The following is a 54,441-nucleotide window of genomic DNA, read 5'->3' on the forward strand; positions in this document are numbered from 1 at the left end:
CGGGTTGATCTGCTTGAGATCGTAGATCAGCTGGGCAAGGTCCTCGATCGAGTAGATGTCGTGGTGCGGCGGCGGCGAGATCAGCGTCACGCCCTTGGTGGAATGGCGCAGGCGGGCGATCAGGTCGGTGACCTTCATCCCTGGAAGCTGGCCACCCTCGCCGGGCTTGGCGCCCTGCGCGACCTTGATCTCAAGCTCTTCGCAGTGGTTGAGGTATTCCGCCGTGACGCCGAAACGCCCCGAAGCCACCTGCTTGATCTTGGCCGACGGGTTGTCGCCGTTGGGTTCCGGCACAAAGTGCGCCGGATCCTCGCCGCCCTCGCCGCTGTCCGACTTCGCGCCGATGCGGTTCATGGCAACGTTCAGCGTCTTGTGCGCCTCGGGCGACAGCGCGCCAAGGCTCATGCCCGGCGTCACGAAGCGCTTGCGGATCGAGGTGATGCTCTCCACCTCTTCCAGCGGGATCGCCTTGCCGATGGGTTTGAAGTCCAGCAGGTCGCGCAGGTGGATCGGCGGGTTGGCCCGCATCGCCTTGGAATAGGTCTTCCACAGCTCGTAGGACGCCTTGTTGCAGGCCGCCTGCATAAGATGCATCGACTGGGCACCCCAGGCGTGGGTCTCGCCCGACTTGCGCGCCTTGTAGAAGCCGCCGATGGGCAGCACGTCGCGCCCGCCCTTGTAGGCCAGACCGTGGATTTCCTCGGCCTTGTTCTGGATGCCGTGCACACCGATGCCGGAGATGCGGGACAGCATGCCGGGGAAGTATTCTGCCACCATGGCGCGGCTGAGGCCCACCGCCTCGAAGTTGAGACCGCCACGGTAGGACGAGATCACCGAGATGCCCATCTTGGCCATGATCTTGAGCATGCCCTGATCGATGGCGTCGCGATAGCGGCGCACGTTTTCGGTCAGGGTGCCGTCAAGCAGGCCGCGGCTGATGCGGTCGGCAATGCTGTCCTCGGCAAGGTAGGGGTTCACGATGGTCGCACCGCAGCCCACGAGGACCGCGAAGTAATGCGGGTCGATGCATTCCGCCGACCGCACGCCAAGCGAGCAGAAGGTGCGCAGACCCTTCTTGGTCAGCCACGAGTGGACCGCCGACGTGGCAAGGATCATCGGCATCGCGACCTTGTCGTCCGATTGCAGGTGATCGGTCAGCATGATGTGGCCGCCGCCCGAGCGCACCGCGTCCTCGGCTTCCATGCGGATGCGCTGCAGCGCCTCGCGCAGGGCGCCTTCGCCGGCACCGGCGGGGAAGGTGCAGTCGATCTCGACCATGCTGGCGTTGAAGTGGTTGGTCAGCTCGTCAAGCTGGGCGTTGCCCACGAAGGGGCTGTCCAGCACGAGGATCTCGGTCTGGGAGCTCGATTCATCCAGCACGTTCTTGAGGTTGCCGAACCGCGTCTTGAGCGACATTACGCGGAATTCGCGCAGGCTGTCGATCGGCGGGTTGGTCACCTGGCTGAAGTTCTGGCGGAAGAAGTGCGACAGGGGCCGGTACTTCTTGGACAGGACCGCCGACGGCGTGTCGTCCCCCATGGAGGCAAGGGTTTCCTTGCCGTCCTCGGCCATGGGCGCAAGGATCTGTTCCAGCTCCTCGATGGAATAGCCCGCCGCGATCTGGCGCTGGCGCAGCTCGGGCCCCGAGAACATCGCGGTTTCGGTCACCTTGGACAGAGGGCCGTCCAGTTCCGAGATCTTGCCGACCCACTCACCGAAGGGTTGGGACGCGGCAAGCCGGTCCTTGATCTCGGTGTCGCGGTAGATCTTGCCCTCTTCCATGTCGACGGCAATCATCTGGCCGGGCCCAAGCGCGCCCTTTTCGCGTACGGTGGATTCGTCCACCGGCACCATGCCCGCCTCGGAGCCCGCGATCAGCAGGTCATCGCCGGTGACGACGTAGCGCATCGGGCGCAGGCCGTTGCGGTCGAGCCCGCCGCAGACCCAGCGACCATCGGTCATGGCAAGCGCGGCGGGGCCGTCCCACGGCTCCATCACGGAGTTCACGTAGGAATACATGTCGCGCCACGCCTGCGGCAGCTCAACCGCCTGGTTGGACCAGCTCTCGGGGATCAGCATGGTCTTGGCCATCGGCGCGTTGCGGCCCGCACGCACCAGCACTTCGAACACCGCGTCGAGCGCGGCGGAGTCCGACGCGCCGTTGGCGATGATCGGCTTGATGTCCTCGGCCATGTCACCAAAGGTCGAAGAGGCCATGCGGATCTCGTGGCTCTTCATCCAGTTGGTGTTGCCCTTGATGGTATTGATCTCGCCGTTGTGGGCCAGCATCCGGAAAGGCTGGGCCAGCCACCACTGCGGGAAGGTGTTGGTGGAATAGCGCTGGTGGTAGATCGCGAAGGCAGATTCGAAACGTTCGTCCTGAAGGTCCGGGTAGAATTCGCTGACCTGCTCGGCCAGCATCATGCCCTTGTAGATGATCGACCGGCAGGACAGGGAAGCGATGTAAAGCTCGTTGATGCCGGCCGCCTGCGCTGCCTTCTCGATGCGGCGACGGATGACGTACAGCTCGCGCTCGAAGGTCTCCTCGTCCACGCCCTTGGCGTTCGAGATCAGGATCTGCTCGATCTCGGGGCGGGTGGCATTGGCTTTCTCGCCAAGGCAGTCGACGTTCACCGGAACGTGGCGCCAGCCGTAGATGTAGTGGCCCATGCGCAGGACTTCGGTCTCGACGATGGTCCGGCAGGTTTCCTGCGCCGCGAAGTTGGTGCGCGGCAGGAAGACCTGGCCCACGGCCATCAGCTCGTTCTTGCGGGGGGCGTGGCCGGTGCGGTCGATCTGGTCGTAGAAGAAGGCGACCGGGATCTGCACGTGGATGCCCGCGCCATCACCGGTCTTGCCATCGGCGTCGACCGCGCCGCGGTGCCAGATCGCCTTGAGGGCGGTGATGCCCGCTTCGACCACCTTGCGCGACGGCTTGCCGTTGATCGAGACCACGAGGCCCACGCCACAGGACGAATGCTCATGTTCCTCGCGGAACATGCCGTTTTCGTTCATCCACTTGCGCTTGGCTTCCTCGGCTGCGACCCAGGTTTCATCGTACTTGGTCATGGCATTGCACCTCCATGCAAGGGCCGCGTGCTGCGGCCGGTCTCGTCACTCCGGCGCGGGGGCCGGTAAGGTCATTCCGGCGCGGGGCCGGTCAGGTCGGGTCGGGTCAGGCGTCGTCCACCTGAACCCCGTATTTCGTCAGGGTCTCGGCGCGGGTCATCCGCAGATGATCGCCCGAAAGCCGCCAGCAGTCCGGCTGCTGATCGGCAAAGATCTCGCGTTCGAGCACCAGCCCCGTGGCATCGTCGAGCGAGCCGAGGGTCACTTCGTAATCGCCGCCGCCATCTTCTCCCTTGTCGAAGCGGTACCAGAGCACCGATCCGCAGAGGCCGCAGAATTCGCGGCTGGCCCAGGCCGAGGAGCGGAAGGCGCGGATGTGCTCCGCCCCCTCCAGCGCCATGTCCGAGGCCGGGACCGTGGCGGCGAACAGCGCCGATCCGGTCCACCGGCGGCACTGCTCGCAATGGCATACGCCAAGGCCGGTCATGGAGGAGGCGGTGTAACGCACCGCTCCGCACATGCAGCCACCCGTCCGTTCCATACCGCAGCTCCTTCGGTCCGGGACGCCCCCATCGCACCGGGACGCCTTCAGCTTTACGAGAATACTCGCGAAACGCGCCCCGCCAGTGGCGGGGCATTCTGGATCACTCGGCGGCGATGACAGCCTGCTTGTCGAGATCCTGAAGCACGTGCTCGGCGCAGTCGCGGCCATCGCGAATGGCCCAGACCACGAGCGATGCACCGCGCACGATGTCGCCCACCGCGTAGACGCCCGGCAGGGCGGTGCGGCCGCTGGTGAACTCGGCCCGGATGGTGCCCCAGCGGGTCACTTCAAGCTCGGGCGCGCCCCAGAGGGTCGGCAGCTCTTCGGCTTCGAAGCCAAGCGCCTTGATGACGATGTCCGCCGGTTCGTCGTATTCCGAGCCGTCGATGATCTCGGGGCTCTGACGACCCGAGGCATCGGGCAGGCCAAGGCGCATGCGGTCCACGACCACGGCCGACACCGGATCACCCTTGAAGCTTTTCGGCGCGGTCAGCCATTCGAACTGCACGCCTTCTTCCTCGGCGTTCTGGGTTTCGCGCTGGCTGCCCGGCATGTTGGCACGGTCTCGGCGGTAGAGACACTTGACCGAGGTCGCGCCCTGGCGGATCGCCGTGCGCACGCAGTCCATGGCGGTGTCGCCGCCGCCGATCACCACGACGTTCTTGCCGTTCGCGTTCAGCTCGCCGCTGTCATACTCGGGGACGGTGTCGCCGAAGTTCGCCACGCGGTTCGATGCGGTGAGATAGTCGATGGCCTTCACGATGCCCTTGGCGCCTGCACCGGGGCCGGTAAGATCGCGGCTCTTGTATACGCCGGTGGCGACGATGACCGCATCGTGCTGGTTGCGGATTTCCTCGAAGGACATGTCCTCGCCCACGGTGCAGTTCATGACGAAGCGAACGCCGCCGTCCTCGAGCTGCTTCATGCGGCGCATGACGATTTCCTTCTCGAGCTTGAAGCCCGGGATGCCGTAGGTCAGCAGGCCGCCGCCACGATCGTAGCGGTCATAGACCGTCACCTGCACGCCGGCGCGGCGCAGCATGTCCGCCGCCGCAAGGCCGCCAGGGCCCGCGCCGATGATGCCGACGCTCTCCGAGCGTTCCACGGCGGGGGAGGCGGGCTTGACCCAGCCTTTTTCCCACGCGGTGTCGGTGATGTATTTCTCGACCGAGCCGATGGTCACGGTGCCATGGCCCGACTGCTCGATGACGCAGTTGCCTTCGCACAGGCGATCCTGCGGGCAGATGCGGCCACAGATCTCGGGGAAGGTGTTCGTCGCCTGGCTGACCGCATACGCCTCTTCGAGGCGACCGGTGGCGGTAAGGTTCAGCCAGTCGGGGATGTTGTTGTGCAGCGGGCAGTGGCTCTGGCAGTAGGGCACGCCACACTGCGAGCAGCGGCTGGCCTGTTCTTCGGCCTTGGCCGAAGCAAACTCTGCATAGATTTCGTCGAAATCTTCCTTGCGCGTCTCGGCCCCGCGTTTCTCGGGCATGTCGCGCGAGATCTTCACGAATTTGAGCATCGGCTGTTTCGCCATCTTCCTGGGTCTCCGAGCAAGTCCTTGGGTGCGGCTTGATTAAACAAGGAGAATGGAAAAGAAAAGTCAGATATGTTGACCTATATCCGCTTTATTGGCCTTGTCGGAGCCACCCCGAGGCAAAAACTTCACGAAATTAGGTCCGATGCGTTACCTAAATGCGTCTTTAACCACTTTTCACAAGGCGCTATAGCCTTGGAAGACAGGCTAGCGAACGGAATGCTCTCATGCCAATGCTTCAACTGATCCTGCTGGCCCTGATCCAGGGAATCACCGAGTTTCTGCCCATATCTTCGTCGGGACACCTGATCCTGCTGCCCGGCCTTACCGGTATGGCGGACCAGGGGCAGGCCATCGACGTGGCTGTGCACGTGGGTACGCTGGCGGCGGTGGTGCTGTATTTCAGGGCAGATGTCGCCGTGGCCCTGCGCGGCACCGGCCACCTGCTGCGCGGACGGCGCGATACCGAGGCCTCGCGGCTGGCGCTGGGGCTGGCGATTGCCACGGTGCCCGTGGTGATTGCGGGGCTGCTGCTGAAGATCACGGGTTTTGACGAGGCGCTGCGGTCCGTCGCCGTGATCGGCTGGACCATGCTGGGCTTTGGCATCTTGCTGTGGATCGCCGACCAGAAAGGCTCAGAAACCAAGAGAGAAGCCGACTGGGGCTCGATGGATGCACTCAAGATGGGGTTGTGGCAGGCGGTCGCGCTGATTCCAGGCACCTCACGGTCTGGAATCTGCATCACCGGCGCGCGGTTCATGGGCTACAATCGGCACGATGCGGCCAAGATTTCGATGCTGATGTCGATCCCGACGATCCTTGCCTCCGGCGCGCTGCTGGGACTCGAGGTCGCGTCCGAAGCGGATGCGCAGGTGGCCATCGACGGCGCTATCGGGGCGGTCTTTGCCTTCGGAGCGGCGCTGATCGCGTTGTCGCTGATGATGCGCCTGCTGCGGTCGGTCAGCTTCACACCTTACGTGATCTACCGCGTCGTGCTGGGTGCGGGCCTGCTGTGGTTCGCCTACGCCTGAGCGGCATGTCTGCAACGGATTGATCTGAAAAGGAACGGCCCCGGAGGTTGGGGACTCCGGGGCCAGGGCTGCGCGTGCCCGGAACGGCCGGGACGGGCCGTCGGGACAGGTTGGGCCTGCGCAGGAGCGTGGTGTCATCACAGCTGCGCGACACTTGCTTGAATCCTGCTAGTTCAATGACATTTAGAGGTAAATCGCCGGTCGTACGCCGCAGGCGTATTTCCGCTACAGAGGCTGGCAGTCCGGCGGAAAAGCGCCGAGTCGCCGCGCCGTTGGTGTGGATCACACACGGTGGTAGGGAGACCCAGCAAGAATTGACGCGGCCCGGTAGAGCTGTTCCGTCAGCATCACCCGAACCAGCATGTGCGGCCAGACCATCTTGCCAAACGACAGTGCCATGTCCGCCTCTGCCCGCAGGCCCGGATCGATGCCGTCGGCACCGCCGATGAGGAAGGCCATGTCCTGCACGCCGCCATCGCGCCGTTTGGCCAGTTCGTCTGCAAAATCCGGAGAGGTCACGAGGCTACCGCGTTCATCCAGAACGCAGAGCCGTGCGCCCGAGGGCAGGGCGCGGCGCAGCAGGTCGGCTTCCGCCGCCATACCACCGCCCTTGCGGTCCTCGACCTCGATCACGCGCAGGGGGCCAAGCCCCAGCGCGCGTCCGGTGCGGTCGAACCGCTTGGTGTAATCGTCGACGAGATCCCGTTCAGGCCCTGCCCGAAGGCGCCCGACGACGCAGAGATGTATACGCATGAGCCGGGGTCAGGACACCGGCTTGGCGCCGTCTACGGGCATCCACATCTTCTCGAGCTGGTAGAACTCGCGGACCTCGGGGCGGAACACGTGGACGATCACGTCGCCCGCGTCGACCAGAACCCAGTCGCCGGTGTCCTTGCCTTCGGTCTTCGCGAGGACGCCAAGCTTGTGCTTGAGGTCTTCGGCGACGTTGTCGGCAATCGCCGCGACCTGCCGCGAGGATCGACCGGAGGCGATGACCATCTGGTCGCAGACCGAAGTCTTGCCGCGCAGGTCGATCTGCACGACATCTTCCGCTTTCATGTCGTCGAGAGATTCGAGGATGGACGCCAGAATATCGGCGTTGGTGACCTCGGAAGTGGGCTGGCCGCTCATGGCTGCCCCCGGCTCGGCGGCGCTTGCCGCGTTCGCGTTAAGTGACAGGACATTGTCCTCCTTCATGACAAGCGCCGAAAGCCACCCCGGCGCCGGGCGTACCTACAAGATAGCATCGAGTGCGTGAAATCTCAATGATTGCGCACCATCGTGCCACCGCCCTCTCGGCGGGAAAGGGGCCTCATAGCCTTTTCCACGGCAGAGTCAAAGCCATTCGCTCTGGCGTGGCCTTGGGCCGTTGCGTCATCCATGAGCGGTCCGCCGGGCTCGGGGTGGCCCTCGATGGCCGTGCGGGAGACCGGATGAGAGGGCGTTTCAGGCCCCCCAGGGGATCCAGATGGTCTTCACCTCGGTCGCCGCCTCGAGGAAGGCATCGGGCGCGCCCTCGGGGCCGGTCCAGTCTCGGTCCATGCCATCGTTGACCCAAGTGCGCTTGAGGCTGCCCGCCGAGCCGCGTTCGATGACCTCGGACAGGGGTGCGCTCGAGAAACTCCAGACCGCGTCGATGTCCATGTGTTCGGCCATGCTGGGGGCCAGCGCCTCGTGCGGGCCGGTGAGGATGTTGACCACGCCCCCCGGCACGTCCGAGGTATCCAGCACCTGGTAGAAATCTGTCGCCGCCAGCGGGAAGGCTTCGGAGGCCACGAGCAACATGCGGTTGCCCATGGCGATGGCCGGCGCCATCACCGACACGAGGCCAAGCAGCGGATGCTCGTCGGGGCAGAAGGCGCCGATGACGCCGCAGGGGGTCCGGGTGGCCAGCGTCGCGCCGCGCAAAGGCGTGTTCGCGATGCGCCCGTCGAAACGGTCTGCCCAAGCGGCGGCGGCAAACAGGCGGTCCACCGACAGGGCGACCTCTTCCGTGCCGTTCTTGCCGGTCATGCGTTCAAGGGTTGCGGCGAATTCGTCCGCGCGGGCGGACAGGTTTTCGCCGATGAAATACAGCACCTGCGCCCGGTTGTGCCCATGGGCCGCAGACCAGCCTGCGGCGCCGTGTGCGGCCTCGACCGCGTTGCGGATGTCCTTGCGCGAGGCGACGGGCGCCTCGCCGATGAGCCGCCCCTTGGGGTCATGGATGCCCCGGGTCTGGCCGTTGTCGGGCCGCGCCTGCTTGCCGCCGATATAAAGCTTCGGCGTACGGTCTACCGCGGCGGGGGCAGTCTCGGTGCCGGTGAAGGCGGAAGTGCGGGTCAGGGGCCTGGGGGTCCCGGCGGGCCGGGTGTAGGCGCTCAGACCCTCGGGGCCGCCCTCGCGTCCGAAGCCGCTTTCGCGGAGGCCACCAAATGGGGCTGCCGCGTCCAGCATGTTGGCGCCGTTCACCCAGATCACGCCTGCCGCGATCTTCGGGGCGACGTCGAGCGCGGTGTTGATGTTCTCGGACCAGACCGACGCTGCCAGCCCATAGGAGGTATCATTGGCCAGCGCCACCGCCTCGGTCGGGGTGCGGAAGGTGGTCGATACCAGCACGGGGCCAAAGATCTCATCCTGCATCAGCGGATCGGCGGGCGACAGGTTCGAGATCAGCGTCGGCGGGTAGAAGCAGCCGTCGGGGCAGGGGGCTTGGTAGACGTCGCCATCCGTGCCACTCACCATGGCGGCGATGCGGGCGCGCTGTTTGGGGTCCACGATGGCCCCCATGTCGATGCACTTGTCGAGCGGGTTGCCCACCCGAAGCGTGTCCATCCGAGCCTTGACCATCTCAAGGAAGCGGTCGGCGACGCCTTCCTGCACCAGCAACCGCGATCCGGCGCAGCAGACCTGCCCGCCGTTGAACCAGATGGCATCCACCAGCCCCTCGGCGGCAGAAGCAAGGTCGGCGTCTTCGAAGACGATGTAGGGTGACTTGCCCCCAAGCTCGAGGCTCAGCGCCTTGCCGGACCCTGCGGTGGCGGCGCGGATGGCGCGGCCCACCTCGGTCGAGCCGGTAAATGCGATCTTGTCCACCGGGGATTTTACGATCATCTCGCCCACTGTGCCGTCGCCGGTGACGATGTTGACGACGCCCTTCGGCAAACCGGCCTTGTGGCAGAGCTCGGCAAAGAGCAGCGCGGTCAGCGAGGTCCACTCGGCGGGTTTCAGCACCACGGTGTTGCCCATGGCAAGCGCCGGGGCCACCTTCCACGCCAGCATGAGCAGCGGGAAATTCCACGGGATGATCTGGCCGCAGACGCCCATGGGCACGCGGCCCGGCATCTCCACCTCCATCAGCTGGGCCGCGCCCGCGTGGTGATAGAAATGACGCGCCGCCAGCGGCAGGTCGATGTCGCGGCTTTCCCGGATCGGCTTGCCATTGTCGAGCGTTTCCAGCACCGCGAACAGCCGCGCGTGCTTTTGCAGCATCCGCGCCAGCGCATAGAGGTGCCGCGCCCGTCCCGGCCCGCCAAGCGCGGCCCAGCCCTGCTGCGCTGTGCGCGCGGCGGTGACGGCGGTGGCAACGTCGCCTTCGGTGGCCTGTGTCAGGGTGGCCAGAACCTCACCCGTGGCGGGATTGCGGGTCTCGAAGCCAGCGCCGGGGGTGGTAAAGGCGCCGTCGATGAACAGGCCGAAACTGCGCCCCTGCGCGTCCAGCCATGCCGTCGCCTCAGAAGGGCTTTCGGAGGCGGGGCCGTAGTCCATGGTTTCGAAGATGTCCTTGACGCTCATCGTTGTCTTCCCTCAATCCATACGGGCCTGAAGCCGTGCTGGGCATCATACCTTAGACCTGCTCGGGCGCGGGAATGCAAAGCGCAAAAGGCCCCGGCGCGGTGCCGGGGCCTTGCTACGTGGCGTTACGCTGGGGGACGTCACGCCACGAGACGATAACCGCCGCTCTCGGTCACGAGAATGCGCGCGTTCGAGGGATCGGGCTCGATCTTCTGGCGCAGGCGGTAGATGTGGGTTTCCAGAGTGTGGGTGGTCACGCCGGCGTTGTAGCCCCAGACCTCGTGCAGCAGCACGTCACGGGGCACCACGCCTTCGGTCGAGCGGTAGAGGAACTTGAGGATGTTCGTCTCTTTCTCGGTCAGGCGCACCTTGCGGTCGTCCTCGGTCACCAGCAGCTTCATCGACGGCTTGAAGGTGTAGGGGCCGACAGTGAACACCGCGTCCTCGGATTGTTCGTGCTGGCGCAGCTGGGCACGGATGCGGGCCAGCAGCACCGGGAACTTGAACGGCTTGGTGACGTAGTCGTTGGCGCCCGCATCAAGGCCAAGAATGGTGTCCGCGTCGCTGTCATGGCCGGTCAGCATCAGGATCGGCGCCTTGACGCCCTGCTTGCGCATCAGCTTGCACAGCTCGCGCCCGTCGGTGTCCGGCAGGCCCACATCGAGGATAATGAGCTCGTAATTCTGTTCCTTGATCCGCGCCATGGCGGCACTGCCGCTGTCGCCTTCGAAGACCTCGAAATCCTCGGTCATCACGAGCTGCTCTGCCAGTGCCTCGCGAAGGTCGTCGTCGTCGTCTACCAGCAGGATGTTCTTGATCTGCGCCATTGTGGCCTCCGTCTTCTTTGACCTCACATGGAAACACCGTTGCGTGTGGGCAAGTTTTGCTGCACCAGTCTCACGCCCTCGTGTTGTGAGCCTTGCTTTGTTACAGGTTAAGGGCTGCTTTGTTTCAGTCTGCACTGCCGAAAGACCCGCCCCATGCCCCTGTCCCCCGATCTCATGGAACTGCTTGCAAGGGCGCGGGCCGACCTGCGGATGGGGGTGCCGGTGGTGATGACGGGCCCCGACGGGGCCGGGGCGCTGGTCATGGCGGCCGAGACCGGATCGCCCGAACGCCTCGCGCTGATGCGCGAAATGGGGGCGCCGGACCTTGCCATCAGCGCCCGCCGGGCCGAGACGCTCAAGGCCCGGCCCTATGACGGCGATCTGGCGCGGGTGATCCTGCCCGAAGACGCGGGCATGACATGGGTGCAGGGCATCGCCGATCCCGCCGACGACCTGACGCGCCCCATGAAAGGGCCGCTGTCGTCGCGCCGCGAAGGGGATGCCGCGCTGCACCGCCTTGCCATCAGCCTTGCGAAATCGGCGCGGCTTTTGCCCGCCGCCCTCGTGCTGCCGGTGCCGCAGCCCTTCGCGCTGGCCGGGGCCGAGCAGCTTACCCTGATCGACGCGGTGGCCGCCGCGCCAAGTCTCATGGTGCTGGCCAACCTCGACCACGTGGTGTCCGCACGCGTACCCCTGCGCGCCGCCGAGAACGCGCGGCTGCACATCTTCCGTCCCGAGGACGGCTCGGAAGAGCATTATGCCATCGAGATCGGCCGGCCCGACCGCGACGCGCCGGTGCTGGCCCGCCTGCATTCGGCCTGTTTCACCGGCGATCTTCTGGGTTCGCTCAAGTGTGATTGCGGCCCGCAGCTCAACGCCGCGCTGGCGATGATGGGCGAGAACGGCTCGGGCGTGCTGCTCTATCTCAACCAGGAAGGGCGGGGGATCGGGCTTGCCAACAAGATGCGGGCCTATGCGCTTCAGGATCAGGGCTTCGATACGGTTGAGGCCAACCACCGGCTGGGATTCGAGGATGACGAGCGCGATTTCCGCCTCGGGGCCGAGATCCTCCAGCGTATGGGCTTTTCTGCGGTGAAGCTGCTGACCAACAACCCCGGCAAGATCAAGATTATGGAGCGCTGCGGCATCGACGTGGTGGAACGGGTGCCGCTCAAGGTTGGTGAGAACCGCTTCAACGAGGCGTATCTTGCCACCAAGATGCTGAAATCGGGGCATCTGTTATGACCCCTGCCATGACCATGGTGCTGACCCGGCAGGGGCTTCGCCTGGGCGGCAGGCTGGTACCTTGCGTCATCGGACGTGGCGGCATCCGGGCCGACAAGCGCGAGGGCGACGGGGCGACGCCGGTGGGCACGCACCACGTTGTCGGTTGCCTCTACCGTCCCGACCGGGTGGCAAAACCCGCCCCTTGGGCGCTGCCCATCCGGCTTGGGGACTTGTGGTCCGACGCATCCGGGGATGCGGCCTATAACACGCTGGTACGTGCCCCTTATGATGCGAGCCACGAACACTTGCGCCGGGCCGATCCGCTCTATGACATCATCCTGCTGACCGACTGGAACTGGCCGGATGCCGAAGCAGGGCGCGGCTCGGCAATCTTCCTGCACCAATGGCGCAGGCCGGGCTTCCCGACCGAGGGCTGCATCGCCTTCCGCCGCGATCACATCGCGCGTATCGCCGCGTGGGCTGTGCCGGGAACGCGGCTCGTGGTGCCCGAAACGCTGGCCTGAAGCGCTTGTCTGAAGCGCACGGGGCCATGGGCCCGACCCACCCGGGGTTCCGGGCAGGTCGGGTGCGGGACGGTCAGGCCGCGCCGGTCCCCTAGTAGACCGCGTCGAAGAATTCCAGCTCGAGCGACACGGCGCGCAGGAAGAAATCCCGTGCGATGTCCGGAGTGGTCGGCCCGACCCGATCCAGCTCGGCCCGCAGGAAGGCCACGAACTGCGCGAACGCAGGGCTATCGTGCAGCGTGATCCACTCGGCATGGACAAAGCTCTCGGGGAGGGGCTTTGGCGCGCGCATGGCCCAGTCGTAATAGAGCCCCTCGGCCACGTTCAGCACGGCGAGTATCGCTGCATAGGAGCGGGTCTCGGCGGCCTCTCTCATGATCGACTGGAAGCCGGTGGTGGGCGCTGTGTCCGGAGTTTCGGCACGGTCCTTGTCGGTCACGCCCAGATGGTCGAAGGCCCGCAGGAAGTAGGTGTTCTCTTCGCCCGAGACCATGCCCGCGAACTGCCCAAAGCGCAGCCGGGCGTCAAACGTGTCGCAGGTCGCTATGGCCGCGCCCAGCAGGGTCAGGAAACTGTCGAGAAAGCGGTGATCCTGGATGAGATAGAAAGCCATCACCCGGTCATTGACGCTGCCGGTGTATAGTTCCGAGACAAAGCGATGTTCCACGGCCCGCGTCCAGTTCGGTTCGCTGGCGGCCCTGAGCGTGTCGCTGAAATGGTCTGTCATGATGCTACCCTTTCGAGGCTGGTAGCGAAGCCGTTGGTCTTAGACATGGGGCGGCCTCGCTGTGAGGCCGGCAAAGGCAGGCATATCGGTCCCATCCCTTCGCCGGCATGATCCGGATCAGGTTCGAAGGGTCACCGCGCTGCTTGCGCCAGCGGTCTCTCAGCTTCTTGTCGAAACTCCCCTTGGTGGGGCCTTCCTATCTGATGGAGCCGGTCCTGTCATCACACGGTTCGCCGGGACAGGCGGTGTACGTCCCATCGCAAAGCCCGGCCGCCGCGCGGTGGCGTTGCGGCACGAACGGAAAAGGGCCGCCCCGCAGGACGGCCCCCTCGTACCGAAGAGGTCAAAGATGTTCAGCCGCCGCCAAGCAGATCGCGCAGCACCTGCTGGATGAAGTTGTCGCGCTGCTGGCGCTCGGGCTGGCGCTGGGGCTGCGGCTGGGGTTGCGGCTGCGGTGCGGGCTGCTGCTCGACCACCTGCGGCTCGGGCTGCTTTGGCGGGATCGAGGGCAGCGCCTTGACCGGCAGACCGTCGTTCACCCGGATCATCGTCTCGCGCCAGATGTCGGCGGGCAGGCCGCCTCCGGTGACGCCGGACAGGGGCGAGTTGTCGTCGTTGCCCATCCACACGCCGGTGACATAGTCGCCGGTGAAACCGATGAACCACGCATCGCGCGCATCGTTCGAGGTGCCTGTCTTGCCTGCGGCGGGGCGGCCGTCGGGCAGCTTGGCGCGCCCGCCGGTGCCCTGCTGGATCACCTGCTCCATCATCCACACCAGTTGACCTGCCGCGTCGGGTTGGATCACCCGGTCCCGGATGCCGCCGCCGGACCCCATGAGCACCTCGTCCTCGCCCTTGAGGCGCAGCTCGCGCAGGCCGTAGGGGATCACCGCCGAGCCGCCATTGAGGATGCCGGCATAGGCGCCTGTCATCTCGACCAGCGTCGCTTCGGACGTGCCAAGCGCCATGGCCGGAGAGCTGTTGACCTCGGACTGGATGCCGAAGGAGGTGGCCACCTGCGCCACGAGATCGCGGCCCACGGTTTCCGACACCTTCACCGCAGGGATGTTCAGCGACTGCGCCAGCGCCTGCGTCAGGGTCACGGTGCCCTTGTAGTTGCGGGTGTAGTTCTCGGGGCACCAGCGGCCCGAGCCGGGGATGTTCATGCAGAACGGCTCGTCCACCACGGTGTCATAGGGCGACGCCCCGAGGTCGAGCGCGGTGGCGTAGATGAAGGGCTTGAAGGACGAGCCAGTCTGGCGCTTCGCCTGCGTGGCGCGGTTGAACACGCCCGACACGCCGGTCTTCTTGCCGCCGACCATGGCGCGCACGGCGCCATCCGCCGACATCACCACGATGGCCGCCTGCACCACCGATCCGGGCTTGGTCACCTTTTCCGAGTAGACCTTGTTCATCGCTTCTTCGGCGGCGCGCTGCAGCTTGGGATCAAGCGTGGTGCTGATCACCACATCCTCGGTGGTGTCGCGGGTAAAGAACTCGGGGCCTTCGGACATGATCCAGTCGGCGAAATAGCCGCCAAGCCGCCGTTCCGCCTGTTCCGACAGAGTGGCGGGGTTGTTCTGGGCCTGCTGCTCCTCGGCGGCGCTAAGGTAGCCCTGTTCGCGCATCAGCCGCAGCACGGTGGCCGCCCGGCGCTGTGACCGCTCGAGATCGTTGGTGGGCGAGAGCGACGAAGGCGCGGTCAGAAGGCCGGCAAGGACGGCCGCCTCCTGCGGGCGCAGCTCACCTGCGTGCTTGCTGAAGTAGCGCTGCGAGGCGGCCTCGGCACCATAGGCCCCGCCGCCCATGTAGGCGCGATTGAGGTAGATCGACAGGATGTCGTCCTTGGAATACTTCAGCTCCATCGCCATGGCGTAGAGGGCTTCGCGCCCCTTGCGCACCAGCGACGACTGGCGGCAGTCGTTGACGTAGGCTGCCTCGGTTTCCCAGACCTCGGGATCAAAAGTTTCGCCAAGGCAGAGCAGCTTGGCGGTCTGCTGCGTGATGGTCGACCCGCCGTGGCCCGACAGCGGGCCGCGCCCCTCGGACAGGTTGATGCGGATCGCCGAGGCGACGCCGCGTGGCGACACGCCGAAGTGGGAATAGAACCGCCGGTCCTCGGTGGCGATGACGGCGTTGCGCAGGTGCGGGCTGACGCTATCGGCGGTCACGACACCGCCGAACTGATCGCCGCGCCAGGCGAAGATCTGGTTGTTGCGGTCCATCAGCGTGACCGACCCGCGCGACCGTCCGTCCAGAAGCGTCTGATAATCGGGCAGCTTGGCGTAGTAGTAACCGACACCTGCCGCCAGAAGCAGCAGAAGGACGGTCGTCACCCGCCATGTGATCTTCCAGACCAGGCCAAAGAGCCAGCCGAAGATGCCAAGGATGAACCCTGCGATAGGGTTGCGCCGCCGCCTTGACGCCGCAGCCTTGCCGCGCGTTTTCGGCGGTGCCTTGGCCCTGGTTTTGCTGGGCTTCTGATCGCCTTGCTTGCTGTAGCGGCTCTCTGCCACGAGGCGGCGCTTGCCTCGGCCTGAATCACTCATTTCGCCCTGCCCGGTCTTTTTCGAGTTCCCTTGAGGATACAGCCATAGAGCAGGGATGTTGACCGTGAAACCGCCGCAGTTATGACTTTTTAATGAGCATAAAAATTGTGCTTATTTGGCTTTCAGGCCCATTTTTTGAACATCGATGTGCCGTGGGTTTGGGATTGCAACCCCGTTGCCCTTTAAAAGAGCGCCCAGTGGCGGCTTTCTGCCCCTGCACATTGCAGGCGTGGCTCTGCGAAACCGAAAGGGACCAAGGTGAAACTGATCATTGCGACGATCAAGCCGTTCAAGCTCGAGGAGGTGCGCGAAGCGCTCACCGCAATCGGCGTGCGCGGCATGATGGTGACGGAAATCAAGGGCTTCGGCTCGCAATCTGGACACACCGAAATCTACCGCGGCGCCGAATACGCAGTGAATTTCGTTCCGAAGATCAAGCTCGAGATCGTGGTCGCATCCTCGATGGCAGAGCAGGTCGTCGAGACCATCACCAAGACGGCGCAGACCGGCAAGATCGGTGACGGCAAGATCTTCGTTCTGGACGTGGCGCAGGCGGTACGCGTTCGGACCGGCGAAACCGACGCGGACGCCATCTGATCCGGATCGGATCGCAGGATACAAGGGACATCAGACAATGAAACTTCTCAAGACACTTGCCCCGGCTGCGGCGCTGATCGCGCTGCCGTCCCTGGGCTTGGCACAGGACGAAGGCCCGACCGCCGGCGTCAACGCCTCGACCGATACGGTCTTCATCTTCAACTCGCTGCTCTTCCTCATCGGTGGTTTCCTGGTGATGTGGATGGCCGCGGGCTTTGCCATGCTCGAAGCGGGCCTCGTGCGTTCCAAGAACGTCGCCATGCAGTGCATGAAGAACGTCGCACTGTTCTCGCTGGCGGCGATCTTCTACTACCTGATCGGCTACAACCTGATGTACCCGCTGGGCACCTGGGCCACCGATGGCGTGATCTCGGGCGTCTGGGGCCCCGCCGTTCTTGAAGTCGTGGGCGTTGCCGCCGATGGCGCGGATGACTACTCCTATGCCTCGACCGGCTCCGACTTCTTCTTCCAGCTGATGTTCTGCGCCACCACCGCCTCGATCGTCTCCGGCACCCTCGCCGAGCGCATCAAGCTGTGGCCCTTCCTGATCTTCGTGATCGTCCTCACCTCGATCATCTACCCGCTCCAGGCGTCCTGGAAATGGGGTGGCGGCTTCCTCGACGCGGCTGGCTTCCTCGACTTCGCAGGCTCGACCGTGGTGCACAGCGTTGGTGGCTGGGCGGCTCTCACCGGTGCGTTGATCCTTGGCCCGCGTATCGGCAAGTATCGCGACGGCAAGACCGTGCCGATCCCCGGCTCCAACCTGACCCTCGCCACGCTTGGCACGTTCATCCTGTGGCTCGGCTGGTTCGGCTTCAACGGTGCATCGCAGCTGGCAATGGGCACCGTGGGTGACGTGGCCGACGTGTCCCGCATCTTCGCCAACACCAACACCGCGGCAGCGGGCGGCGCCATCGCAGCGCTTATCATGACCCAGGTCATGTACAAGAAGCCCGACCTCACCATGGTGCTGAACGGCGCGCTGGCCGGCCTCGTGTCGATCACCGCAGAGCCCCTGACCCCGAGCCTCGGCGCGGCCACCATCATCGGTGCCATCGGCGGCATCATCGTGGTCTTCGCGGTCCCGATGTTCGACAAGCTCAAGATCGATGACGTTGTCGGCGCGATCCCGGTCCACCTCGTGTGCGGCATCTGGGGCACCATCGCGGTGGTCTTCACCAACGCGGACGCCTCCTTCGCGACCCAGCTTTACGGCATTGTCGTGGTCGGCATCTTCACCATCGTCACCTCGGCTGTCGTGTGGTTCATCCTAAAGCTGGTCATGGGCATCCGTGTGACCGAAGAGGAAGAGATCACCGGTCTCGACATGGGCGAGCTTGGCATGGAAGCCTACCCCGAGTTCTCCAAGAGCTGAGGCTCTGATCTGAAAAGGCCCTTTGCGGGCTGACGGCCCGGGCGTTCGCGCCCGGGCTTTTTCGTTGCAGGGGGTAGGGCCCTTGGATGGGTCCGTGTAGGCCTTGGGCGGTATCAAGATCCCTTCGCTAAAAATTTTCTGTGATCGGCGGGAACCTTCCGGTGTGTCGATGGATTTTGTTCTCGGGGAGCGAGAGTGCCCGAAGAGCGCGCAGCCCCTCACCACACTGATGACAGAGGAGGTCTTCATGGCCACCACAACCTATGACACCCGGGGCGCAGTCGACGCCGCGGGTGAACCCGTCCGCACGCGCCCCGGCTGGGGTGTCCTGTTGCTTGGCTGGGTCTGTGTCCTGTTCGGGCTGGTGATCTTCGTCGGCGGCGTCTGGCTGATCGTGCTGGGCGGAAGCTGGTATTACGGCATCGCGGGCGCGGGGCTCATTGCCACGGGCATCCTGCTCAACCATGCCAACATGGCGGCGTTTTGGATCTATTTGGCGATCTGGGGCGGCACATTGGCTTGGGCCTGGTGGGAGGTCGGTGCCGACTGGTGGGCGCAAGTGCCGCGCATGGTCGCCCCCACGGTGATCCTCGTGCTGATCCTGCTGTGTCTGCCCAGCATCCGCCGGGTGCACCGCGCGCCGGTCCACTGACCACGCTGCCGATCGGCACGCCCCGCTCTGGGGCGCGTGCCGCAGGGCGTCCCGCAGATGCCTGACGATATGCCAATCCGGCCGTGTCGAACCGTTCCGCGGCCAAGGAGGAACCATGAAGATACCCCATAGCAGCCTAAGCGCCCTCGCGCTCGGTGCGGCGCTGGCGACAGCTCCCTTCGCCGCATCGCCGCTTCTGGCGCAGGACAGCGGCACCGACACGCCCCCCTCCGCCGAAGCGCCCGAAGAGACGCCTGAAACCGAAGCGCCTGAGACCGAAAGCCCCGAAGCCCAAGCTCCGGAGGCCGAGGCAACCGGGACCGAAGACCCGGAACTGCCGGTCCCCGAGGTCGAGACCCCCCAGATCGAGGATGACGAGCCTGACACCGCTTCGGACGCCGAAGGCACCGAAGACACCGCCGCCCCGACCGGGCAGGACGCAGCCTCCGAAGCGGACACGCCCGAGGACGGAACGACCAACACCGATGCAGAGCCCGAAACGGGCACGGCCTCTGACGAAGGCACCGCCGAGGAGGCAGGCACCGAAACCGCCCCTTCCGCGGAGCCATCGACCGACACGGCAGAGCAACCTGAGGACGAGGGCGCAGGGTCCGGTGCGGACGGCGACACCGCCGCCGAGACCGAGGACACAGCCGGCGCCACCGGCGAAGACGAACCGGATGCCATGGCGGACGGCGCGGCCGAAGACACCGGCCCCGACGCCGCGCCCTACGCCGCAGCGCAGATGCCTGACGTAGGCAGGGACTGGCCCTTCTGGGGCGGCAGCGAACAGGCGCAGCGCTATTCCCCGCTGGACCAGATCACCCCCGAAAATGTGGGCAACCTCGAGCGGGCTTGGGTCTACCACACCAAAGACCTCCCCGAGGGCCCGACGGAGGGCAAGTATTCCCCCGAGAACACCCCGCTCAAGGTCGGTGACGATCTGCTGATGTGCACGGCGATGAACATCCTCATCTCCATCGATGCGGCGACCGGTGAAGAGAACTGGCGCTACGATCCCGACGTGCCCCCCGAGGCCATCCCCTACGGTGCCTCCTGCCGTGGCGTGTCAGTCTGGACCGACCCCGCCGCCGCCGAGGGCGAAGCCTGCGCCACCCGCGTCATCGAGGCCACCATCGACGCCCGCCTGATCGCAGTGGACACGCAGACCGGCGAGCCCTGCGCCGATTTTGGCGAGAACGGCAACGTCGACCTGTGGGAGGGCATCGGCGACAAGGTTCCCGGCTGGTACGCGGTGACCGCGCCCCCCGCCATCGTGCGCGGCGTCGTGGTGACCGGCGCGCAGGTCAAGGATGGCCAGGCCGAGGACGCGCCCTCCGGCGTGATCCGTGGCTATGATGCGCGCAGCGGCGACATGGTCTGGGCCTGGGATCTTGCCGCGCCCGAGGAAATGCGCAATGGCCCGCCCGAGGGCGAGACCTACACCCGCGGCACCCCCAACATGTGGACCACCGCCACCGGCGACGAAGAGCTCGGCCTCGTCTATCTGCCCTTGGGCAACTCGTCGGTGGACTATTATGGCTCCAACCGCTCGGAGGTGGAGAACGAATACGCTACCTCTCTCGTGGCGCTTGATGCGACGACCGGCGAAGAGCAGTGGAAGTTCCAGACCGTGCGCAACGACGTCTGGGACTATGACCTTGGCAGTCAGGCCAGCCTGCTCGAATACCAAGGCCAGCCGGCGGTGCTGCTCGCGTCTAAGCAGGGGGACGTCTACATCCTCAACCGCGAAACCGGCGAACCGTTGACCCCGGTGGGCGAAGTCACCGACCTTCCGCAAGGCGACATCGAACCCGATTTCGTGGCCGACAGCCAGCCGGTCTCCGACTGGTTCGACATCCGCAAGCCCGAGCTGACCGAGAAGGACATGTGGGGCTTTACCCCCATCGACCAGCTCTACTGCCGGATCCGCTTCCAGATGGCTGAATATCAGGGCTACCTGACGCCGCCTTCCACGGACTGGTACATCCAGTACCCGGGCTACAACGGCGGCAATGACTGGGGCTCGGTTGCTATCGATCCCGAGCGCAACCTCATGATCATGAACTACAACGACGTGCCCAACTACAACCGGCTTGTCCCGCGCGAGACCGCCGATGCCCAGGGATGGAAGCCGATCAACGAGACCGGCAACGAAGGCTCCGGCGGGGCTGAGGGCGCGGGCGATCCGCAGGCAGGCTCGCCCTATGCGATCCAGGTGAACGCCGGCTGGCAGTCCGAGCTGACGGGCATGCCCTGCACCAGCCCGCCCTACGGCGGCATCACGGCTGTAGATCTCGAAACCGGCGAGCAGGTCTGGGATACCCCGATCGGCACCGCCCGCCGCAACGGCCCGTTCGGCATTCCGTCGTTCCTTCCGGTCAAGATCGGCACGCCCAATAACGGCGGCTCGGTGGTCACCGCAGGCGGCCTGACCTTCATCGGGGCGGCCACGGACAACCTGTTCCGTGCAATCGACACGGAAACCGGGGAAACGCTGTGGTCCGACGTCATGGATCAGGGCGGACAGGCCAACCCCATCGCCTACGAGGTGGACGGCGAGCAATACGTGCTCATCGGTCCGGGCGGGCACCACTTCATGCACACCCCCGTGGGGGATGCGGTGATTGCCTACAAGTTGCCTTCGGGCAACTGACCTCAGGGCACGCAAGCATGCGTAAACACTTCAGGACGCCGCGATCCTCTCGCGGCGTCCTGAGCGTGTCAGGGGTTGCCCGGAGCACCCCACGCGTCGTCTCATTGGAAATACGCCAAAACGATGAGTGGGCGTCCCGTAAGCCGTCCGGGGGGCGGTTTTGCTCATGACGGAGCGGTGGCCGCAAGCGGCGAAGCAAAGAGGGGGCAGCGCCCCTGCCGTCTTTTGAACCTTGTCCGATGTCGGTCATCGATATTCGAAGACGGTCTGCAATCGGCGTTGCCAACAATCCATCGTGGTCAGTGGCAATGCGGGGCGCGCGGCCATCCCTGCCAAGCTGACGCAGTTACCCCCGGGAGACGATCCGCTCAAGCCGTTGCCGCGCGATGTCCTCGTCCCGCTCCGCCCGTCGGTCGGCAGCCAGCGCTTCCTCGACATAGGCAAGGTGCCGGTCCACCGCCGCATGGGCTGCCGCGGGATCGCGAGCCTGAAGCGCGGCGTTGATGGCGCGGTGCTGGTCCAGCAGGGCCTCGCGCGTGGTGCGCTGCTTGAACATGACCTGCCGGTTGTAGAACACCCCCTCGCGCAGCAGCTGGTACATGGACCGCATCATGTGAAGCATCATGACGTTGTGGCTGGCCTCGACGATGGCGAGGTGAAAATCCGCGTCCAGATGCGCCTCGTCCGCCGGATTGCGCTTCTGGTGGGCGGCCTCCATCTGGCGGAACAGCTCGTCGATAACGCGAAGGTCGGTCTCGGTGCCGTTGATCGCGGCGCGCTGGGCGGCGATGCCCTCCATGTCGCGGCGGAAATCCAGGTAATCGAAGATCGCCTCGTCATGGCGCGCGAAAAGCTGCACCAGCGTGTCGGAAAACGCCGAGCCCAGCGCCTCGGTGACAAAGATCCCCGCGCCGGCGCGCGATACCAGCAGGTCGCGCTCCTGCAGGTCGGCCACCGCTTCGCGCAGGCTGGGGCGGGACACGCCCAGCCGCTCGGACAGCTCGCGCTCGGCGGGCAGGCGTTCGCCCGGGCGCAGGATGCCGCGCAGAATCAGCTCCTCGATCTGGCGCACCACCGCGTGGCTTAGCTTTTCCGATGACACGGGGCGAAAGGGCATGAGGCTTCCCAGCTGGCTGGAATTGTGGAATTGGTCAGATCATATGACCGCAACCGGGGTCAGACAAGGGCGGACAAGGTGGCAAAAAGGCTTACCAGCGCTTCAGCGCATCCTCGTCCTCATTCTTTGCAGCAACCCATGCCGCGCCATCCTTCGCGGTTTCCTTCTTCCAGAAGGGCGCGCGGGACTTGAGGTAGTCCATCAGGAACTCGGCGGCCTCGAAAGCATCCTTGCGATGTGGCGAGGCGGTGGCGACCATCATGATGCGCTCGCCGGGGGCCAGCGGTCCATGGCGGTGGATAACCAGAACCTCGCCCAGATCCCAGCGACCTTCCGCCTCGCGGGCGATCGCTTCAAGCGCCTTTTCGGTCATGCCGGGGTAATGCTCAATCTCCATGCCGCGCAGATCGCCACCAAGGTCGCGCACGGTCCCCGCAAAGGTCACCACTGCCCCCAGATCGTGGCGCCCGGCGGCAAAGCCGTCGCATTCGGCACCGAAATCAAAGGGCTCCTGCTGAACGAGAATGCGCAAGCCCATGGGCCTCAGCCTCCGGTCATCGGCGGGAAGAAGGCCACCTCGCGCGCGCCCGACAGGGGGGCGTCGAACTCGGTCAGCTCCTGATCCACGGCGACGCGCAGGGATGACAGGTCGGCAAAAGCAACCTCGTAGCGTTCCTCGCGGGCGCGCAGTTCCTCGACCAGCTCGGCGACGGTGGTGGCCGAGGTCTCGATACGCTCTTTCGGCAGGCCGATGCGTTCACGCACCCAAGCAAAGTAGAGAACGTCCAGCATCATCCGTCCTTCAGGTGAGGCATCGCCTTGGCGAAGTAATCCCATCCGGTGATCAGGGTCAGGCTCGCGGCGATCCACAGCAGGGTGAGGCCCACATGTCCGGCCCAGATCATGCCCTGATCCTTCCAGATCAGCCCATGGGTGTCAGGTGCGTCACCGGACAGGATGGCGCTGACCTGAGCGGCCGACATCCCGTCGATGCTTACGGCAAGGTAATGCTCGAACATGCCTTGGGCGAAAAGAACGGCGATGGCCACCATCTGGAAGGTGGTCTTCCACTTGGCCAGCTTGGTCACCTTGAGCGTGCCCGCCACGTCTCCGAGGAATTCCCGCAGGCCGCTTACGAACACCTCGCGGAAGAGGATGAAGGTCGCAGGCAGCACCAGCCACGGCGACATGGACGAATAGCCCACGATCACCATGAGGGCGATCACCACCATCGCCTTATCCGCAATGGGATCAAGCATTGCCCCAAGCCGCGATTCCAGCGCCCAGGTGCGGGCGATGTAGCCGTCGAACCAGTCGGTGACGGCGGCGCTGATGAACAGCACCAGCGCGAACCAGTCGGCCAGCGGGCGTGAGAAATAGAGGAACATCACCGCCAAGCCGGGAGCGGCGAGCAGGCGAAGGGCGGTGAGGGTGTTAGGCAGGGTCCAGCGCATGAAGGGATAGTTAGCGCTCTTTCCCATAGGAGGAAAGGGACAGTGTTAAAGGTTGTTAATACGGCCCGCCACAGGCCCTGTTGTGAGCCAGACGCACAAGCTTCGGGGGCGGGGAGGTCTAGCGGGACGACGGCGATGCCGCGCCCCGGGCCGCCCGGGCCAGCCGGTCCATGAAAAGCCCCCGCGCGGCGGGCAGGGGGCGGTCCCGCAGGGCGTAGGCAAGCCGCTGCTCCATGAAATGCCCGGTGGTGCCAAGCGCGGTGAGGATGTCGGCATCCGTGGCCGGGCCTTCGCCCAGAAGCACCGGGGGCAGGGGCAGCAGCCTTGGCGCCCAGTCCCCGGCAGCCGAAGCGGACACCGCCCGCCCGGTGCGCGGCGAGACATAGGCCAGGTGGTCGTTCCCCCCGCTCACCGCGCAGGCTGACAGGTCGAGCCCGAAGCCCATCTCGTCCAGAAGTGCCATTTCCCAGCGCAGGTAGGCCAGCGGCCAGAGGTCGGGCTCGGCCAGCAGGTCCAGCAGCTGTTCGGTGCGGGTGTAAAGCGCGGGATGCGCCTCGCGCTCGGGCAGGCAGAAGGCCAGCAGCGCCACCACCGCGTTGAGCCCGGCCAGCGACAACCGGTCCGCCATGGCGATGGCCGCCCGCGAACGCTGCGGCTCCACGGTGAAGGCGCCCATGTGATCCTCGAGCCGCGCCCGCCACGCGAGGTCAAGCTGCGCCCCTGGCTGCAGGCTGGGCGCGATTTTTCGCGATGCCCCGCCACGCAGCACCCCGAGATGACGGCCATGCTCGGGGGTGAATACCTCCAGGATGGCCGAGCTTTCGCCATGCCTGCGGGAAGACAGAAGAATGCCGGTGTCGCGCCAGTCCATGTGGGCAATGTCGTGATTTCCGGCGGCAAGGGCAAGCGGGTGCTGCCCTCTCCGGCTTGTGAAGTGCCGTCAGTCCCCGGTGGATTGACCGGACGGGGGAGGGCGTCAAGATCTCCCTGACCTGACCTGACCTGACCTGACCTGACCTGACCTGACCTGACCTGACCTGACCTGACCTGACCTGACCTGACCTGACCTGACCTGACCTGACCTGACCTGACCTGACCTGACCTGACCTGACCTGACCTGACCTGACCTGACCTGACCTGACCTGACCTGACCTGACCTGACCTGACCTGACCTGACCTGACCTGACCTGACCTGACCTGACCTGACCTGACCTGACCTGACCTGACCTGACCTGACCTGACCTGACCTGACCTGACCTGACCTGACCTGACCTGACCTGACCTGACCTGACCTGACCTGACCTGACCTGACCTGACCTGACCTGACCTGACCTGACCTGACCTGACCTGACCTGACCTGACCTGACCTGACCTGACCTGACCTGACCTGACCTGACCTGACCTGACCTGACCTGACCTGACCTGACCTGACCTGACCTGACCTGACCTGACCTGACTTTGCACGCCATAGGTTCGGCCCTTGGTCGTTCGCCTGATGTAGCCGGGCCGGGCTAGCCGCTCGCCCCTATCTTGCCATCTGCCTCATGCCGTCCGATGGCTTCAACTCCAGCCCCCTGCACAGAATGCTTCGAGCTGTGCCCAAGCCGGGTTGCCCATTTTTCGGCGCGGTTTGGGGCCTTCTTTATCAAAGAGCTTTCGCCCGGTCGGTCCTCAGCCGATCCGATTGACCAGAGCGGCCCACATGGGCCTCAAACGGCCCAATTCGCCCATTGCGTTCCGCCGGCCCGGCCCAAAACTTCATCCGTTCATCCGTTCATCCGTTCATCCGTTCATCCGTTCATCCGTTCATCCGTCCGTTGAAAGTCACCATGTCTCCGACTCCCCGTCTCATCGCCCTGCTCGTCGCCCTGCTTGCCGCCACCTCGGTCGGTGTGCAGCTGTGGCTCGGGCTGAGCCGCCGGCCCCTGCTGGACGAGGCATGGCGCATGGCGCGGTACTTCACCAACCTTACCAACGTGCTGGTGGCGCTGACCTTTCTGCGCATCGCGCTGGGATGGCGACCCTCGGCGTGGTGGAGCGCCGGGCTCACCCTATGGATCGTCATCGTCGGAGTGGTCTACCACGCGCTGCTGTCGCGCGATCTGTCGGGGCTGCGCTGGTGGACCGATCTTGGCCAGCATAGCGCGGTGCCCGTGGCGGTGGTGCTGTGGTGGCTGGCCTTCGCGCCCAAGCACGGCCTTGGCCCGCGCCACGCGGTGCTGTGGTTGAGCTGGCCGCTGGTCTATGTCGCCTACGTGCTGGTGCGTGGCACGATGGACGGCCGTCACCCGTATTTCTTCGTCGATCCCGGGCGGCTAGGCTGGGACGGTGTGGCGCTCTGGTCGATGGGGCTTGGTGTCGGGTTCTGGCTGGCTGGGCTTGGCGTGGTGCTGCTGGCGCAACGTCTTGGCAGGTCGGCCCCGTCCATGAAACGCGATGATCCTGCAGGCCCCGAGGCCGGTTGAACGCGCAAGCGGCGCACACTGGCGCTTGCCGAAACCCGCGACATGGGCAACACATGCGCCCATGTCAAAGCGTGCCCGTTTGTTTTCCGTCCTGATTGCCTGCGTCGCATGGGCGTCCCTTGTGGCCCAGTTCATCGCGACAGAACAGGAAAGCCTCGCGTTCGCGCCGCTTGGCACCGCGTGGGATCTGGCGCGCTATTTCACCCTCCTGACCAACCTGCTGGTGGCGCTGAGCTTTGCCGTCATGACGCTGACCGACAGGATGCTCTCGCCGGCGTGGCTGGGCGGGCTGACGCTGTGGATCGGCATCGTGGGGGGTGTGTACTGGGCGTTGCTGGCGCAATCGCCGAAGGGGCTGGAGGCCTGGGCGAACCAGGGGCTGCATACGGCGGTGCCGCTTCTCACTGTGCTGTTCTGGATAAAGTGCGCACCCAAGCACGGGCTGCATTTCGGCACGGCCCTGGTGTGGATGCTATGGCCGCTGGCCTATTTCCTTTACGCCATTGCACGGGGGCAGGTGGACGGGGTGTATCCCTACTTCTTCACCGATCCCGCCAGCGTCGGCTGGGACGGGGTGGCACGCTGGTTCGCGATCCTCTGCGCCGCCTTCGTGGCGGCGGGCGGGGTGCAGGTGGGGATAGCACGGCTGATCCGGAGCTAGTCGCGCCTGTCTGCGATCCTGCGATCCTGCGATCCTGCGATCCTGCGAAGGGCGGGGCAGACGCCCACAGCACCCTGATCTCCGGTCGGTTCTGAGCCTGCCTCAGGCCAGCCCGTCCTCGTCTAGCAGGTGGCGGCCAGCGCGGTCCTCGACCTCGATCACCCACAGATCCGGATCGAAGCTGCGCTGTTTGGCGACAGACGCATCGACCTCGCGTTCGTCACCCGAGGCCAACTCGGTCCATTTGCGCTCGCCGGACATGAGGTCGAAGCCGCGGGTGAAGGCCACTGCACGGCCATCGAGCGTGGCAAGCTTCACAAGCACCGCGCCCGCGTGATCGTCGCCGTGGGCGACCACGTAGGCGGGGATATTGGCAAAGCCCAGCCGCGCAAGATAGGCATCGACCCAGAACCGCGTCGTCAGGCGCGCCATACAGTCAGTTGCCGTCCTTGAAATCGAGGCCCATCTCGGAATAGCGCTCGGCCTCTTCAAGCCAGTTCTCGCGCACCTTCACCTGCAGGAACAGGTGCACCCGGCGGCCGAGGAATTCCTCGAGCTCGGCGCGGGCGGCCTGGCCGATGGCCTTGACCGTCTCGCCCTTGTGGCCCAGCACGATGCCCTTGTGGCCGTCGCGCACCACGTAAACCACCTGGTCGATGCGGGCGGAGCCGTCGTCTCGTTCCTGCCAGTGTTCGGTTTCCACGGTCAGCTGGTAGGGCAGTTCCTGATGCAGGCGCAGGGTCAGCTTTTCGCGGGTCATCTCGGCGGCGATCATGCGCATGGGCAGGTCGGCGATCTGGTCCTCGGGGTAGAGCCACGGGCTTTCGGGGACTTCACCCGCCAGCCACTTGCGCAGATCCTCGACCCCGTGGCCACGCTCGGCCGAGATCAGGAAGGTCTGGGCAAAGTCGTAGCGGTCGTTGAGATCCTTGGTCAGCGCCAGAAGGGCAGGGGCCTCGACCCGGTCGATCTTGTTGATGGCCAGCGCGACGCGGCGACCTTTCGGCAGATCGGCAAGACCTTCGAGGATGCTTTCCACGCCTTCGGTCACGCCCCGGTGCGCCTCAATCAGCAGCACGATGATGTCGGCATCCGACGCCCCGCCCCAGGCAGCGGCGACCATGGCGCGGTCAAGCCGGCGGCGCGGTTTGAAGAGGCCCGGCGTGTCGACGAAGACAAGCTGGCTGTCGCCTTCCATCGCCACGCCGCGAATGCGGGTGCGGGTGGTCTGCACCTTGTGGGTGACGATCGACACCTTCGCCCCCACCATGCGGTTGGTGAGGGTGGATTTGCCCGCGTTGGGCTCTCCGATGAGGGCGACGAATCCGGCGCGAGTGGTCATTGGGCTGTCCGTTACGATGTGATCCGCAGACACATAGCGATTAATTGACCCAAGCGCCATAGAGCGACGCTTGGAGATCGGTGTCGAGGCGACTATATTCGTCTCTTCGCAACCTCAGCCCGCCGGGTCCCGCCATGAAACCGCTTCTCGCTGCCCTCTTCACCCTTGCTGCCACCGCTGCCAGCGCCCAGTCGCTCTATGTGCCGGTGATCCACGTGCTTCAGGGGGATGGCAGCTACAAGGAGCAGCCGCTCAAGGGCGCGGAGGCGGGCCTCCCGTTGTCCGACTGCAAGCAGCGGGCCGAGGACTGGCGCGGCAAGAACGGCGCCGCCATCACGCTGGCAGAGGAAACCTCGGGGTCTGGTGGGCGCTATGGCACCATCAGCGTCACCTGCGAGCTGCGCTGAGAACCGCTAGGCCGCGCGGGCGCTCCCGCTGCGCACGAGGGTGAAGACCCCGGTGGCCACGATCAGCGTGCCGCCTGCGAGGGTCCACAGGTCCGGTCGTTCCTCGAAGAACAGGTAGGCGAAGGTCAGCGCCACCAGCAGCCGCGAATAGCGGAAGGGCGCGACAACCGATACCTCTCCGGTGCGCATCGCGCGGGTCAGAGCGGTGTAGGCGGTGACGCCGACCACCCCGGTCAGCAGCAGCCGTCCCAGCTCCCAGGCCTGTGGCAGGCGGGGGGCGGCAGGCTCGAAGGGCAGCATGATGAGGCCCGCAACGATGATCACCGCAAAGCCCAGCACCCCGAGCTGGTTGGCCGACACCGCCGGCGGGCTGGCGCGGGTGTAGAGATCGCGCATGGCAAATCCGATCATCCCGGCGATCGCCAGCAGCGCATCGGCGCGGAAGGCGTCAGGGGTGGGGCGCACGATCATCAGCACCCCGGCAAAGCCCACTGCCATGGCGATCCAGCGCGCTGGCCCCACCTTTTCGTGCAGCAATAGCGCCGCGCCCGCCGTCACCACGAGAGGTGCCGCCTGCAGGATCGACGAGGTGATCGACAGGGGCGTGTAGGCCAGCGACAGCGCGAAGAAGAGTCGCCCCATGATCTCGAACCCGGTGCGGATCATCAGGGATGGTTGCAGGATCGCCGGGTGCAGCACCGGCTCACCTGCGCGCAGGGTCAGAAGAGTGTAGAGCGCCGTGCCCGTTACGCCGAAGATCAGCGTGGCGATGCCGGGCGGAAACCCCGGCGTCACGGATTTGAACAGCGCGTCCTCGACCGCGAACAGTGTCATGGCGATGACCATGAACAACGCGCCGCGCGCGTTGTCCGAAACCGCCCTAGCCATGAGAGACCTTGTCCAGCAGCGCGGCGGCGGCCTGCTGTTCGGCACGGCGCTTGGCGCCGGCGGTGGCCTGCGCGCTTTCGCCGTTGGCAAGCCGCGCCTCGATGGTGAAGACCGGCGCGTGGTCGGGGCCGCTGCGCGACACCTCAACATAGGCGGGCGGGGTCATGCCGCGTGCCTGCGCCCATTCCTGCAGCGAGGTCTTGGGATCGCGCGCGTCTTCGTCGACGCGGGCAACCCGGTCGCCCCAGAGCCGCAGGATCATCTCGCGCGCAACCTCGAACCCGGCGTCGAGGTAGACGGCGGCGATCACCGCCTCCATTGCATCCCCAAGCAGCGCCATCTTGCGGCGGCCGCCCGACATCATCTCGGACCGGCCCAGTTTCAGCGCGGCACCGATGTCGATCTCGGCGGCGACGTCGGCGCAGGCTTCCTTGCGCACCAGCGCGTTGAAGCGCGGGGCAAGCTGGCCTTCGGAGGCGGCCCGGTCACCGGCCAGAAGCGCCTCGGACATGACGAGGCCAAGCACCCGGTCCCCGAGGAATTCGAGCCGCTGGTTGTCCTCGCGCCCGGGCGAGGACATGGAGCTGTGGGTCAGTGCCCGGCGTAGCAGGTCCACCTGCTCGAACCGGTGCCCGAGGCGATCCTCGAGCGCAGCTATCTCGGCAGACCGTTTCATTGCAGGCGGTGGAAGAAGCGGTCGCCCCGCCAGGTCCAGAAGTACAGCATGGAGTTGCCCGCGGACGAGAACACGACGCGGCGCGCACGGCCGATGAGGTTCTCGAACGGCACGAAGCCGACACCGCCCGCGGCGTTGGGCACGCGGCTGTCGGATGAGTTGTCGCGGTTGTCGCCCATCATGAAATAGTGACCCTCGGGCACGGTGTAGACGCGGGTATTGTCCGAGTTCTGCATCGCGATGTTGAGGATGTCGTGGCTGTGGCCGCCAGGCAGGGTTTCGGTGAACCGCTCTTTTTCACAGACGCCGCCGGTGCCCACCGGGCCGTTGGCGCAGCGCGGGCGCAGCTGTTGCGGGCCCTGCGGCTGTGCCGTTTCGGTGAAGGTGCCTGCAGGTTCGATGCCGACCGGTTCATCGTTGATGTAGAGCCGGCCTTCCATCACCTGGATGCGGTCGCCGGGCAGGCCGATGACGCGCTTGATGAAATCGGTGCCGTGGACCGGGTGACGGAACACCGCGATGTCGCCACGCTCGGGCTCCGATCCGAAGATGCGGTCGTTGTCGTCGCCGAGCCAGCCGCAGATGTCCTGCGCGTCGATGTCGATGCCGATCTGCGGCAGGCGGATCGACGGGCAGGAGGCATAGGAATAGCCGTATGCCATCTTGTTGACGAAGAGGAAGTCGCCGATCAGCAGCGTGTCCTTCATCGAGCCCGAGGGAATCCAGAACGGCTGGAAGAACAGCGTGCGGAAAACGCCCGCGATGACCAGCGCCCAGACCACCGTCTTGACGGTCTCGAGAATGCCGCCCTTTTCCTTTTCCTTCGCCATCTGTCCTGCCTCATGCCACTAACCCGCGTTTCATGGGCGGGGGGCCCCAAAGTGTCAAGGTGCAGGGCATCGCGAGGCCGTGTGCCGCAGCGCCCCGGAGTGTGGTGCGCCATGGGCCCCGCCGCCGCTGTCCAGTGCCACGGGGCTGTTGCCGGGGTCATGAGGCGGCTCCTCGGTGAAACCTCCGGAGATGGCCCGGGATAGGGTCAGTGCCTGGAGAGGGGCTTAACAAGGGAACGAGCACTCGGCCTCAGGCGGAGGCGATCATCACCTCGGTGCCCCAGTCACGGCATTTTCCGGCGAGCTCCGGAGGGAGGGGCGCATCGGTGACGAACGTGTCGAAATCGTACAGGCAGGCGATGCGGGCCGGGGCGTTGCGCGTCAGCTTCGATCCGTCTGCCAGTAGCACCCGCCGCCGCGCCTGCCTAAGAATGACCTGCGCCAGCCCCACCTCGGACATGTCGAAATCCATGAGATCCCCCGACGGATCCAGCGCCGAACACCCCATCAGCGCCATGTCGAAGCGGAACTGCCGCGCGGTGTGGGCCGCGTGCAGGCCCAGAAGGCCGCCGTCGCTGCGCCGAAGCGTGCCGCCGGTCAGCACCACGGTACAGTCACTGTTGGCCGACAGGATGCCCGCAACATGGGTGTTGTTGGTCACCACCAAAAGGTTGCGATGGTGCAGGATCTGCCGCGCCAGCGCCTCGGCGGTGGTGCCAAGCCCGATGAAGAGGGCGCAGTCGTCGGGGATCATCCCGGCGCAGGCGCGCGCCATGGCGGCCTTGGCTGACGCGTTCAGCGTGCGCCGTTCCGCATGGGCGATGTTGATCGTTCCCGAGGGCAGCACCGCGCCGCCATGCACCCGGTCAAGCTGCCCGGCTTCGGAAAGCTCGGACAGGTCGCGGCGGATGGTCTGTAGGGTCACGCCGAAGCGCGCGGCAAGGTCGTCGACCCCGACCTTGCCATCACGGCGGGCAATCTCGAGGATTTCAAGCTGGCGAAAGGATTGTGACATGGCTGTTCGCTTTTTTTCGCCGTTATCGTTCCGGCTTATGGAACAATCAATATTCCCCACGAGTTGACAGAGTGTTACCCGCGCCACGCCACAATCATCCACAGCAGGCGCCAATGCGAAAGAATTCGAAGGTAATTCGGTTGCGGCCCGCGCCTTCGATGCGGCATACCGCTGGTGGTGCCGGTAGAAATAGTGGGAAACGTGAACGTCATGCAGGACCAAGCTCCAACCGACCTTTTCATCATCGGCGGAGGGATCAATGGCTGCGGTATTGCCCGTGACGCTGCGGGTCGTGGATACTCGGTCCGGCTCGCCGAGATGAACGATCTGGCCTCGGCCACCTCCTCGTCCTCGACCAAGCTTTTTCACGGTGGCCTGCGCTATCTCGAGTATTTCGAATTCCGCCTCGTGAAGGAGGCGCTGGTCGAACGCGAGGTGCTGCTCAAGGCGATGCCGCATATCGCTTGGCCCATGCGCTTCGTGCTGCCCTACCACCCTTCCATGCGTTTCGACAGCGAAACGCCCACCTCGAAACTGCTGAGCACGGTGATGCCTTGGATGAAGGGCCGGCGCCCCGCGTGGCTGATCCGGCTGGGCCTGTTCCTTTACGATCACCTCGGCGGGCGGAAGATCCTGCCCGGCACGGAATCCCTGTCGCTAAAGGGCAGCCCCGAGGGCGCGCCGCTGGATGACCGGTTCGAGACCGCTTACGAATATTCCGACTGCTGGGTGCAGGACAGCCGCCTCGTGGTGCTCAATGCCCGCGACGCGCAGGCGCGCGGGGCAAAGATCATGACCCGCACGAAGGTTACTTCGGCCCGCCGCGAGGACGGGCTCTGGGTGGTCGAGACAGAGAACACCGAAACCGGCGCAACCACGACCCACCGCGCCCGTATGCTGGTAAACGCCGGTGGCCCTTGGGTCGGGCAGATCATCCACGACAAGGTGCATCTGAATGTGCGCGAAGGCGTGCGACTGGTGCGCGGCTCGCATATCGTGACCCGCAAGCTATACGATCACGACAAGTGCTATTTCTTCCAAGGGACCGATGGGCGCATCATCTTCGCCATCCCCTACGAAGAGGATTTCACCCTGATCGGCACCACCGATGCCGAACATCACGACCCCGACAAACGTCCCGAGTGCACTCCCGAGGAACAACAGTACCTCATTGATTTTGCCAATAGCTACTTCAAGCAGGACATCTCGACCGAGGACGTGGTCTGGACCTATTCCGGCGTGCGCCCGCTTTATGACGACGGCGCCAGCAGCGCCACGGCGGCGACCCGCGATTACACGCTGAAGGTCGAAGGATCAGGCGGTGCGCCCATGCTCAATGTCTTTGGCGGCAAGATCACCACCTACCGTCGCCTTGCGGAAAGCGCGCTGGCCCGGATCGGCGAGGCGATGGGCAAGGATCGCGAGGCATGGACCGCTGGCGTCGCCCTGCCGGGCGGTGATTTCCAGGTCAACGGTGCTGAACGGCTCGCTTTCGATCTGCGCAAGGATTACCCCTATCTCAACGAACGCTGGTCCCGGCGCCTCGTCCGGCTGTACGGCTCCGAAGCGCCCGAGGTGCTGCGCCGCTCGCCGCGCCGCCGTCTGCTGGGCCGTGATTTCGGGCAGGATCTGACCGAGGCCGAGGTCGACTGGCTGATGGAGCGTGAATACGCCCGCACCGCGCAGGACGTGCTCTGGCGTCGGACCAAGCTGGGCCTGCATTTCGACGACGCACAGGTCGCCGCGCTCGAGGATTACATCAGCGCGAAGCGCGCGGGGGGCGCATGCGCCACCGCCTGAGCGCGGCACCATCCGCAAGACCGAAGAGGGGGGAGACACATGAGCCATATCCTTGCGATCGACCAAGGGACCACGTCCAGTCGGGCGATCCTCTTCGATGCCGATCTGAAGATCACCGCCGTTGCGCAGGAGGAGTTTGAACAGCACTACCCTGACAGCGGCTGGGTCGAACATGATTGCTCGGACCTTTGGAGCACGACCGCCGCCACCTGCCGCGCGGTGATGGAAAAGGCGGGCCTTGGCCCGTCGGACATCGCGGGCATCGGCATTACCAACCAGCGCGAAACCACGCTGGTCTGGGACCGCAAGACCGGCCAGCCCATCCACAACGCAATCGTCTGGCAGGATCGCCGCACCTCGGAATTCTGCAAGAAGCTGAAGGCGGACGGCCACGAGGAGACGGTCACGCAAAAGACCGGCCTGCTGCTCGATCCATATTTCTCGGCGACCAAGGTGGCATGGATCCTCGACCAGGTCGAAGGGGCCCGCGACCGGGCCGAGGCGGGCGAGCTGGCTTTCGGCACCGTCGATACCTGGCTGATCTGGAAGATGACCGGCGGGCGCGAGCATGTGACTGATGCCACCAATGCCGCGCGTACCATGCTTTACGACATCTCCAAGGGCTGCTGGTCCTCGACCATGTGCAAGATGCTGGGCATTCCCATGTCCATGCTGCCCGAGGTCAAGGATTGCGCCGCCGATTTCGGCATGGCCCGCGCCGATCTTTTCGGGGCCGAGATCCCGATCCTGGGGGTTGCGGGCGACCAGCAGGCGGCAACGATCGGGCAGGCCTGCTTCCGGCCTGGCATGTTCAAGTCGACCTACGGCACCGGGTGCTTTGCCCTGCTCAACACCGGGGACGAACTGGTGCGGTCCAACAATCGGCTGCTCACCACCATCGCCTACCAGCTTGACGGCAAGCGGACCTATGCGCTGGAAGGGTCGATCTTTATCGCGGGGGCCGTGGTGCAGTGGCTGCGTGACGGGCTGCAGATCATCCGCGATGCGAAGCAGACCCAGCCGCTGGCCGAATCCGCCGACGAAAGCCAGGAGCTGACGCTGGTGCCAGCCTTCACCGGCCTTGGCGCTCCCTACTGGAACGCCGAATGCCGTGGAGCGGTCTTTGGCCTCACGCGCAACAGTGGCCCGGCGGAATTCGCCCGCGCGGCGCTTGAATCGGTGGGCTTCCAGACCCGCGATCTGCTCGAAGCGATGCACGCGGACTGGTCGGGGGCCGATGACACGGCCCTGCGCGTCGACGGCGGGATGAGCGCCAGCGACTGGGCCATGCAGTTCCTAGCGGACATCACCGATGCTCCGGTAGATCGCCCCGAAGTGCTCGAGACCACTGCTATGGGCGCGGCGTGGCTCGCCGGGCAGCGGGCCGGGATCTACCCGGTCATGGAAGAATTCGCCAAGGGCTGGAAGCTGGAACGGACCTTCGAGCCCAAGATGGCGGACGACATGCGCAACCGTCGCTACAAGGCGTGGAAACGCGCCGTGGCCGCCGCTCAGGACTACTGACGGAGGCCCCTCGGCCTCATGCGGTCCAAGCTCTGATGCCTGGAAAAGCATCGGGCCGCCACCCGCGCCATCCCACCGGAGGCGCGGGTGTTTTGTGCTTGCCGCCTGTTTGTATTCCGGATTGTATGCAGACGAAGCCGCTCCTCCGGCGGCATCCGGCAGGCACAGAAGGCAGGGGCCATGAGCGACCACAAGATCGAGACCATCCGCGTTCACCGCATTCTCATTCCTGGCAAGGCGGTGCATTCGCATGGTATCGGCGATGTGGCGGGCATTCATTCGGTGATCCTCGAACTGGTGACGGACACCGGCCTTGTCGGCTGGGGCGAGGCGTCGCCGTGGCCTGCCTTCACCGGCACCGCCGAGGGCACCGTCGCGGCGCTGCACAGCTATATCCGCCCGCTGCTGCAAGGCGCCGACCCTGTGCAGGTCGAGCCGCTGATGACAAAGGCCGAGGCCGTCGTCGTCGGCCACCCCGAGGCCAAGGCCGCGCTGGAAATGGCGCTGCTGGACCTAACGGGCAAGATCTCGGGGCTGTCGGTGTCCGAGCTTGTGGGAGGCCGCGCGCGCGAGAGCATGGGGCTGTCCTTCTCGGTCGCGAACCCCGATTTCGGCAAGGATCTGGAGGACGTGGCCACCATGTGGGACGACGGCGTGCGGATCTTCAAGATCAAGACGGGTTTTGCGGACCACGCCTTCGACCTCATGCGGCTGGACAAGCTCCGCGGCATCTACGGGGCCGAAGCGGATCTGCGCATCGACTACAACCAGGGCCTGCCCGCCTATGACGCGGTGCGCTGCATTCAGGATCTCGAGGCGTTTCGCCCCACCTTCGTGGAGCAGCCCGTGAAGATGCACGAACGCGAGGTTCTGGCCCAGATCACCCACCAGATCGCCACGCCGATCATGGCGGACGAGTCGGTCTTTGGCGTGCGCGAGGCGATGTACGGCGTGCAGATCCGCATGGCGGACATCTTTTCGCTCAAGGTGATGAAGGCGGGGGGCATCCGCCGCGCGCTCGAGGTCGGGGCCATTGCCCGCGCCGCCGGGATCGAGGTCTACGGCGGCTGCATGTTCGAGACTGGGCTGGCCCACGCCGCAGGGGCGCACCTGATGGCGGCGCTGCCGGAACTGCGGCTGGAGTGCGAGTTCTACATGTCCACATACTACGCGTCAGAGGACATCCTGACTGAACCCTTCCCGGTGCGGAAGGGGCGGGTGCACGTCCCCACCGGGCCGGGCCTCGGGGTTGACGTGGACCGTGACCAGCTGGCGAAATTCGCCGTGGCCGAAGTGCTGGGTTAAGCCTGCGCCTGCGTGCGGGGGCGGTCGCCGACCGCCTCGCGCCAGTGGCGGCGGCAGAGGGAAACATAGGTTTCGTTGCCGCCGATCTGCACCTGATCGCCGTCGATCACGGTTCGGCCGGACCCGTCCTGACGGATCACCATGGTGGCCTTGCGCCCGCAATGGCAGATGGTGCGCACCTCGCGCATCACGTCCGCCCATGCCAGCAGGCTGGCCGAGCCTGGGAACAGCTTGCCCCGGAAATCCACCCGCAGCCCGTAGCACATCACCGGGATCTTCAGGTCATCGGTGACGCGCGCCAGCTGCCAGACCTGATCTTCCGTCAGGAACTGCGCCTCGTCCACGAAGATGCAGGCCAGCGGGCGGCGCTGATGTTCGGCGGCGATGCGGGCGGACAGATCATCCTCGGGGCCGAAGGTCTCGGCCGGGCGGCCAAGCCCGATGCGTGACCCGATGCGCCCCTCGCCGGCACGATCGTCGAGCCGCGCGGTCAGCAGGAAGACTTCCATCCCGCGTTCGCCGTAGTTGTGCGCCGCCTGCAGCAGCAGCGTCGACTTGCCGGCGTTCATGGTCGAGTAGTTGAAGTAGAGCTTGGCCATGGCCGCGGTCATGCCGCAGTCGAAGGATGGCTGCAAGCGTCGTCGGTGGTCGGCCGCGAAGGGGCATGCCAAGCGCCACGAAACAGCCAAGCGCCACGAAACAGCCAAGCGCCACGAAAAATGCCTCCGGCTGAACCGGAGGCATTTCTCAGAGACACAAAATCACATCTGACAACTCTCGGTCCCCTTGGACAGATCCGGGGGGGCAAGGCTGGCTCGGGCGACCCCGGGCCTGAAAACAATGTACTGGCTATGCATCCAATATATTCGGACGCACGAATATTTTCAATATGATAATAAAACGATTTAAGTCATTTTCAGCAATTTTCGCAACCAAGCCGATATCTTTCGGCTCATAAAACAACCCTGTGCTGCGGGTTGCGGCAGAATTGGCGGTGGTTGATGAAGAAGCGGGCAGAGTCGTGCCGCCCGGCACCGGCTCTGCCCGCGAATCGCCGTCTCAGACAATGCGTCCCCAGAGGTCGTATTCCCCGGCCTCGTCCACCTCGACGGTGACAATGTCCCCGGCCTTGAGGCCTTCATGGCCCTCGTCGATGAAGAGGTTGCCGTCGATCTCGGGCGCGTCGGCCTTGGTGCGGCAGGTGGCGGCGTCGTCTTCGACCAGGTCGACAATGACATCCATGCGCTTGCCGACCTTGGCCGCAAGCTTGGCCTCCGAGATTGCCTGCGCCTTCTCCATGAAGCGGTCCCAGCGCTCCTGCTTGACCTCGGAGGGAACGTGATCGGGCAGGGCGTTGGAGCGCGCTCCGGCGACGTTCTCGTACTGGAAGCAGCCAACGCGATCGAGCTGCGCCTCGTCCATCCAGTCAAGCAGGGTCTGGAACTCTGCCTCGGTCTCGCCGGGGTAGCCGACGATGAAGGTGGACCGCAGCACGATGTCCGGGCAGGAGGCGCGCCAGGCGGCGATCTCGTCCAGCGTGCGGGCGGCGGCGGCGGGGCGCGCCATGCGGCGCAGCACGTCCGGGTGCGCGTGCTGGAAGGGAATGTCGAGGTAGGGGAGGATGCCACCCTCGGCCATTTGCGGGATCAGGTCACGCACATGGGGATAGGGGTAGACGTAATGCATCCGCACCCACGCCCCGAGGCTGCCCAGATCGCGGGCCAGCGACAGGAACGGCGCTTTTTCCTCGCGGTCCTTCCAGTCGGTGCCGTAGGCCGAAGTGTCCTGGCTGATGACCAGAAGCTCTTTCACGCCGGCCTCGACCAGCTTTTCCGCCTCACGCATCACGGCGCGGTGCGGGCGCGAGGCCAGCTTGCCACGCATGTCAGGGATGATGCAGAACTTGCAGGCGTGATTGCAGCCCTCGGAGATCTTCAGGTAGCTGTAGTGCCGCGGCGTGAGCTTCACCCCCGAGGCGGGCAGCAGATCCACGAAGGGATCGGGCGACGGCGGCACCGCGCCATGCACCGCGTCGAGCACTTGTTCGTACTGGTGCGGGCCGGTCACGGCGAGAACCTTGGGATGCACCCCGGTGATGTATTCGGGCTCCGCCCCGAGGCAGCCGGTCACGATGACCTTGCCGTTTTCGTTCAGCGCCTCGCCGATGGCCTCAAGACTTTCCGCCTTGGCACTGTCGAGAAAGCCGCAGGTGTTCACGATCACCGCGTCCGCGCCGGCGTAGTCGGGCGAGATGCCGTAGCCTTCGGCGCGCAGGCGCGTGAGGATGCGTTCGCTGTCGACCAGCGCCTTCGGGCAGCCAAGCGACACCATGCCGATGGTCGGCTGGCCGTCACGGGCGGTTTCGGTGATGCGGGCGCGCGCGAGATCCGGGCGCAGGTCAGGAGGATTCTGCATGCGCGGCATATAAGCTAAGGTGCAGCGTCGGGGAAGAGGGTCGCGCGAGGCGCTGGCGCAACCTTGGTGTCTACCTCTGCTCTTCGGCCCGGATTGCGCTGCTCCGATTGGGCCCGATTTGCGCCGCCGCCTTAAGGTTGCCCTAAGGAACGCCCGTCACTCAGACGGAAATAGGGCCGGTATCGGCAGGGTTCTGCCGGGTGCCCCTACGGAAGGGTGGCATGATGAACACGCCCGCCAAAGGAAGGGGGCATCCGTTTTGCCGCAACCGCATCATCGGTCTATGACTCGAAAGATCGAACCGGTGGCACAGTGCCCCGGTCCACATGTCGCGACGCCATCCTCCGGTTTGCCGGGGCGCCGCCCCGATGTAGCCTTGAAAGGATCCCGATGATCGCGCCCCAATTCCTCAGCCGCCCGGTGCTTGCACTCGTGGCCGCTGCCAGCCTGCTGTCCGCCTGCGCTGTCGCCCCCGAGATGTCGAACCCAGCGACCACGCTGACCGAAGAGACCCGCGCCATGTACGCGGCCACCGTAGACAACGGCATCGAAGTGCCCGCCATCGAGGACAAGTACCTGTCCGAAGCGCGCAAGCGTCAGCTGGTGGAGTACCATGCCCCGCATCCCGCCGGCACCATCGTCGTCGATCCCGGTGCCAAGTACCTCTACCACGTTCAGGACGGCGAGACCGCCATGCGCTACCTCGTCGCCGTGGGCGAGCAGGGGCGCGGCTTTTCGGGAACCGCGACTGTCGCGTTCCAGCGTGACTGGCCCTACTGGACGCCGACCAAGAACATGCTGCGCCGTGATCCGGAAACCTACGGCCCGGTGAAGAACGGCCTGCCCGGCGGTCTCGAGAACCCGCTGGGGGCGCGCGCGCTCTATCTTTACCGCAATGGCAAGGACACGCTCTACCGCATCCATGGGACACCGAGCCCCTGGACCGTGGGTCATGCAACCTCGTCGGGTTGCATCCGCATGTTCAACCAGGATTCGATCTACCTTGCGGATCAGGTGAGCAACGGCGCGCGGGTGATCGTGCTGCCGGTGTCCGAGGCCGGCAAGTGGACTCCGGGCGGCATCGTCACCCCGGACACTACGCCCGACGGCACCACCGAGGGCACCCCGGTGGCCGAAGCACCGTCGACCGCCACCGATCCCGCGGCCCGCGAGGTTGCGCTGCTCGACTCGAACGCCTGATCTGATAGGCCGCGCCCGATGCTCGACCGTCGAACCCTCCTGATCGCCTCCGGTGCTGCCGCGGCGATTGCCCTTCGCCCCCGTGGCGTGTGGGCGCAGGAGATCACGGTCGAGGGGGTGCTTTACGATCCCGCGGCGCCGGTGCTGGGCAACCCGGAGGGCGATGTCACCATCGTCGAGTACTTCGATTACCAGTGCCCTTACTGCAAGGCGATGCACCCGGACCTCATGCGCGTTGCGCGTCAGGACGGAGGGCTCCGCATCGTGCTCAAGGACTGGCCCATCTTTGGGCCGGTTTCGACCCGGGCGGCGCGGCTGGCGCTGGGGGCGCAGGATCTTGGTGCCTACGAGCAGGTGGTGAACACCCTCATGGCCACCACCGGTCGGCTCAGCAATGGCCAGCTCAACGCGGCGGTGCAGCAGGTGCTGGCACCGGGCCGGGCGCAGGCCGCCTACCGCAAGCGCCGCGCCCATTGGGATGGGCTTCTGGAGCGCAACGCCATGCAGGCCGAAGCCTTCGGCTTTGCCGGTACGCCGGGCGTTCTGGTGGACACGGTAGTCTTCGACGGCGCTCTTGATCACGAAGCCTTGACCGCAGCGGTGGCCGAGGTCCGCTCTCCTCGCTGATCCTTAAGCTTCGCTTAAGCGCCGGGCGGTCATGTCGTGGCCAGGGTCGGGACACATCCCGGCAGAGACCAACGACAAGAGGAGCAGCCCGCATGACCAACACCTATTCCAGACGCCGCGCACTCGCCCTTGGCATGGCAGGGGCCGGGGGCCTGATGATCCCGGCGGTGGCCCGTGCGCAGGACGGTCCTGCGCCTGCCGCCCCGGCCGAGCCGGTGATCCGCCGCAATATCTCGAGCTTCGTGCGGCAGGACTGGCGCGATCACTTCGACAGCCTCGGCAAAGGCGCGATCGTCGCCGACACCACCTCGCGGGCGCTGCACTACTGGAACGCGGACGAGACCGATTACCGCATCTATCCCACCTCGGTGCCCAAGACCGACGAGCTGACCAAGCGCGGCTATACCGAGATCGTGCGCAAGAAGGTCGGCCCTTCGTGGACGCCTACGGCCTCCCAGATGGAGCGTTTCCCAGACTGGAAACCCATGGGTCCCGGGCCGGACAACCCACTTGGCACGCACGCGATGTACCTGAGCTGGCCCGCCTACATCATTCACGGCACACAGGACACGCGCAAGATTGGCCGCCGGTCGTCTGACGGGTGCATCGGGCTCTATAACGAGAAGATCGAAGAGCTGTTTGCCCTGTGTCCCATCGGAACGCAGGTCCGTGTAATCTGAGGCGGAACGCAGGTCCGTGTAATCTGAGGCGGAACGCAGGTCCGTGTAATCTGAGGCGGAACGCAGGTCCGTGTGATCTTGGTCTCACGGCAGTTGCGTTTGAGCGACGAGCTATGCGCACCTGCATCAGCCTGGCTGAAACCCTGTTTCCCGTGATCCCGGACGATCAGATCAGGCGCGCCCCCGCTGAAGGCGCGCCTGACATATTTCAGGAGTAGTCGCGTTCGCCGAAGATGGCAGAGCCGACGCGCACATGAGTCGCGCCAAGCGCGATGGCTTCCTCGAAATCCGAGGACATGCCCATGGACAATCCTTCAAGCCCGTTGCGCTTCGCGATCTTCGCAAGCAGCGCAAAGTGCAGCGACGGGGTCTCTTCCACCGGCGGAATGCACATCAGGCCCTTCACCGGAAGGTCAAGCCCGCGCGCCTCGGCGATGAAGGCATCCGCATCGGCGGGCAAGATGCCGGCCTTCTGGTCTTCCTCGCCGGTGTTCACTTGGATGAAGAGGTCGGGGCAGCTTCCCATCTCCTGCGCCAGCCGGGCAATGGTGTTCGCCAGCTTGGGCCGGTCGACCGAGTGGATGGCCGAGAACAGCTCCATCGCGGCGCGGGCCTTGTTGGTCTGAAGCGGGCCGATGAGATGCACGTCCACTCCGTCAAACCGCTCCTTGAAGCCGGGCCACTTGCCTTGGGCTTCCTGCACCTTGTTCTCGCCAAAGAGCCGGTGGCCCTGTTCCAGCACCGTCTCGACCCGCTCGTCGGGCTGCACCTTGGAGACGGCGATCAGCTGCACGGACCCGGGGGCGCGGCCGGCGTCGTCTTCGGCCTTTGCGATACGGTCACGGATGTCGGTCAGTCCCAAGGCGTGTCTCCCCATGCGTCGAAGAAGGGTTGCAGGGCGGCCTCGTACTTGCGCCAGCCCTCGGCGCTGCCGGTGTAGATCGGCTGGCGCACCTGGCTGACGCTGAGCGTCCGGACCGCGGAGGTCTGGGTGTGGAAGTCGAGGCAGGCGTCCTGCCAGTCTAGGCCGGCGGCAGAAACCAGGGCGCGCGATTGCGCTTCGGGTTCGGCCACGAGATCCTCATAACGGATTTCATGGATCACGCCGGGCAGGGCGGTCTTCCACTGGTCCACCTGGGCTCGGAAACGCTTGATGGCATGGGCGATGTCCGCAAGGTCGTTACCGTAGCGGTGCACCCCGGTGGGGAAGTGGTTCCGCCAGATCGACAGGGCGATGTCGCGCGGATCACGCTGCACCACGATGATGCGGGCGCCGGGCAGGGCGCTGTGGATCAGTCCAGTGACAAGGTAGGACAGAATCGACTTGTCGGTGATCACCGGGCTGTTGCCAGGCACGTCACGGCGGGCAAAGCGGCTGTAGAGCGCGCCGAAGCGCTTGATCTTCGCTGGATCGGCAGCGGCGATGTCGGTCATCTTCTCGCCCGCGCCGAAAACGCCATAGGCGAGGCGAAGGGCAAGGCCAAGTTCGCCGCCGGCAGAAACGTCGGAATGGGCGGACAGGATGCGTTCGACCAGCGTGGTGCCCGAACGGGGCATGCCGGTCACGAAGACCGGGCGGGGCGTCGCAGGATCCGCATCGGCGGCGGGGGCGGAAAGGCTTTCCTGTGCGGCGATCACGCGGGCAAATTCGCGGTCCTGCGCGTCCCGGTCATAAGGGGCCAGTTCGCGCTGGATGGTGTTGGCCTCGGCGATGCAGGGGGCGGCGCGATCGATCTCGCCAGCCTCGTCCAGAGCCTTGCCGAGGGCAAAGCCCAGCTGCGCGCGCGGCTCGCCCTTGAGCGTCTTGCGCTTCCACAGTCGCTCCATCTGCCGCAGCAGCGGATCGCCCGGGCGGGTGGTGCGGGTGGCCAGGAAAATACGGTAAAGCTGCGCTTCGTCCGGGTTCTTGGAGATCAGCTTGCGGAAGATCGCCTCCGCCTCGTCGAAGCGGCCCAGAAGCTGCAGGTAGTGCGCCTTGTCGGCCTGGTCGCGCAGGGGATTGTCGCCGCCTGCGATGAGCCTGTCATAGGCGGCCAGCGCGTCGTCTTCAGCGCCGAAGCGGCGGAAGCGGTCGGCAGCGTGGCGGCCAAGCTTGACCGATTTCGGGTCGAGTGCCACCGCCCGACGCAGGTTGGTAAGGCAGGCCTCGCGATCCCCTTCTTCGAAGGCGATGCGTGACAGGTTGAAATAGACCTCCGGCCGCGCGGTCTGGGCACGGGCCAGTTGCAGGAAGCCGGCCTTCGCCTTGGAGATCTGTCCCTGGGACAGGTAGCGCATGGCCTGCTGCAGGATCCGGTTGGTCATGTCGTTCGACAAGGGCAGCATGGGGCATTCGTCCATTTTTTATGACACCGCTTTGGTGTCACAAAAGAAAAGAGCGGGCAATTGCCCGCTCTTCCCTAAATCCAATCTCGGAAGAGATTAGAAGGACATGCCCAGGCCGAGCGACCAGGTGTCGACGTCGTCGCCGACGATCGGGTTGGTTTTGCCGTAGCCCATTTTGGCCGACAGACCGCCGCCGAGGTCGTAGGAGCCAGCAAGGCCGAAGCCGGACTGCTCTTCGCCGTCGTACTTGAACTCACCGTAGTTGATGCCAACTGCCAGTGCGTTCATTTCGTAGCCGAAGCCAACGCCCCAGTGCTGCACGTCGTCGGAGACTGCGTCCAGGTCGGTGACCGAGTAGGTCAGGCCAGCCGAGAAGCCGTTCGCCATGGAGCCGGTGACAGCCAGAGCGGTCTGGTCAGCGTAGTCTTCCAGGGTCTGGTAGCCGAGACCTGCAACCAGGTCGACGCCCGAGAAGGAGCCGGTGTAGCCGACGCCAACGCCCCAGATGGTTTCGCCGAGGCCAGCAACGTCTGCGCCGTTTGCAACTTGCTCAGCCGATGCGGTGAAGACGAAGTCGCTGTACGCGTAGTCGAAGCGAGCAATCTGGCCGTCGCCGAGACCGTCGAGGCCGATGGCCTGCGAGATCGCGTAGGAGGCTTCAACAACTTCGTATGCTTCTTCGTAGCTGTCGATGTCGTTGACGTCGACGCCGATTGCGTCGAGGGCTTCCACGAGAGCTGCGAAGGACGCGTCGGAGCCTTCGATCAGGTCGAAGTCGATTGCGTCAACTGCGTCGAAGAAGTTGACTGCTGCGTCGAGGCTCATGCCGTCAGCGTGGAAAAAACCGCCGTGGATGGTTTCGTCGTCGGCCAGCGAGCCGCCTGCGAGGGCCATCTCGGGGACGATGAAGTCCAGAGCGCCGTCGGTGTCGCCCATGGTCAGGGTCGCGCCGCCGTAGGAGACGAAGATGTTCTCGCCGCCCTGCACTGCCGGGTTTTCGAAGTCCGGAAGGTCGGTTGCTTCGTCGAGATCGATGGTTGCACCGAAGGTCAGGCCGTTGTCGGCTTCACCGGTCATGGTGAAGGTGACGTCCAGATCGGTGAAGAATTGGGTGTCGTCGTTGCCGTTGTCCCAGATGCCGATTTCGGCCATACCGGTCAGGGCGACTTCTGCCGAGGCGATGCCTGCGGTTGCAACCAGCGCGGTGGTAGCAAACAGAATCTTTTTCATTGTTTCCCTCATGTGTTCTAAGGCACGTACCAATCCGGGTAGCCCGGCCTTGATGGGCTTTCTATGCGCTTTCGGACCTCGTCATTGCAACTGGTCGCTGAGCCCCCCGGGCAACTCGCCTTTCAGTGATGCGCAATTGTCACAACGCTCCCAGGTGCCCCGGCGCAGCACCTCTCACGGGGGCACGCGTCCATTCTTCTATATGCACGAGGCAGTTCCCTGCCACTGATGACTTGTCGCCCGCGATGGTGCCGAGTATGCAGGGCGGGACTTGGACAGTGTACGGGCAGGAGCGATTGCGATGGACTGGATGCGGGTGGCAGGCAAAGCCGTGCTGATCGGTGCGATGCTGGCGGTGTCGGGCTGCGGCATGAGCAGCTGGTTCGACGGGCGCGGCGACGACACGCAGAACGTACCGCCGGGCAACGCGGAATATTCGCAGCAAACGATCGAGCGCGAGATCTACGGACGCGAGGGGCGCCCGAGCTCGACCATCTGGGATCTGTTCCGCACCCGTGAGGATGCGGGCAGGGTGGGAGCGGTGAACCGCTACATCTGGAACGCTTCGCTCGAGGTCCTCGATTTCCTTCCCGTGGAATCGGTTGACCCGTTCACTGGCGTCATCAGCACCGGCTACGGCACCGCGCCTGGCAGTGGCCAGGCCTATCGCGCGACGATCTATGTATCCGACCCGGCGCTTGACGCGCGGTCGCTGAACGTGGCGCTGAGCTCGCGGTCGGGTCCGGTCGACGGGGCGACCACCCGCGCGGTCGAGGATGCTATCCTCACCCGCGCCCGCCAGCTGCGGGCTCGCGACAGCCGCCTTTGAGCACAAGGGCCCCGGCGGCGCGGGCAAATCTCTTGCAAGAGATTCGCAAGGCCCTTCAGAAGGGCCTTGGCCGGGCTCAGGAGCCTTTTTCGACATTCTCCTTGAAGGCGGTCTCGAAGGCCGCCTTTTTCGCGTCGTCCACCTCGGTCTGCTGCGCCTTCCAGTCTTCGTAGGGCATGCCGTAGTAAATCTCGCGCGCCTCTTCCTTGCCCAGGGTCACGCCACGTTCTGCCGCGGCCTCCTGATACCAGCGCGACAGGCAGTTGCGGCAGAAGCCGGCAAGGGTCATCAGATCGATGTTCTGCACATCGGTGCGGTCTTCCATGAGGTGCTGGCGCAGCCTGCGGAAGGCGGCCGCCTCGATTTCTACCTGGGTCTGCGGGTCGATGTCGTGCTTGGACATGGGGTCCTCCTATTAATCTGTGTCGTCGAGGGCAGCGCGCAGGAGCGGTGCCAACCGCGCGCCCCATTCGGCCTGTGCATCTGCGGTCTCTATAAGATCGCTGCGCAGTTCGATCAGCGTATTGTGCCGCCCGTGCATCAGCGCGTTGCGGTGCATCGAATCCCCCGGCAGGTGGCCGGGGTAGGGTTGGTTGCGACCGACCACCAGCCCCTCCTGGGCTTGCAGCCGGGCGATCAGAGGATCGGAGAGCCGCGAATCCCAGGCGTGCAGGATGCCCACGTGCCATGGCCGTGGCGGCCGCCCCCGCAGCTGCGGGGTAAAACTGTGCATCGCCACCAGAACCACGTCCTCGCGCCGCGCGGCAAGGCGCTCGATGGCGTCGTGATAGGGGCGCCAGTACTGCTCCAGCCGGCGCGTGCGTTCGGCGGCGTCCGCGTGGCGGTTGCCGGGAATGATCGTACCGTCATAGAGCTTCATCAGCAGGGTCGGGTCGTCCTCGCCCCGGTTGGGGTCGATCACCAGCCGCGAAAAGCCCGCGTGCACCAGCGGCGCATCCAGCGCCACCGCCAGCGCGCGGGCCGTCCCGAGCGCGCCCACATCATAGGCAATGTGCCGCGCCATGTCCTCGCGGGGCAATCCGAGGGTTCCCCCGAGGTCGCCCGGCACGCTATGGCTCGCATGATCGCAGGTGACGAGAAACCGCCTCGAGCGGGCCTCTCCTTCTACGTGATACGGCGCAGTGGTCATGACTTTTCCGATCCGATCCTGCCCATATCCCTTAGATCAGTTGCGTGGGGAATGGAAATGAGCAATACCCGCAGGTGAAAGTTAGCGGTAACTTGTACGGTTTCGAAGGACATCGCCGGCCTCTCCCCGGTCGGCAAAGGGAGACGAAGATGAGACGTTTGCGCAAAGTGAAGATCGTGGCCACGCTGGGCCCTGCCAGCAACACCTACGAGATGATCCGCACGCTGCACGAGGCAGGAGCGGACGTGTTCCGCCTGAACATGAGCCACGGCAGCCACGAAGACATCACCAAGATGCATCGCGCCATCCGGCAGGTGGAAAAGGATCTCGACAGCCCGATTGCCATTCTTGCGGACCTCCAGGGCCCGAAGCTGCGTGTCGGCGAGTTTGCCAACGGCTCGGAAGAGCTGGAGTGGGGCGAGACCTTCCGCATGGATCTCGACCCGAAGCCCGGTGACAAGAAGCGCGTCTGCCTGCCGCACCCCGAGATCTTCGAGGCGCTCGGCGTCGGAGCGCACCTGCTGGTCAACGACGGCAAGATCCGCCTGCGGGTCGAGGAATGCGGCAAGGATTTCGCCAACTGCGTGGTCGAGGCGGGTGGCACCATCTCGAACCGCAAGGGCGTGAACGTGCCCGACGTGGTGCTGCCGCTGGCGGCGCTCTCCGACAAGGACCGCAAGGATCTCGAATTCGCTGCCGCGCTTGGCGTGGACTGGCTGGCGCTCAGCTTCGTGCAGCGCCCCGAGGACGTGCTCGAGGCGCGCAAGCTGGCCGATGGCCGCGCCGCCATCCTGTCCAAGATCGAGAAGCCCTCGGCGGTCAAGGAGTTCGATGCGATTCTCGAGGTGTCCGACGGCGTCATGGTCGCCCGTGGCGACCTTGGCGTGGAACTGCCCGTGCAGGCGGTGCCGCCGATCCAGAAGCGCCTGATCCGCAAGTGCCGCAAGGTCGGCAAGCCGGTGATCGTCGCGACCCAGATGCTCGAATCGATGATCGAGAGCCCGATGCCCACCCGCGCCGAGGTGTCGGACGTGGCCACTGCCATCTACGAAGGCACCGACGCGATTATGCTGTCGGCGGAATCGGCGGCGGGCCAGTACCCGGTTGAAGCGGTCACCACGATGAACAACGTCGCGGTCGACGTCGAAAAGGATCCGACCTACACCGAGATCATCGAAGCCAGCCGCAACATCGACAAGCAGAGCGTGGCCGATGGCATCGTCGCCGCCGCCCGGGAAATCGCCGAAACCGGCGACATCAAGGTGATCTGCTGCTTCACCTCCTCGGGGACCACTGTGGCCAAGGTGGCCCGCGAACGCCCCCGCGTTCCGATCATCGCCATGACCAGTGCCCGCGGCACCGCGCGGCGTCTGTCCCTGACCTGGGGCGTGAACTGCGTGATGACTGGCGAGCTTGAGCGCTTCAAGCAGGCGGTGGTCAACGCCGCCCGCGCGGCCCGCGCACAGGGCTATGCCGGTACCGAGGACAGCATCGTCGTCACCGCCGGTGTGCCGTTCAACATCCCCGGCACCACCAACATCCTGCGCGTCGCCCCTTGCGACGAACGGCTGATCTACACCACCGATCCGGAATGATCGCCGCGATGTCGGGCTGAGCGGCCCGGTTGCAAATACAAAGCCCCCGGCACATTGCGTGTCCGGGGGCTTTTGTGTTCCGGCCGGAGACTTTGGCTTTGACGCTGGATGGCTGTGGTCATGAGGGCGCCACCGCAACATCTCCGCCGTGGGCATGCTGACGCCAGCGGCGCGGCAAGCATGGCATTGAGGGCGGGACCGTGAGCGCGTTGGATGGGCTGCGGCGTCGGAGCGGGGGCTATCGCAGGCCGGGAGCCGCATGTTAGCGTCCAGTTCTATCGGTGGGCGCATTCATGACGGCAGACCAGTTCCTTGTTCTCGGCCTCTTTCTGGGGATGATCTCGATTCCCGCGATGCTGTCCGCGTGGTCGGACCGGCGCCGGCCTGTGGTGGGGCTGGTCGTCGGCTTGGCCGGGATAGCCATCGTGCTGTACGCCAACACCCGCAAGCCCGATGGCTATCGGCCCGCAGAGGTGCCGGAGGCCTTCTACGGCGTTCTGGCGGATATCATTCGCTGAGGCGGCCCCGCACGGGCGGATCGCCCTTGCATCGCAGCCCCGTGCCTTCTATAGGAGCGTTTCCTACCGCGTGGCCGGCCCTTAGTGGCATGCCGAGTCGCGCGTCACCGCAGTACGTCAAGGAGACGGAAATGCCCAAGATGAAGACGAAATCGAGCGCCAAGAAGCGCTTCAAGGTGACCGCGACCGGCAAGGTCGTGGCAGGTCAGGCCGGCAAGCGCCACGGCATGATCAAGCGCACCACGAAGTTCATCCGCGACGCTCGCGGCACCACCACCCTGTCCGCCCCCGACGCCAAGATCGTCAAGGGCTACATGCCCTACGACCGCTGATAGAGGAGAGCTGACCAATGGCACGAGTCAAAGGTGGTACCGTAACCCACGCCCGTCACAAGAAGGTTCTGGATCAGGCGAAAGGCTACTATGGCCGTCGCAAGAACACCTTCAAGGTTGCAGCCCAGGCCGTCGACAAGGCGAACCAGTACGCAACCCGCGATCGCAAGAACCGCAAGCGCAACTTCCGCGCGCTGTGGATCCAGCGGATCAACGCCGCAGTGCGTTCGCATGACGAGCAGCTGACCTACTCCAAGTTCATCAACGGCCTGACCAAGGCCGGGATCGAAGTGGACCGCAAGGTTCTCGCCGATCTCGCCGTGCACGAGCCCGAAGCCTTCGGTGCCATCGTGGACCAGGCCAAGGGCGCGCTCGCAGCCTGAGCTGCACGCACCTTGTGAATATGAATAGAGCCGCGTCCGGGACACCGGGCGCGGTTTTTCGTTGTGGCATCGATTATTCGATTCCTCTCTTCCCTGTTGTGACGGGCTGGTCTCTGGTCTCTGGTCTCTGGTCTCTGGTCTCTGGTCTCTGGTCTCTGGTCTCTGGTCTCTGGTCTCTGGTCTCTGGTCTCCATCTTCTCCCTTCTCCCTTCTCCCTTCTCCCTTCTCTCTCGTCCTTCTTGATCGAAGGGCGTTTCGGCTCATGGGCCCCATGTCGGGCGTCGGGAGCCGGAAGTCGTCCAAGGTGTCCCCGCATGGCCCTTCTGTTCGTCGCAGCTGAGCCGCCAGCGGAACGTTGCCGCCGCAGGGGCGTTGACGTGCGCCACACCGGGGAGGGATGGCGAAGGCCTCGCCTTCACGGGCTCTGACGCTATTCTGATGGGGAAGGGGGACGGTCATCGCTTGATCGGACCGCCGGGGCTCACGATATGCTGCTGAACCCCGGTGCTATCGCATAACCACCCGCGATGTGCTGTCGTGGGTGACGACATGAGCAGGACGAAGGAAGACTACATGCTCCGTACCATCACCGCCGCACTTACCGCTGCCACAGTCATGCTGGCCGCGCTTCCGGCGGCCGCTCAGCAGCTGTCGCTTGGGCAGATCTCGCAGTACCTGAACACGATCCAGTCCGCCAAAAGCCCGTTCACCCAGATCAACGGAGACGGCACGATTTCGACCGGGACGGTGTTCATCAAGCGGCCCGGCAAGGTGCGCTTCGAATACAATCCGCCCGAGGAATCGCTGGTGCTGGCATGGTCCGGCGCGGTCTACATCTTCGACCGCAAGACCCGTGGCCAGCCGGAAACCTACCCCCTAAGCCAGACCCCACTGTCGATCATCCTCGCACGGAACGTGAACCTCGGGCAGGCGGGGATGGTGACCGGGCACAGCTTTGACGGCACCGCCACCACCGTTACGGCACAGGATCCGCGTCATCCGGAATACGGCTCGATCCAGATGAAGTTCACCGGCAACCCGGTGGAACTGCGCCAGTGGATCATCCGCGATGGCGGCGGAGAGACCACCACCGTGGTGCTTGGCGGGTTGCAGGACACCAACCTGTCCAACAGCACTTTCGACGTGAACCGCGTGCGCTGACGCGGCCCACGACGTGAGCTGCGCGGCCTTAGCGGGCCGCGCGGCAGTTGGCGAGCTGAACCTCGTAGACAACGGCACGGCTGCCGACGTCGTCGGCCACGCGCACGAGCCAGGCCTTCTGGTTGAAGCTCCCGCGTTTGAAGCCGGTGCGCCCCTCGTGGTACGCAAGGTATTGGTTGCGCGCATCGCGCAGGCTGATGCCAAGCCCGTCACGGGTGCCGGACATGTACCAGCCCATGAAGTCCGTCGCATCGTGGATGTCGTCCCGCCGCGCGCGGCGCTTGCCGGTTGCTTCGAGGTATTCATCCCAGGTGCCGTCCAGCGCCTGGCTGTACCCGAAGGCCGAGCTTTGGCGGCCGTAGGGGATGACGCCCATGGAATAACGGAACGGTGTCCGCGCGTCGGACTTGAACTTGCTTTCCTGGTAGATCGTCGCCATCTGGACGTGCACGGGCACGCCCCATTTGCGCTCTGCCGCCTTGAAGGCGCGGATGTAGCCGGGGCGTTCACCAAGGATCGCACAGGCGTCTTCAAGATTGCTGGGGGATTCGCCGACACTGCCGCCGCTGCCGCAGGACGCGGCGAGCAGCACGCTTGCCAGCGCGCGTAGCCACTTGCTCATCTGCCTCTCGCTCATTTTTGTTGTTCTGGTTTTTTTGGTCTTCTTGCCTGTGGGTATATTAGCGAAATTCAAGCAAATTTGGAATCACAATTCCGCCGCATCACCCGAAGGGCGGCTTTGCGCCGTTGCTCTGGTCCAACGTCCTGAAAGCACTACTGTCAGTGTGGGTGGCACACAGTGTTTCCGGTTAAACGTTGGCTAAGGTTGGACAAGTTGGCGTAAATTTGGCAAAACTTGGTCTAGTTAAGGGGATGTCATGAATACACAGCGTGCGAAATATCACCTCGGCCAAGTGGTGCGTCACCGCAAGCACCCGTTCCGCGGTGTCGTTTTCGACGTGGACCCCGAGTTCAGCAACACCGAGGAATGGTACGAGGCGATTCCCGAAGAGGCGCGCCCGGTGCGCAAGCAGCCCTTCTATCACCTGCTTGCAGAGAACGAGCAGAGTTTCTACGTTGCCTATGTGTCCGAACAGAACCTCGTGGCCGATTACTCCGGCCAGCCGGTGGAACATCCGGACATCCCCGACTTGTTCGGGGCCTTTACCGATGGCAGCTACGAGCTGCATTTCCAGCTGAACTGACCCGGCTTCCGGGCGTTGTGAAAGGCCCTGGACCATGGACGCGTCAACCGCACTCGCGCTGATCGTGGCAACCGTCGCCCTTGCAGCCATTCCAGGCCCCAACGTGGCGCTGATCGTCGGCAATACCCTGACCCACGGCATCCGTCATGGCATCGCCACCGCTTTTGGTACCATGCTCGGTGTCGGAGCGCAGGCGCTGCTGGTGATCGCTGGGCTGACGCTGCTTCTTGAGACCGCCGCTGCCATCTTCCCCATCCTCCGCTGGGCGGGCGTGGCATGGCTGCTGTACCTCTCCATCGCCGCATGGCGGCAGGGCAGGGAGGCGCTGCGTGAGGTTGTGCCCCCGAAGCGCAGTCCGTTTCAGCTTGTGCGCCAAGGGCTGCTCATGGCTCTGGTGAACCCCAAGACACTGCTGTTCAACGCGGCCTTCCTGCCGCAGTTCTGGGGGCCCGACACCGGGGCCCTGGGGCTTGTGGAGGTGGCGGTGCTCTACCTGATGGTGCTGTTCGGGGTAGATGTGCTCTGGAGCCTTGTTGCCGGGAAGGCGCGGGGCTGGATGAAGAAAGGCGGTGCCTTGCGACACCGCCTGAGCGCGGGGATGTACGCGGCTGCGGGTATCGGCCTCGCGTTTGCGCGCGACCCCCGCTGAACTTCAGATCACCTGGTTCAGCGCCTCGAGGAAGCGCGCGACCTCGGCCTCGGACAGGTTCCAGTCACAGACCAGCCGTCCGGTGAGGACGGTTTCGGCGGTGCTGCCGGTCATATCGTTGAAATGGTACACGGCACCAGCAGCCTGCAGCGCCTCGTGCGTGGCGCGGGGCAGGCGGAAGAACACCATGTTCGCATGGGTGTCGTTCAGCATCTCGACCCTGGCCTTGCTCAGCCCATGCACCAGCTGATCGCAGCGGGCATTGGCGCGGGTGGCGAGATCCTTCCACAGGTCATCCTTCAGGTAGGCCTGCATCTGCGCTGCAAGATAGCGGTGCTTGGAGAACAGCAGCGCGCCGCGCTTGCGGCGGTACTGGAATTCCTCTGCCTTCGCGGGATCGAAGAAGATCACCGCTTCGACGCCCATCAGGCCGTTCTTGGTGCCACCGAAGACGCAGACATCGACGCCGATTTTCCAGCTCATTTCGGCGGGGGTGACGCCCAGCTTGACCGCGGCATTCGAGAACCGCGCCCCATCGAGGTGAACTGGCAAGCTGTAGTCCTTCGCCACCGCGATCAGGGCGCGCAGCTCATCCATTGTGTAGACGTTGCCCGCTTCGGTCACCTGCGTGATCGACACCGGGCCACGTTTCGGCCCGTGGAAGCCGCGGTTCTCCTCGCCCTCGATCGAGGCGCGCAGGGCCTCGGGGGTCATGCGGTCGCTGCCGGGTACGAGGGTCAGCTTGGCGCCGGATGTGAAGAACTCCGGCGCGTTGCATTCGTCCTCGTGGATATGGGCCACGGGCGAGCAGAAGGTGGTGGCATATGGCGGGCAGAGGCACGATAGCGCCAGCACGTTTGCCGCCGTGCCCGTGGGCACGAGGAAGACCGCCGCATCGGGGGCCTCGAACAGGGTGCGGATGCCGTCCGCGACCTCGGCGGACAGCGGGTCGCCGCCGTAGCCCATGGCATAGCCGGTGTTGGCCTCGGCCAGCGCAGTCAGGACCTGCGGCGCCACGGGGCCGGAGTTGTCAGAGGCGAAATACATCAGGTCGGCTCCTCGATGATGTGATCTTCCCAGTCGTCCTCGCCCACCTCGAACTCGGGCACCGTGCGGTCCTGCATGGACACGCCCGCCTCGTGGACCGTGGCGGAATCGCCCGAGATCAGCGGATGCCAGTCATATAGCGGCTGACCGGCCCAAAGCAGGTAGTAGGCGCAGGTTCGGGGTAGCCAATAGGCGTGTTCCGAAATGTTCTTGGGGGTCAGTACGATACATTCCGGCACGAACTGGTGACGGATCGGGTACTGAGTGCAGCGGCAATCGCTGTCGTCGAACAGGCGGCAGGCCACGCGGGTCAGGGCGACCTCGCCGGTGTCCTCGTCCTCGAGCTTGTTGAGGCAGCATTTGCCGCAGCCGTCGCACAGGGCTTCCCATTCCGGTTTCGAGAGTTTCGAAAGCGGTTTGTTTTCCCAGAAGCGGGGGGCGAGGCCGTCGCGGCTGATCGGATCTGTCATGGGGCTGGCCTAACGCAGGCGTGGCAATTGGGGAAGGGGCGGCGCCGTACGC

54 protein-coding genes and 1 riboswitch (1 of these 55 only partly in view) are annotated in these 54,441 nt (G+C 65.1%); of the genes, 24 read left to right on the top strand and 30 right to left on the bottom strand.

All coding sequences use genetic code 11. From position 1 onward, the window contains the following. The 3 genes from gltB to IEX41_RS09065 form a co-directional block, all read right to left on the bottom strand. On the bottom strand, nt 1-3,069 hold the 5' portion of the coding sequence (gene gltB, locus IEX41_RS09055) for a glutamate synthase large subunit (RefSeq protein WP_188789918.1). The gene continues 1,473 nt to the left of window position 1, outside the view; only the first 3,069 of its 4,542 coding nucleotides appear in the window; it begins with the start codon at nt 3,067-3,069; the stop codon falls past the left edge of the window. A gap of 106 nt (nt 3,070-3,175) precedes the next feature. Then, nucleotides 3,176-3,610, bottom strand: coding sequence for a GFA family protein (locus tag IEX41_RS09060; protein WP_229673092.1), 435 nt, complete (start codon nt 3,608-3,610; stop codon nt 3,176-3,178). Between the two features lie 103 nt (nt 3,611-3,713). Continuing rightward, complete coding sequence (locus tag IEX41_RS09065) at nt 3,714-5,150, bottom strand: NAD(P)-dependent oxidoreductase (protein ID WP_188789919.1); 1,437 nt, start codon at nt 5,148-5,150, stop codon at nt 3,714-3,716. 227 nt (nt 5,151-5,377) lie between these two features. On the opposite strand from IEX41_RS09065, the gene IEX41_RS09070 reads away from it, so the two are divergent. Then, the gene (locus IEX41_RS09070; protein ID WP_188789920.1) at nt 5,378-6,181 is read left to right on the top strand and encodes an undecaprenyl-diphosphate phosphatase; all 804 of its coding nucleotides are present in this window, start codon (nt 5,378-5,380) and stop codon (nt 6,179-6,181) included. 282 nt (nt 6,182-6,463) lie between these two features. Here the strand turns inward: IEX41_RS09070 and rlmH are convergent, their stop codons facing one another. From rlmH to IEX41_RS09090, 4 genes are all read right to left on the bottom strand, one after another. Continuing rightward, nucleotides 6,464-6,934 (bottom strand): 23S rRNA (pseudouridine(1915)-N(3))-methyltransferase RlmH, encoded by a 471-nt coding sequence (gene rlmH / locus IEX41_RS09075; protein ID WP_188789921.1) that lies wholly within the window; start codon nt 6,932-6,934, stop codon nt 6,464-6,466. A gap of 9 nt (nt 6,935-6,943) precedes the next feature. Further along, nucleotides 6,944-7,378, bottom strand: coding sequence for a ribosome silencing factor (rsfS, locus tag IEX41_RS09080; RefSeq protein ID WP_373285624.1), 435 nt, complete (start codon nt 7,376-7,378; stop codon nt 6,944-6,946). A 249-nt stretch (nt 7,379-7,627) separates the two neighbouring features. Further along, nucleotides 7,628-9,955 carry an aldehyde dehydrogenase family protein gene (locus IEX41_RS09085; RefSeq protein ID WP_188789922.1) on the bottom strand — a complete coding sequence of 776 codons (2,328 nt, stop codon included), beginning with the start codon at nt 9,953-9,955 and terminating at the stop codon, nt 7,628-7,630. Between the two features lie 140 nt (nt 9,956-10,095). Continuing rightward, nucleotides 10,096-10,782, bottom strand: a complete 687-nt coding sequence (locus IEX41_RS09090) for a response regulator transcription factor (protein ID WP_188789923.1) — start codon at nt 10,780-10,782, stop codon at nt 10,096-10,098. Between the two features lie 153 nt (nt 10,783-10,935). Between IEX41_RS09090 and ribA the strand changes: the two genes are divergently transcribed. Further along, nucleotides 10,936-12,027 carry a GTP cyclohydrolase II gene (gene ribA / locus IEX41_RS09095; RefSeq protein ID WP_188789924.1) on the top strand — a complete coding sequence of 364 codons (1,092 nt, stop codon included), beginning with the start codon at nt 10,936-10,938 and terminating at the stop codon, nt 12,025-12,027. Then, nucleotides 12,024-12,533, top strand: coding sequence for a L,D-transpeptidase family protein (locus IEX41_RS09100; RefSeq protein WP_229673094.1), 510 nt, complete (start codon nt 12,024-12,026; stop codon nt 12,531-12,533). The genes ribA and IEX41_RS09100 overlap by 4 nt, the downstream gene beginning before the upstream one ends. A gap of 91 nt (nt 12,534-12,624) precedes the next feature. Here the strand turns inward: IEX41_RS09100 and IEX41_RS09105 are convergent, their stop codons facing one another. Together IEX41_RS09105 and IEX41_RS09110 are read right to left on the bottom strand one after the other, a co-directional pair. After that, complete coding sequence (locus IEX41_RS09105; protein WP_188789925.1) at nt 12,625-13,260, bottom strand: TenA family protein; 636 nt, start codon at nt 13,258-13,260, stop codon at nt 12,625-12,627. 77 nt (nt 13,261-13,337) lie between these two features. Further along, nucleotides 13,338-13,453: riboswitch (TPP riboswitch) on the bottom strand. A 160-nt stretch (nt 13,454-13,613) separates the two neighbouring features. After that, nucleotides 13,614-15,809, bottom strand: coding sequence for a transglycosylase domain-containing protein (locus IEX41_RS09110; RefSeq protein ID WP_188789926.1), 2,196 nt, complete (start codon nt 15,807-15,809; stop codon nt 13,614-13,616). Nucleotides 15,810-16,067: 258 nt separating this feature from the next. On the opposite strand from IEX41_RS09110, the gene IEX41_RS09115 reads away from it, so the two are divergent. The 4 genes from IEX41_RS09115 (at nt 16,068) to IEX41_RS09130 (ending at nt 21,089) form a co-directional block, all read left to right on the top strand. Then, nucleotides 16,068-16,406 carry a P-II family nitrogen regulator gene (locus IEX41_RS09115; RefSeq protein WP_188789927.1) on the top strand — a complete coding sequence of 113 codons (339 nt, stop codon included), beginning with the start codon at nt 16,068-16,070 and terminating at the stop codon, nt 16,404-16,406. Between the two features lie 37 nt (nt 16,407-16,443). Next, a complete protein-coding gene (gene amtB, locus IEX41_RS09120) occupies nt 16,444-17,781 on the top strand; it encodes an ammonium transporter AmtB (RefSeq protein WP_188789928.1) in 1,338 nt (445 codons plus the stop codon). Nucleotides 17,782-18,028: 247 nt separating this feature from the next. Continuing rightward, nucleotides 18,029-18,433: a glucose dehydrogenase gene (locus tag IEX41_RS09125; protein WP_188789929.1), complete on the top strand. Its 405-nt coding sequence runs from the start codon at nt 18,029-18,031 to the stop codon at nt 18,431-18,433. A gap of 115 nt (nt 18,434-18,548) precedes the next feature. Further along, entirely contained in the window at nt 18,549-21,089 is a 2,541-nt protein-coding gene (locus IEX41_RS09130; RefSeq protein WP_188789930.1) for an outer membrane protein assembly factor BamB family protein, read from the top strand. A gap of 346 nt (nt 21,090-21,435) precedes the next feature. Here IEX41_RS09130 and IEX41_RS09135 read toward each other — a convergent pair whose 3' ends face one another. The 5 genes from IEX41_RS09135 to recO all read right to left on the bottom strand — a co-directional run bounded on the left by IEX41_RS09135 (nt 21,436) and on the right by recO (nt 24,531). Then, nucleotides 21,436-22,206: an FCD domain-containing protein gene (locus IEX41_RS09135; protein ID WP_188789931.1), complete on the bottom strand. Its 771-nt coding sequence runs from the start codon at nt 22,204-22,206 to the stop codon at nt 21,436-21,438. 91 nt (nt 22,207-22,297) lie between these two features. Next, a complete protein-coding gene (locus IEX41_RS09140; RefSeq protein ID WP_188789932.1) occupies nt 22,298-22,744 on the bottom strand; it encodes a molybdenum cofactor biosynthesis protein MoaE in 447 nt (148 codons plus the stop codon). Between the two features lie 5 nt (nt 22,745-22,749). Then, nucleotides 22,750-22,998 (bottom strand): molybdopterin converting factor subunit 1, encoded by a 249-nt coding sequence (moaD, locus tag IEX41_RS09145; RefSeq protein ID WP_188789933.1) that lies wholly within the window; start codon nt 22,996-22,998, stop codon nt 22,750-22,752. Then, nucleotides 22,998-23,660: a CDP-diacylglycerol--glycerol-3-phosphate 3-phosphatidyltransferase gene (gene pgsA / locus IEX41_RS09150; RefSeq protein WP_188789934.1), complete on the bottom strand. Its 663-nt coding sequence runs from the start codon at nt 23,658-23,660 to the stop codon at nt 22,998-23,000. The genes moaD and pgsA overlap by 1 nt, the downstream gene beginning before the upstream one ends. Before the next feature lie 118 nt (nt 23,661-23,778). Continuing rightward, a complete protein-coding gene (gene recO, locus IEX41_RS09155) occupies nt 23,779-24,531 on the bottom strand; it encodes a DNA repair protein RecO (RefSeq protein WP_188789935.1) in 753 nt (250 codons plus the stop codon). A 958-nt stretch (nt 24,532-25,489) separates the two neighbouring features. On the opposite strand from recO, the gene IEX41_RS09160 reads away from it, so the two are divergent. Both IEX41_RS09160 and IEX41_RS09165 read left to right on the top strand, forming a co-directional pair. Further along, nucleotides 25,490-26,125 (top strand): Pr6Pr family membrane protein, encoded by a 636-nt coding sequence (locus tag IEX41_RS09160; RefSeq protein ID WP_188789936.1) that lies wholly within the window; start codon nt 25,490-25,492, stop codon nt 26,123-26,125. Between the two features lie 61 nt (nt 26,126-26,186). Beyond that, nucleotides 26,187-26,786, top strand: a complete 600-nt coding sequence (locus tag IEX41_RS09165; RefSeq protein ID WP_188789937.1) for a Pr6Pr family membrane protein — start codon at nt 26,187-26,189, stop codon at nt 26,784-26,786. 102 nt (nt 26,787-26,888) lie between these two features. Here IEX41_RS09165 and IEX41_RS09170 read toward each other — a convergent pair whose 3' ends face one another. Both IEX41_RS09170 and era read right to left on the bottom strand, forming a co-directional pair. After that, nucleotides 26,889-27,218: a DUF1491 family protein gene (locus IEX41_RS09170; protein WP_188789938.1), complete on the bottom strand. Its 330-nt coding sequence runs from the start codon at nt 27,216-27,218 to the stop codon at nt 26,889-26,891. A gap of 4 nt (nt 27,219-27,222) precedes the next feature. Next, nucleotides 27,223-28,128 (bottom strand): GTPase Era, encoded by a 906-nt coding sequence (era, locus tag IEX41_RS09175; protein ID WP_188789939.1) that lies wholly within the window; start codon nt 28,126-28,128, stop codon nt 27,223-27,225. Nucleotides 28,129-28,262: 134 nt separating this feature from the next. Here era and IEX41_RS09180 point away from each other — a divergent pair, with 134 nt between their 5' ends. Then, entirely contained in the window at nt 28,263-28,535 is a 273-nt protein-coding gene (locus IEX41_RS09180; protein ID WP_188789940.1) for a hypothetical protein, read from the top strand. A 6-nt stretch (nt 28,536-28,541) separates the two neighbouring features. Here IEX41_RS09180 and IEX41_RS09185 read toward each other — a convergent pair whose 3' ends face one another. From IEX41_RS09185 to IEX41_RS09200, 4 genes are all read right to left on the bottom strand, one after another. Then, nucleotides 28,542-29,423: a DMT family transporter gene (locus IEX41_RS09185; RefSeq protein WP_188789941.1), complete on the bottom strand. Its 882-nt coding sequence runs from the start codon at nt 29,421-29,423 to the stop codon at nt 28,542-28,544. Beyond that, a complete protein-coding gene (gene rnc, locus IEX41_RS09190; protein WP_188789942.1) occupies nt 29,416-30,099 on the bottom strand; it encodes a ribonuclease III in 684 nt (227 codons plus the stop codon). The genes IEX41_RS09185 and rnc overlap by 8 nt, the downstream gene beginning before the upstream one ends. Then, nucleotides 30,096-30,929, bottom strand: coding sequence for a signal peptidase I (lepB, locus tag IEX41_RS09195; protein WP_188789943.1), 834 nt, complete (start codon nt 30,927-30,929; stop codon nt 30,096-30,098). Before lepB ends, rnc begins: the two co-directional genes overlap by 4 nt. 250 nt (nt 30,930-31,179) lie before the next feature. After that, the gene (locus IEX41_RS09200) at nt 31,180-31,944 is read right to left on the bottom strand and encodes a DeoR/GlpR family DNA-binding transcription regulator (RefSeq protein ID WP_188789944.1); all 765 of its coding nucleotides are present in this window, start codon (nt 31,942-31,944) and stop codon (nt 31,180-31,182) included. 210 nt (nt 31,945-32,154) lie between these two features. On the opposite strand from IEX41_RS09200, the gene glpD reads away from it, so the two are divergent. The 3 genes from glpD to IEX41_RS09215 all read left to right on the top strand — a co-directional run bounded on the left by glpD (nt 32,155) and on the right by IEX41_RS09215 (nt 36,573). After that, complete coding sequence (glpD, locus tag IEX41_RS09205; protein ID WP_188789945.1) at nt 32,155-33,744, top strand: glycerol-3-phosphate dehydrogenase; 1,590 nt, start codon at nt 32,155-32,157, stop codon at nt 33,742-33,744. Between the two features lie 39 nt (nt 33,745-33,783). Further along, nucleotides 33,784-35,268 (top strand): glycerol kinase GlpK, encoded by a 1,485-nt coding sequence (gene glpK, locus IEX41_RS09210; RefSeq protein ID WP_188789946.1) that lies wholly within the window; start codon nt 33,784-33,786, stop codon nt 35,266-35,268. A gap of 180 nt (nt 35,269-35,448) precedes the next feature. Next, nucleotides 35,449-36,573, top strand: a complete 1,125-nt coding sequence (locus tag IEX41_RS09215) for an enolase C-terminal domain-like protein (protein ID WP_188789947.1) — start codon at nt 35,449-35,451, stop codon at nt 36,571-36,573. Here the strand turns inward: IEX41_RS09215 and IEX41_RS09220 are convergent. After that, nucleotides 36,570-37,172, bottom strand: coding sequence for a thymidine kinase (locus tag IEX41_RS09220; protein WP_188789948.1), 603 nt, complete (start codon nt 37,170-37,172; stop codon nt 36,570-36,572). The genes IEX41_RS09215 and IEX41_RS09220 overlap by 4 nt on opposite strands. A 460-nt stretch (nt 37,173-37,632) precedes the next feature. Then, entirely contained in the window at nt 37,633-38,997 is a 1,365-nt protein-coding gene (gene rimO, locus IEX41_RS09225) for a 30S ribosomal protein S12 methylthiotransferase RimO (protein WP_188789949.1), read from the bottom strand. Between the two features lie 381 nt (nt 38,998-39,378). Here rimO and IEX41_RS09230 point away from each other — a divergent pair, with 381 nt between their 5' ends. The 3 genes from IEX41_RS09230 (at nt 39,379) to IEX41_RS09240 (ending at nt 41,495) form a co-directional block, all read left to right on the top strand. After that, nucleotides 39,379-40,188, top strand: coding sequence for a L,D-transpeptidase (locus IEX41_RS09230; RefSeq protein ID WP_188789950.1), 810 nt, complete (start codon nt 39,379-39,381; stop codon nt 40,186-40,188). Nucleotides 40,189-40,206: 18 nt separating this feature from the next. Then, nucleotides 40,207-40,815: a DsbA family protein gene (locus IEX41_RS09235; RefSeq protein ID WP_188789951.1), complete on the top strand. Its 609-nt coding sequence runs from the start codon at nt 40,207-40,209 to the stop codon at nt 40,813-40,815. A 92-nt stretch (nt 40,816-40,907) separates the two neighbouring features. Further along, the gene (locus IEX41_RS09240; RefSeq protein WP_188789952.1) at nt 40,908-41,495 is read left to right on the top strand and encodes a L,D-transpeptidase; all 588 of its coding nucleotides are present in this window, start codon (nt 40,908-40,910) and stop codon (nt 41,493-41,495) included. A 208-nt stretch (nt 41,496-41,703) separates the two neighbouring features. On the opposite strand, the gene IEX41_RS09245 is transcribed toward IEX41_RS09240, so the two are convergent. The 3 genes from IEX41_RS09245 to IEX41_RS09255 all read right to left on the bottom strand — a co-directional run bounded on the left by IEX41_RS09245 (nt 41,704) and on the right by IEX41_RS09255 (nt 45,050). Continuing rightward, nucleotides 41,704-42,357: a YggS family pyridoxal phosphate-dependent enzyme gene (locus IEX41_RS09245; RefSeq protein WP_188789953.1), complete on the bottom strand. Its 654-nt coding sequence runs from the start codon at nt 42,355-42,357 to the stop codon at nt 41,704-41,706. Further along, nucleotides 42,348-43,835, bottom strand: coding sequence for a tetratricopeptide repeat-containing sulfotransferase family protein (locus IEX41_RS09250; protein WP_229673096.1), 1,488 nt, complete (start codon nt 43,833-43,835; stop codon nt 42,348-42,350). Before IEX41_RS09250 ends, IEX41_RS09245 begins: the two co-directional genes overlap by 10 nt. Before the next feature lie 81 nt (nt 43,836-43,916). After that, nucleotides 43,917-45,050: a porin gene (locus IEX41_RS09255; RefSeq protein WP_188789954.1), complete on the bottom strand. Its 1,134-nt coding sequence runs from the start codon at nt 45,048-45,050 to the stop codon at nt 43,917-43,919. A 301-nt stretch (nt 45,051-45,351) separates the two neighbouring features. Here IEX41_RS09255 and IEX41_RS09260 point away from each other — a divergent pair, with 301 nt between their 5' ends. Next, nucleotides 45,352-45,879 carry a DUF3576 domain-containing protein gene (locus IEX41_RS09260; protein WP_188789955.1) on the top strand — a complete coding sequence of 176 codons (528 nt, stop codon included), beginning with the start codon at nt 45,352-45,354 and terminating at the stop codon, nt 45,877-45,879. Between the two features lie 76 nt (nt 45,880-45,955). Here the strand turns inward: IEX41_RS09260 and IEX41_RS09265 are convergent, their stop codons facing one another. Both IEX41_RS09265 and IEX41_RS09270 read right to left on the bottom strand, forming a co-directional pair. Continuing rightward, nucleotides 45,956-46,282: a DUF1244 domain-containing protein gene (locus tag IEX41_RS09265; protein ID WP_229673098.1), complete on the bottom strand. Its 327-nt coding sequence runs from the start codon at nt 46,280-46,282 to the stop codon at nt 45,956-45,958. Nucleotides 46,283-46,294: 12 nt separating this feature from the next. Further along, nucleotides 46,295-47,029 carry an N-formylglutamate amidohydrolase gene (locus tag IEX41_RS09270; protein ID WP_188789956.1) on the bottom strand — a complete coding sequence of 245 codons (735 nt, stop codon included), beginning with the start codon at nt 47,027-47,029 and terminating at the stop codon, nt 46,295-46,297. Nucleotides 47,030-47,178: 149 nt separating this feature from the next. On the opposite strand from IEX41_RS09270, the gene pyk reads away from it, so the two are divergent. The 5 genes from pyk (at nt 47,179) to IEX41_RS09295 (ending at nt 51,018) form a co-directional block, all read left to right on the top strand. Then, entirely contained in the window at nt 47,179-48,624 is a 1,446-nt protein-coding gene (gene pyk, locus IEX41_RS09275) for a pyruvate kinase (RefSeq protein WP_188789957.1), read from the top strand. Nucleotides 48,625-48,917: 293 nt separating this feature from the next. After that, nucleotides 48,918-49,142: a hypothetical protein gene (locus IEX41_RS09280; RefSeq protein WP_188789958.1), complete on the top strand. Its 225-nt coding sequence runs from the start codon at nt 48,918-48,920 to the stop codon at nt 49,140-49,142. A 131-nt stretch (nt 49,143-49,273) separates the two neighbouring features. Next, nucleotides 49,274-49,474 carry a 50S ribosomal protein L35 gene (gene rpmI, locus IEX41_RS09285; protein ID WP_009504408.1) on the top strand — a complete coding sequence of 67 codons (201 nt, stop codon included), beginning with the start codon at nt 49,274-49,276 and terminating at the stop codon, nt 49,472-49,474. Nucleotides 49,475-49,491: 17 nt separating this feature from the next. Next, entirely contained in the window at nt 49,492-49,857 is a 366-nt protein-coding gene (gene rplT / locus IEX41_RS09290) for a 50S ribosomal protein L20 (protein ID WP_188789959.1), read from the top strand. 573 nt (nt 49,858-50,430) lie between these two features. Then, nucleotides 50,431-51,018: a LolA family protein gene (locus tag IEX41_RS09295; RefSeq protein ID WP_188789960.1), complete on the top strand. Its 588-nt coding sequence runs from the start codon at nt 50,431-50,433 to the stop codon at nt 51,016-51,018. A gap of 28 nt (nt 51,019-51,046) precedes the next feature. On the opposite strand, the gene IEX41_RS09300 is transcribed toward IEX41_RS09295, so the two are convergent. Then, complete coding sequence (locus IEX41_RS09300; protein ID WP_188789961.1) at nt 51,047-51,640, bottom strand: transglycosylase SLT domain-containing protein; 594 nt, start codon at nt 51,638-51,640, stop codon at nt 51,047-51,049. 256 nt (nt 51,641-51,896) lie between these two features. Here IEX41_RS09300 and hspQ point away from each other — a divergent pair, with 256 nt between their 5' ends. Next, entirely contained in the window at nt 51,897-52,223 is a 327-nt protein-coding gene (gene hspQ, locus IEX41_RS09305; RefSeq protein WP_188789962.1) for a heat shock protein HspQ, read from the top strand. Between the two features lie 34 nt (nt 52,224-52,257). Beyond that, nucleotides 52,258-52,872 (top strand): LysE family translocator, encoded by a 615-nt coding sequence (locus IEX41_RS09310; RefSeq protein WP_188789963.1) that lies wholly within the window; start codon nt 52,258-52,260, stop codon nt 52,870-52,872. Between the two features lie 3 nt (nt 52,873-52,875). Here IEX41_RS09310 and IEX41_RS09315 read toward each other — a convergent pair whose 3' ends face one another. After that, on the bottom strand, nt 52,876-53,919 hold the full coding sequence (locus IEX41_RS09315) for a threonine aldolase family protein (RefSeq protein WP_188789964.1): 1,044 nt from the start codon (nt 53,917-53,919) through the stop codon (nt 52,876-52,878). Then, the gene (locus IEX41_RS09320; RefSeq protein ID WP_188789965.1) at nt 53,919-54,389 is read right to left on the bottom strand and encodes a YcgN family cysteine cluster protein; all 471 of its coding nucleotides are present in this window, start codon (nt 54,387-54,389) and stop codon (nt 53,919-53,921) included. The genes IEX41_RS09315 and IEX41_RS09320 overlap by 1 nt, the downstream gene beginning before the upstream one ends. Nucleotides 54,390-54,441 lie beyond the last annotated feature (52 nt).

It is taken from the genome of Salipiger pallidus (assembly GCF_014643635.1).
GTDB lineage: Bacteria > Pseudomonadota > Alphaproteobacteria > Rhodobacterales > Rhodobacteraceae > Salipiger > Salipiger pallidus.

What these genes read in the sequence shown, in the direction of transcription:
- IEX41_RS09060 (WP_229673092.1), bottom strand. Translation starts at nt 3,610, where the DNA reads ATGGAACGGACGGGTGGCTGCATGTGCGGAGCGGTGCGTTACACCGCC.
- IEX41_RS09065 (WP_188789919.1), bottom strand. Translation starts at nt 5,150, where the DNA reads ATGGCGAAACAGCCGATGCTCAAATTCGTGAAGATCTCGCGCGACATG.
- IEX41_RS09070 (WP_188789920.1), top strand. Translation starts at nt 5,378, where the DNA reads ATGCCAATGCTTCAACTGATCCTGCTGGCCCTGATCCAGGGAATCACC.
- rlmH (WP_188789921.1), bottom strand. Translation starts at nt 6,934, where the DNA reads ATGCGTATACATCTCTGCGTCGTCGGGCGCCTTCGGGCAGGGCCTGAA.
- rsfS (WP_373285624.1), bottom strand. Translation starts at nt 7,378, where the DNA reads ATGAAGGAGGACAATGTCCTGTCACTTAACGCGAACGCGGCAAGCGCC.
- IEX41_RS09085 (WP_188789922.1), bottom strand. Translation starts at nt 9,955, where the DNA reads ATGAGCGTCAAGGACATCTTCGAAACCATGGACTACGGCCCCGCCTCC.
- IEX41_RS09090 (WP_188789923.1), bottom strand. Translation starts at nt 10,782, where the DNA reads ATGGCGCAGATCAAGAACATCCTGCTGGTAGACGACGACGACGACCTT.
- ribA (WP_188789924.1), top strand. Translation starts at nt 10,936, where the DNA reads ATGCCCCTGTCCCCCGATCTCATGGAACTGCTTGCAAGGGCGCGGGCC.
- IEX41_RS09100 (WP_229673094.1), top strand. Translation starts at nt 12,024, where the DNA reads ATGACCCCTGCCATGACCATGGTGCTGACCCGGCAGGGGCTTCGCCTG.
- IEX41_RS09105 (WP_188789925.1), bottom strand. Translation starts at nt 13,260, where the DNA reads ATGACAGACCATTTCAGCGACACGCTCAGGGCCGCCAGCGAACCGAAC.
- IEX41_RS09110 (WP_188789926.1), bottom strand. Translation starts at nt 15,809, where the DNA reads ATGAGTGATTCAGGCCGAGGCAAGCGCCGCCTCGTGGCAGAGAGCCGC.
- amtB (WP_188789928.1), top strand. Translation starts at nt 16,444, where the DNA reads ATGAAACTTCTCAAGACACTTGCCCCGGCTGCGGCGCTGATCGCGCTG.
- IEX41_RS09125 (WP_188789929.1), top strand. Translation starts at nt 18,029, where the DNA reads ATGGCCACCACAACCTATGACACCCGGGGCGCAGTCGACGCCGCGGGT.
- IEX41_RS09130 (WP_188789930.1), top strand. Translation starts at nt 18,549, where the DNA reads ATGAAGATACCCCATAGCAGCCTAAGCGCCCTCGCGCTCGGTGCGGCG.
- IEX41_RS09135 (WP_188789931.1), bottom strand. Translation starts at nt 22,206, where the DNA reads ATGCCCTTTCGCCCCGTGTCATCGGAAAAGCTAAGCCACGCGGTGGTG.
- IEX41_RS09140 (WP_188789932.1), bottom strand. Translation starts at nt 22,744, where the DNA reads ATGGGCTTGCGCATTCTCGTTCAGCAGGAGCCCTTTGATTTCGGTGCC.
- moaD (WP_188789933.1), bottom strand. Translation starts at nt 22,998, where the DNA reads ATGCTGGACGTTCTCTACTTTGCTTGGGTGCGTGAACGCATCGGCCTG.
- pgsA (WP_188789934.1), bottom strand. Translation starts at nt 23,660, where the DNA reads ATGCGCTGGACCCTGCCTAACACCCTCACCGCCCTTCGCCTGCTCGCC.
- recO (WP_188789935.1), bottom strand. Translation starts at nt 24,531, where the DNA reads ATGGACTGGCGCGACACCGGCATTCTTCTGTCTTCCCGCAGGCATGGC.
- IEX41_RS09160 (WP_188789936.1), top strand. Translation starts at nt 25,490, where the DNA reads ATGTCTCCGACTCCCCGTCTCATCGCCCTGCTCGTCGCCCTGCTTGCC.
- IEX41_RS09165 (WP_188789937.1), top strand. Translation starts at nt 26,187, where the DNA reads ATGTCAAAGCGTGCCCGTTTGTTTTCCGTCCTGATTGCCTGCGTCGCA.
- IEX41_RS09170 (WP_188789938.1), bottom strand. Translation starts at nt 27,218, where the DNA reads ATGGCGCGCCTGACGACGCGGTTCTGGGTCGATGCCTATCTTGCGCGG.
- era (WP_188789939.1), bottom strand. Translation starts at nt 28,128, where the DNA reads ATGACCACTCGCGCCGGATTCGTCGCCCTCATCGGAGAGCCCAACGCG.
- IEX41_RS09180 (WP_188789940.1), top strand. Translation starts at nt 28,263, where the DNA reads ATGAAACCGCTTCTCGCTGCCCTCTTCACCCTTGCTGCCACCGCTGCC.
- IEX41_RS09185 (WP_188789941.1), bottom strand. Translation starts at nt 29,423, where the DNA reads ATGGCTAGGGCGGTTTCGGACAACGCGCGCGGCGCGTTGTTCATGGTC.
- rnc (WP_188789942.1), bottom strand. Translation starts at nt 30,099, where the DNA reads ATGAAACGGTCTGCCGAGATAGCTGCGCTCGAGGATCGCCTCGGGCAC.
- lepB (WP_188789943.1), bottom strand. Translation starts at nt 30,929, where the DNA reads ATGGCGAAGGAAAAGGAAAAGGGCGGCATTCTCGAGACCGTCAAGACG.
- IEX41_RS09200 (WP_188789944.1), bottom strand. Translation starts at nt 31,944, where the DNA reads ATGTCACAATCCTTTCGCCAGCTTGAAATCCTCGAGATTGCCCGCCGT.
- glpD (WP_188789945.1), top strand. Translation starts at nt 32,155, where the DNA reads ATGCAGGACCAAGCTCCAACCGACCTTTTCATCATCGGCGGAGGGATC.
- glpK (WP_188789946.1), top strand. Translation starts at nt 33,784, where the DNA reads ATGAGCCATATCCTTGCGATCGACCAAGGGACCACGTCCAGTCGGGCG.
- IEX41_RS09215 (WP_188789947.1), top strand. Translation starts at nt 35,449, where the DNA reads ATGAGCGACCACAAGATCGAGACCATCCGCGTTCACCGCATTCTCATT.
- IEX41_RS09220 (WP_188789948.1), bottom strand. Translation starts at nt 37,172, where the DNA reads ATGGCCAAGCTCTACTTCAACTACTCGACCATGAACGCCGGCAAGTCG.
- rimO (WP_188789949.1), bottom strand. Translation starts at nt 38,997, where the DNA reads ATGCCGCGCATGCAGAATCCTCCTGACCTGCGCCCGGATCTCGCGCGC.
- IEX41_RS09230 (WP_188789950.1), top strand. Translation starts at nt 39,379, where the DNA reads ATGATCGCGCCCCAATTCCTCAGCCGCCCGGTGCTTGCACTCGTGGCC.
- IEX41_RS09235 (WP_188789951.1), top strand. Translation starts at nt 40,207, where the DNA reads ATGCTCGACCGTCGAACCCTCCTGATCGCCTCCGGTGCTGCCGCGGCG.
- IEX41_RS09240 (WP_188789952.1), top strand. Translation starts at nt 40,908, where the DNA reads ATGACCAACACCTATTCCAGACGCCGCGCACTCGCCCTTGGCATGGCA.
- IEX41_RS09250 (WP_229673096.1), bottom strand. Translation starts at nt 43,835, where the DNA reads ATGGACGAATGCCCCATGCTGCCCTTGTCGAACGACATGACCAACCGG.
- IEX41_RS09255 (WP_188789954.1), bottom strand. Translation starts at nt 45,050, where the DNA reads ATGAAAAAGATTCTGTTTGCTACCACCGCGCTGGTTGCAACCGCAGGC.
- IEX41_RS09260 (WP_188789955.1), top strand. Translation starts at nt 45,352, where the DNA reads ATGGACTGGATGCGGGTGGCAGGCAAAGCCGTGCTGATCGGTGCGATG.
- IEX41_RS09265 (WP_229673098.1), bottom strand. Translation starts at nt 46,282, where the DNA reads ATGTCCAAGCACGACATCGACCCGCAGACCCAGGTAGAAATCGAGGCG.
- IEX41_RS09270 (WP_188789956.1), bottom strand. Translation starts at nt 47,029, where the DNA reads ATGACCACTGCGCCGTATCACGTAGAAGGAGAGGCCCGCTCGAGGCGG.
- pyk (WP_188789957.1), top strand. Translation starts at nt 47,179, where the DNA reads ATGAGACGTTTGCGCAAAGTGAAGATCGTGGCCACGCTGGGCCCTGCC.
- IEX41_RS09280 (WP_188789958.1), top strand. Translation starts at nt 48,918, where the DNA reads ATGACGGCAGACCAGTTCCTTGTTCTCGGCCTCTTTCTGGGGATGATC.
- rpmI (WP_009504408.1), top strand. Translation starts at nt 49,274, where the DNA reads ATGCCCAAGATGAAGACGAAATCGAGCGCCAAGAAGCGCTTCAAGGTG.
- rplT (WP_188789959.1), top strand. Translation starts at nt 49,492, where the DNA reads ATGGCACGAGTCAAAGGTGGTACCGTAACCCACGCCCGTCACAAGAAG.
- IEX41_RS09295 (WP_188789960.1), top strand. Translation starts at nt 50,431, where the DNA reads ATGCTCCGTACCATCACCGCCGCACTTACCGCTGCCACAGTCATGCTG.
- IEX41_RS09300 (WP_188789961.1), bottom strand. Translation starts at nt 51,640, where the DNA reads ATGAGCAAGTGGCTACGCGCGCTGGCAAGCGTGCTGCTCGCCGCGTCC.
- hspQ (WP_188789962.1), top strand. Translation starts at nt 51,897, where the DNA reads ATGAATACACAGCGTGCGAAATATCACCTCGGCCAAGTGGTGCGTCAC.
- IEX41_RS09310 (WP_188789963.1), top strand. Translation starts at nt 52,258, where the DNA reads ATGGACGCGTCAACCGCACTCGCGCTGATCGTGGCAACCGTCGCCCTT.
- IEX41_RS09315 (WP_188789964.1), bottom strand. Translation starts at nt 53,919, where the DNA reads ATGTATTTCGCCTCTGACAACTCCGGCCCCGTGGCGCCGCAGGTCCTG.
- IEX41_RS09320 (WP_188789965.1), bottom strand. Translation starts at nt 54,389, where the DNA reads ATGACAGATCCGATCAGCCGCGACGGCCTCGCCCCCCGCTTCTGGGAA.